A 56,896-nucleotide genomic window follows, 5' to 3' on the forward strand; every position below is an offset into this window, starting at 1 on the left:
CACCGCCTCAGCAGCGCCGGTGAAGGGGGTTCTAAGGTCTACCCCACAAAGCCGCAAGCAGAAAATTTGAAAAATTCCATTTTTTTTGCATTATTTTGTTTTGTCATTTGAAAACAACGATTTAATCACCAGCCATCGACGTCATTTCCCTCCAATTCAGCGTCGAGCAACAGCCCAAGGTATTGGATGACAACAAGGCGGGGCGAACAAAGCCCTATATATAGTGAGCAGTAAGCAGACAGATACTAGAAGCTCTCGACTCGTGCGTCTCTTTGCGAGTCGAAACCTGCGGCGCAAAAGCGAGATTCCGGCAGCCACAGCGTGTCAAAAGTGGATCTACGCGCTCAAATGCTTGCGTATCAACTGCGGATGCGGTCAGGTCACGGCAACCAAGCTGAATTGACGAAGTTCCATGACCCAAGTGCCCGATCATAAATTCCCGCGCGTGCGCACCGTCGGATACGAGGGTTTGCTGGTTTCCTTTGGTGACACAATGGAAGAATCCTCGAACCGGGCAGCCTTGGCGTTTCGCGATCTCATCGACAGCGAAAACTGGGAAGGCGTACTTGAAACCTCGGCCACTTTGGCATCCGCTTATATACGGTTCGATACCAAACGTTTGTCACATGCCGACCTCGATGCCAGGGTACGCGGGGCTTTGGGCCACCAAGACTGGTACTCTGCGCCCATGCCCATGGGACGCAGGTTCTGGCGCGTTCCAACAGTATACGGTGGTGAGCTTGCACCCCAGCTTGGCGACGCGGCAAACGCAGCAGGGTTAAGCGTCGAGGAAGCTATCCGTCGCCTGTCGGAAACTCGCGTCCGCGTCCTGACGATTGGGTTCGCGCCGGGGCAGCCATATCTGGGCCCGCTTGGACCCGAGTTTAACATACCCCGACTTCAGGATTTAACCCCGATGGTGCCCGAGGGCGCGCTGGTTCTGGCAATATCGCAGTTCGTACTTTTTTCAGGACCAACTCCGACGGGATGGAGGCATGTCGGCCAAACCGCGTTCCGATGCTTTCGCCCCGAAGCAGATCACAGCTTTGCCCTGCGCCCCGGCGACGAAATGCAGTTCGTGCCGATTTCCCGAGACGCGCTGGAGGATATCCGCGCAAACAACGCCGACGGCACGGGCGGCGCAACTTGTCAGGAGATCAAGCAGTGACTCTGACCGTTCTGCGCATCGGCCCAGCCTGCACAATTCAGGACCAGGGACGTATTGGATATCTGGATCAAGGTTTGTCCAGATCCGGGGCTGCTGACATCCTTGCCCTGCACGAAGGGGCTGCGCTGTTGGACCAGAGTCCGGAACTTGCGGCGTTGGAAATGGCGGGCATGGGTGGAGAGTTCGAAGCGACCCAAAGCACATGTTTTGCCCTCACTGGCGCACCGATGCAGGCCAGTATTGATGGAAGTCCCGTGCCGTGGAATGCCTCTCATCAGATCGAGGCCGGGCAACGATTGGTGATCGGAGCTGCGCTACGTGGCAGCTATGGCTACCTTCATCTTGGTGGCGGTATAGACGTGCCAGAATTTTTGGGGTCCCGCTCAACGCATCTGACCGCAAAGATTGGGCGAGTTGTTCAGCAAGATGACATACTGAATAGCCCCAAGGGCGCGGGGCGTGCTGGTTGGAAGTTAAGACCAGAGGACAGGTTCTCGGGCGGACTTTTGCATGTAGTCGCCAGTTTTCAGACATCCCTGTTCGATCAAAGTACTCTGGACCGGTTCGCCGCCACCAGCTTTACGCGCGGTGCAAGGGCCAACCGCATGGGGATGCAATTGGAAAGCGACGGACCCGGATTTGCGGCAAAAGGGCAGCTTAATATCCTGTCCGAGATCATCACACCCGGCGACATCCAAATGACCGGCACTGGAAACCCCTTTATCCTGCTGCCGGAATGCCAGACCACTGGGGGTTACCCACGTATCGCCACGGTCTTGCCTTGCGACATCCCTCGGGCGGCACAAACGCCAGCGGGAGCTGAAATTCGGTTCGAATTCGTGACGCTTGAGGAGGCTGCGACGCGACAGGCCCGCCACTCGGCTGACCTGATCCGGCTAAACGGTCAGATCGAACCGCTGGTGCGCAATCCCCATGACATCCCGGACCTGTTGTCCTACCAATTGATCGACGGAGTGATCTCTGCCACCGACTAAAGGAGTTTTGCCGATGCCCAGCGTCGATCTGAATGCCGATATGGGGGAAAGCTTTGGCCCCTGGAAGATGGGCGATGACGATAGTCTGCTGAGGATCATCACCTCGGCCAATATCGCTTGTGGCTTTCACGCGGGTGATTGGGATGTGATGGCGCAGACGATGAAGCTGGCCGCTGAAAACGGCGTCGGTATCGGCGCACATCCCGGCTTTCCTGATCTGCAGGGCTTTGGCCGCAGAAATATGAAAATCCCTCATGCGTCCCTGCGCAATCTGGTGCGGTATCAATTGGGGGCAGCTTTAGGCATGGCCAAGGCGGTTGGAACGCAGGTCCGGCACCTGAAATTACACGGCGCGTTGGCCAACATGTGCTCGGTCGACGTGGATATGGCACGAGCGTGTTATCAGGGCGCGCTGGACGTGGATCCCGATATCATCATCATGGTGCTGGCCGTCACCAAACAGGAAGAAGCTGTACGCGACCTTGGCTGCAAATGGGTCGGAGAGATCTTTGCCGACCGCGCTTACAATGACGACGGAACGCTGGTGGATCGAAGCCTGCCCGGAGCAGTCATTCACGACCCTGAACTTGCCGGGCCACGCATCCTGAAAATGGTGCGCGAAGGGGCCATCATCACTGAATCCGGCAAACGACTGGAAACCTCGATCGACACAATATGTCTGCACGGGGACGGCCCAACGGCGGTACAAATCGCAGCTTCGGTGCGGGAAAACCTGATCACTGGCGGGGTCGATGTGACGAAATTCATCCGCTGATCAGATTGGCTTAAGACAGCACGCGTATACCGTTGGTGTTGCCGGGGTCAGGTTCAGCCCCTAGCATGACAACAAGTTCATGTTCTGAGTGCCACAATCCCGGCAACACCCTGCACCACCTGCAAAGCGCAGGAGCAAGGAGATAGCTTTATGTCTTTTGATCTGATGTCCTACGAACCCCGCGGCGACAAGAAAAACTCGGACTTTTTCAACGAGTATTTGCCAAAAATCTACGAACGCCGCGCCAGCTCGGGCGTTGCCGATCTGGTCGGGGCGATGAAGGCCATCGTGATACAGGTCGAATCCGATGCGCTGTTTGACACACTGGTCGAGCTTTACGTAATGACGCCCTATCGCCACACAGCCAGCTATCTGGGGCGCACGCATAAATTTTCGGTCCTGCATTCACATTCCGACTACCCTGCCCTGATCGTGATGGCACCGCTCAGCCCCGCTTTCGAAGACTTTATTCCCCGCATCAACCGCATGTATCCGCTGGCTCGAAAGACTCCGCAAACCCGATATGTCGGAGAGGTCTTCGGCGCGTCGGACCTAACCGCGCTGACGCAAACGCTGGAGGATCAGAATATTCGGTTCGAGTATTCAGGCGACACAGAAAATACGTTCTACACGCTGCAGGGTTTTCAGTTCACTACACCTTCGGATTTCACCTGTAATCGGGTTGGCTATTCCAATCTGGACTTCAACGACACGGATAGCCTCGGTCTGGGCGACCGTGTTCTATTGAGCGACAGTGAGCAAGCTCGTCTGAATCAGGCTGCCGCGTTTGGGGCTGACAGCAATATCGCACCGCTCATGCTAGGTATTGATCACCTCGCCACGCGTGTTCTTGCCGGAGAACGCGAGGACGCGATCCTCGAGTTCCTGACGATGGTGCCCTACTATTTCTGGGGCGCGTACAACATCTTCGACATGAATTCGTCCACCAATGTGAACCGAAACCCAAACGTAGATGACGACAAGAAATCACCTGCCAAAGTGTTCACCGCCAACAACACGCCGTCCTTCGTGAATTCCTTTGCCAAACTGCCAATGCCGACCGAGGATTTTGTCCGGAATTTCGGCCGTCGCCTCCATCACATGGCGGTCGAAGTTCAGGATGGCGATCACGGCGCGGGTGAAAAGAACGTGGATTTCGTGGTGAATACGCTCAAGGACAAGGGCGTGCCATTTCTGGCCCATGTGGTAGGGGAATGTAAGGATGACCCGAACCTGAAGCAGATCTTCTCGAAACACTCGAAAAACACGCTGCTGATCACCGAATATATCGAACGTTGCCACAAATATGATGGCTTTTTCACCAAGGATAATGTCGCCGCGCTGACCGCCGCGGCTGGTCAGGATGAGCAATATCAGCACGGTCACGTGTTCGATTGAAGCGTTTGCGCTTTGTATCAAGCGCCAAAAAAAGGCTGCGAGCTTCCTCGCAGCCAAATCCAACCAGGAGAGAGAATGTCGGGTCTTATGACGGCCCGATCATGAAACAGGTGACATTTCGGGCCTGCAACCTGCGGCAAGCCAGGTCGGCCTGTTCGCGGGTCATGCCCTGGAACGTCGCATCGAAACCTCGTGAGCTTTGATTCACCTTGCGCAAGGTTCCTTCCAAAGTGGTCATTTCGGCCAAAGCGGTTTTCAGCAGCACCTTCTCGGCCTCGTATCGCGTAGTATAGCGACCTACATTTACGCCCCAAAGATGCCCGCCCGAGGTAGAAAGACGGGTGACAATTTCCCTTTCCGGCTCTGGCTGAGCAACTGGGTTGGTCGACGCCAGAACCAGATCATCAGGACGAGGTGCCGGGCGCACCGTTCCGTCATCCGGGGTCTGGATATCAGCCGCTGCGATTGCCGCAGCGATTCCATCCTGAATTCTGCTCTCGTCTTTTGCCGCTGCTGCGGCAACTGTTCCGGCGACTTGAACTGTAGCTGCGCGGCGCAACACCGGCCGCAGGCTGGCCGTTGGAGCAGTGGTTAGGCGCGCGACCTGCGCATTCAGGCCCACATTTCCAGCGTAAGCCGGACGGGCAGGTTTACGGATAGGCGCACGGGATGGAGCGCGACGGAAGCCCATATCCAGCAACTCAGCCACTTTGGCGTTGCGCGATGCACCGGATTTTCCGCCGAAGACGGTCGCGATGATCCGCTCATCCTTACGCTTGGCCGAGGCTACCAGATTGAAGCCCGCCGCTCGTGTGTATCCTGTCTTGATCCCATCGGCACCCTTATAGGCGGCCAAAAGGCGGCGGTTGGTGTTCGGAACCGTTTTGATCCCTGCATGAGTCGATTGACGCGAAAACAGGTTGTAATACTGCGGATAGTCATACAGGAGATGCCGCCCCAGCGTCGTCATGTCCCGCGCGGTCGACAAGTGGCCGGACTCGGTTAATCCATGCGCATTCTTGAAGGTCGTGCGGTTCATACCCATGGCTTTAGCGGTGCGTGTCATACGGCGGGCAAACGCGGCCTCGGATCCACTGATGGCAATCCCGATGGCGGTCGCCGCGTCATTGGCGGATTTCACGGCGGCCGCGCGGATCAGGTACCGGAACGCAATCCGCTGACCCGAGCGCAACCCCAGCTTGGACGGAGGCTCTGCCGCAGCGGCCTTGGTGATACGCACTTGCGTATCCAACTCGATCTCACCATTCCGGACAGCCTCGAACGCAATATAGAGCGTCATCATCTTGGTCAGCGAAGCCGGGTGAAGTCGGGTATCTGCGTTGCGCGAATGCAAAACCTCACCCGTGCGCGCGTCAATCACCATCGCCGCATAGGGTGCGGCAACCGATTGCAACGGCGCAAAAGAAAGCAGCCACACGAATGCTATACGAAATAAGCCCATTCGGGCCGGAACTGTCCGCCGAACCTGCACGATCTTTGCCTCTGTCTACCTCGGGCCGCCGGGTTTTCCCGGTCAGCAATTAATTTATTATATTACCCGTAAGGCTAACACAGAGGACGTCCGAAATAAACCGAAAGCTGGTAAATTCGATCTTTCTTTCGGCGCGCAGTCACCCGCAACATATGGTCGACTTGCACACCTCAACCACTAAATCGTCCTCTGATTTGGTGCCGCTGTACAGAGCCTATTCAATTTTTTGTAACTGGGACCATTCGGCAACATCATGCAAGCGTGCGAACAAGGCTCGCTAACTCACCCAGATCCCGCAATTCCTTATACCGGTTCGAACGCGTGGGGACTTCGGCTTTTTCGATCTCCCAGACCAGCCCATGGGGGACGTAGACCCCCCAGCAGCCAGCCTCGATCGGAGCCACTACGTCGGATCGCATCGAATTGCCAACCATCATCGCTTGGGTAGGGCCGGTTCCGTGGCGCGCAAATATTTCATGGTAGGTTTCAGCCGTTTTTTCCGAAACGATCTCGACCTCGTCAAAAAGCTCGCCCAAACCAGATTGCGCCAGCTTCCTTTCTTGATCAATCAGGTCGCCTTTGGTGATCAGCACAACCTTGTGAGTCGCTCCGACTGCTTCGACCGCTTCGCGGGCATGGGGCAGTAGTTCGATCGGATGGGCCAACATCTCTTGCCCCGCGTCGATCAACTGACGAATGACCGAAGCCGGGACACGATCTTTGGTGACCTCGATCGCGGTTTCAATCATCGACAGAATGAAGCCTTTGATTCCATACCCATAGTGCCGAATGTTGCGTCTTTCTGCAGCAAGCAGACGATCCATCAGATGATCCCGATCGGCATGGTCCGCCAGCAGATCGGCGAAATACGCCTGCGTCAGTTGAAAGAACCGTTCGTTGTGCCACAACGTGTCATCAGCATCGAAACCGACGATGGTCAGATTGTCTTCCATTGCGATTACGTCCTGCTGGCTCTTTTCTCTGGCCCCTAGGACGTTATATAACCGCTCAGATAAACCGAAGCCTGAATCGGACTTTTGCGCGCAATGTTTGAAAACCCTTGGATGATGTCTGACAATTCGGACGACGACGGCGACTCGTCCGTCCTTATTCAAACGCGCCCTAAAACCAAGCGCCCGCCGCTGTACAAGGTGCTGCTGCTGAATGACGACTACACCCCGATGGAGTTCGTTGTGCACGTGCTGGAGCGCTTTTTCGGCATGACCCACGCCGAAGCGTTCGAGATCATGCTGACCGTGCACAAGAAAGGCGTCGCCGTGGTTGGCGTATTCAGCCACGAGATCGCCGAGACCAAAGTGGGTCAGGTGATGGACTTTGCTCGCCGACACCAGCACCCCCTGCAATGCACAATGGAACGCGAAGAGTAGCGTCTGCTCTTCCAACGAACGCGTATGTCCTCTCGCCTTGATCTTGCCCTGAACAGCGGCCTTTCGCTGTCACAGCCGCTGACGGTGATCGGGCCGACACCAGCCCATGACCTGTCCCAACTGCCTCGCGATACGCAGGTGGTACAGCCCTTCAAACCGTTCCATGATCATTTCGCGGCACAAGGTTTTGACGTTATCCCCGAGACCCGTGATCCATGCCAGGATGCGGTGATATTCCTGCCCCGCGCAAAAGCTTTGGCCCGCAGCCTTGTTCAACAAGCCTGCCTGCGCGCCAAGGGTACGGTTGTGGTGGACGGGGCCAAAACCGATGGGGTGGACAGCCTGCTGAAGGACATCCGAAAGCGTGTGCCGGTCGAAGGGCCAATTTCCAAAGCGCATGGCAAAATCTTCTGGTTTGCCTCTGATCCAGAGGCTTTCGCCGACTGGGCCGCGCCCCATGGGCAAATGGTGGACGGGTTTACGACCGCGCCCGGTGTGTTTTCGGCGGACGGAGTGGACCCGGCCTCGGCCCTGTTGCTGGGCGTCCTGCCCGCAAAATTGGGCGCACGGGTGGCGGATCTGGGTGCGGGCTGGGGGTATCTGTCTGCCAACGTGTTGCAAAAACAGGGGTTACGCGCCCTATACTTGGTTGAGGCCGACCACATCGCCCTGACTTGTGCCAAGACCAATATCACCGATGACCGGGCGACTTTTCACTGGGCCGACGCGGTAAAGTGGCGCGCGCCCGAGGGGCTGGACGCGGTCGTTATGAACCCGCCCTTTCACACTTCGCGCAGCGCAGACCCCGCGCTGGGTCAGGGCTTTATCCAATCCGCCGCACGTAATCTGGCAAAACATGGTGAGCTGTGGATGGTGGCCAACCGCCACCTGCCTTACGAAACCACGCTGAACGAAGCTTTCTCGCGCGTCAACGAAGTCACTGGCGACAACCGGTTCAAGGTGTTCCATGCCTCTCGCCCTCGACGGTGATCCCGGTTAACCTGCGCGCAACTCAGGGAGACAACGCATGTCCTTTTCCATAGCAGGCAAGACCGCCATCGTCACCGGTGGCGCCAATGGCGTCGGGCTAGCCATTGGGCGGCATTTCGCGGATGCGGGTGCCAATGTGATGTTTGCCGACATGGATGAAAAGCGGCTGACCGACGAGTTGGGCGAGCAGGCTGACGACAGCAATATCCGCTTTTTCGCGGGCGATTTACGGGAAAAGCTGACCATCGCAAACCTGCTTTCCGCCACTATAGACGCCTTTGATCAGGTGGATATCCTGATCAACGGGTCGCGGCAGGTTATCCCGTCCGATCCGTTGGATACAGATGACGACTCGGTCAAGACCCTGCTGAATCAGAATTTGATGCCAGCCCTGCGTCTCAGCCAGGCTGTCGCCAAACGCATGATCAAACAATTCGGAGAAGGAGACGGCCCTGCCGGATCGATCATCAACCTGTCTTCGATAGCCGCACGTCGAACACATCCGGATCTGATGGCCTATTCCGTCTCGACCGCTGCGCTGGATCAGATGACGCGGTCACTGGCCGTGGCTTTCGCCCCGCACCGCATCCGCGTGAACTCGATCGCGCTGGGTTCGGTCATGAGCGCCTCGTTGCAGTCAACGCTCAAGGAAAACCGCGATTTCCGAGACGATATCGAAAAGCACACCCCGCTGGCCCGCATCGCCGCGCCCACCGAACTGACCGAGACGGCGCAGTTTCTGGCCTCGGACGCGGCAGGGTTCATCACCGGGCAAATCCTGACGATTGACGGAGGCCGCACCCTGCTGGACCCCGTCGCAGCACCGGCGCACTGACCCCATGTTTGACACCGAAAAATCCACCGCCTCCGCGTGGTTCCGCACCCTGCGCGACCAGATCGTAACTGCGTTCGAAGCCCTGGAAGACAGCCACGACACTGGGCCGTTTTCCGACGCCACCCCCGGCCGCTTCGAAGTGAAGGAAACCACCCGCCAATCAGACGACGGATCAGATGCGGGCGGCGGTTTGATGTCGGTGATGCGCGGCGGGCGCTTGTTTGAGAAAGTGGGCGTCAATATCTCGACCGTTTACGGCACGCTGGGCGATCGCGCGCAGCAGGCTATGGCTGCGCGCAAAGGCATTCCGGGCATGACCGAAGACCCGCGCTTCTGGGCCTCGGGCATTTCACTTGTGGCGCATATGCAGAACCCGCACGTACCAGCGGTGCATATGAATACCCGTATGTTCTGGACGCCCCACGCCTGGTGGTTCGGCGGCGGGTCTGACCTGAACCCGTGTATCGAATATGACGACGACACCGCCCATTTCCACGCCACGCAAAAGGCGCATTTGGACCCGCATGGGCCGGCGCATTACCCGCGCCTCAAGGACTGGGCGGATGAGTATTTCTACATCCCGCACCGCAAACGCGCGCGCGGTGTGGGCGGCATCTTCATGGATGACTACTGTACCGGCGACTGGAGCGCCGATTTCGCACTGACGCAGGATATCGGCCGCGCCTTTTTGCCCGCCTTCCTGCCCTTGGTCGAAAAGCGCCGGGTGCATGGGTTTGATGATGCAGACAAAAACACTCAACTGGTGCATCGTGGTCTGTATGCCGAGTACAACCTTGTCTATGACCGCGGCACCAAGTTCGGGCTGGAAACCGGCCACGACCCGGATGCCGTGCTGATGAGCCTGCCGCCCATGGCGAAATGGGTGTGATTACTTCTTCATCCTGATATCCAGAACAGCGTCGTAACAATAGCTTTCAGCCTTGGATGCCGAGTAATTTTCGCCCACATACTTCACGGTGATTGAATGTTTGGATGTCGTGTCGGGCTCAACTTGCGGGTCCAGGGAAAACTCTACGGTTCGAATACCCGGCTCATATGGTTTTGAAAGATAGATACGCCGGGTCGACTCAGTTCCCAGTGTCCTAATCGCATAGTCCCCAATCCCGCACCAATACGCCAACGCAACTGATGACCCGACCACGTTAACTTCAAAATTGCCCGTTTGTAATGGCGTCACGTGAACTTGAAAGGTGGGGAATATACCAATACCCGGCTGATCCGCCTGAGCTTCCGCACCGAGAAGCAGCGCCAAAGCTAAAGGCATACATTTAAAGAGTTTCACGGTCGATTACCTCTGCGCAAGTCACAGCAGCCCTCATTGGCCGCATCCCTTGACTACGCAGCGTTGTTGAACCGCAAAGCGCTGGCAAAACACAAAAGCGTCATTCAGTCGTGATGAATCCCAGCAGAGCGTTCAGGCCCTCAGAATCCGAAATCGAGGAAATTGTCATAGCAATAGGTCTGCGCGGACCCCGCCGACAGGTTCTCGCCCACACGTTTGACCGTGACCGAATATCCCGGAGTGGTATCGACGCCTTCTGGTGCGGTCAGGGAAAACTGAACCGTCCGGGTTTGTTTTTCATAGGCACGCGTGATGTAAATCCGCTGGGTCGCCTTGGTTCTGAGTGTTCGGATCGCATAATCCCCAATACCGCACCAATACGCGACCGGCGCCGTGGTCCCTCGGGTTGATACCTCGTAGATCCCATTGCCTTTGTCCGCCACGTCAACCCGGACCGCAGGATTAAGATTCACTCCGAAACCGATCGCCTGAGCGACCCCTGGCAACAATACAATCGCCGCAATGGCAGGCATTTTCCGAAACCACATAATCCCTTACCCTTTCACAATAAACACCGCAGAACAAAGCATAGACAACATCACAGTCTAGTAAAGTTCCTGCACCACAACGCGCTATTCGCTAAGCACACGCCCGCCCACATTCTGTGGAGCCAGCGCAACCGTCTTGATTACCGCATAGCATAGCTGGCCCGGTTGCAGGCCCAGCGCGTCGACCGAACGGCGAGTGATGCGAGCAAGAACAGATCCCGCCGGAGTTTTCACTGAAACGATCGCCCCGGGACCTTCGCCCGCGCGAATGGTGTCGACCGTGCCTTCCAGCATATTCAGCGCCGACAGACCCTCGGGCCGCTTGTTGGACAAGATGACCTCTTGGGCGGGGATACGGATTCGAAGGTCATCGCCAATCTGATGCGGAATACGCGGCAGGAACAGGCTTGTCCCGCCCGCGCTCAACTCGGTCAGACCATCGGAATGGTGCTTGGCGACCCGCACTTGCAGTACCGCACCGACCGCGCGAATACCCGCAGGCGCAACCGATGGGTCGGCCAGAACTTCTGAGGCTGGCCCGTGGCGCACTGCCTTTCCGTCTTGCAACGCCACAACCGACGTCGCCAGGCGCGCCACCTCGGCGGCAGAGTGTGTGACGTACAGAATGGGCACCGAAACCTCATCCCTGAGGCGTTCGAAATAGGGCAGGATCTCGGCCTTGCGCGCATCGTCCAGCGCCGCCAGCGGCTCATCGGCCAAAATCAGGCGCGGGCTGGCCAGCAAGGCCCGGCCAATCGCCACGCGCTGTTTCTCGCCCCCGGAAAGGCCAGCAGGACGGCGGTCCAGCAGATGGCCGATCCCCAACATCTCGATCACCTTGTCGGGGTTCTCGCGCGGCGCGCCCTTGGGCGCGAACCAACGGCCGTATGACAGGTTTTGGCGCACCGTCAGGTGGGGGAACAGCCGTCCCTCTTGAAAGACATAGCCCAAACGCCGCTTGTGCGGCGGAAGCCACAGATGTTTCTCGGTGTCGAACAGCTCCCATCCATCAACCGCAACACGGCCCGAAGTCGGTTTGAGCAATCCAGCGACGGCATTGACAACCGTCGTCTTACCCGAGCCCGAGCGTCCGAACAGAACAGTCACGCCGGACGGTGCGTCAAAATTGAGATCGAGTTTGATGTTGGGCAGATCATGCTGCAATCGGACAGAAAGGCTCATGACCCGGCCACCCTTGCTGCGACACGGCGGGCTACGAACTCTGACAGCAAAAGCGCGCTTAGAGCGATAACGACCGATATAACAACCAGCCGCGTTGCGGCCGCTTCACCGCCGGGAACCTGAAGAAAGGCGTAGACCGCTGACGGCAGCGTTTGGGTCTGCCCGGGGATATTGGACACGAAGGTAATGGTGGCGCCGAATTCGCCCATCGCCTTGGCAAAGGCCAGAATAGCCCCGGCGATAACGCCCGGCAGGATCATCGGCAGAGTGACGGTCGCAAACACCATAATGCGCGAAGCCCCCAATGTAGCCCCAGCCTGCTCTAGCTTGGGGTCCACCGCTTCGATCGACAAACGGATGGCGCGCACCATTAAAGGGAATGCCATGATCCCCGCCGCCAGCGCTGCACCGGTCCAACGGAATGCGAACACAATTCCGACTTCGGACAGGGCGCGACCCAACGGCCCCTGAATGCCAAAGGTCAGCAAGAGGAGGTAGCCAGTGACTACCGGCGGCAGGATCAACGGTAAGTGCACGAGCCCGTTCAAGACCTGTCGTCCCGGAAATCGCCAGCGGGCCAATGCATAAGCAGTGAAAACTCCAAAGGGCAAAGTTACCAGCGTGGCCCAAAAGGATACGCGCAATGACAGCCTCAGGGCCTCAAGCTCTTCGGGACCCAACCATCCCATCGCTTATTGCTCCGGCAGGGAAAAGCCCTGCCTTTCAAAGATGTCTTGCGCTTCGGGCGACTGCAGATGCTCCAAAAACGCAAGTGCCTCTGGTCGGGCCGACGTTGTCACACCAGCCGGATAGATGATTGCAGGGTGCAAATCAGATGAAAACTCAGCCAGCACGCGAACGCGGTCTTCGACCACGGCGTCCGATCGGTACACAATGCCCAAGGGGGCTGCTCCTGCCGCAACCAGAGCAAGCGCTGTACGCACATTGTCGGTTTGCGCCACTTGCCCCTGAACACTATCCCAAAGACCCAGACTGCGCAGTGCCGCCTTGCCATAGATCCCAGCGGGTACAGCATCGACCAATGCCATGGCCAGATGCCCACCGGCCAAAGCCTCCGCCAGATCGGTTTCGGGGGTCACCTCGTGCATGCCGGGGGCCGAGGTGCTGCCAATGAGAACCAGCCCATTGCCCAGCAGATCGACCCGCTTATTTGCTTCGATCAGGCCCTTGCCCTGCAGGACATCCATCCATTCGACATTCGCCGAAATGAACACATCCGCCGGTGCGCCGAGCTGAATCTGACGCGCCAGAACCGAGGAAGCCGCATAGGAAACCGTTATCTCTTGTCCGGTCTGTGCCTCGAACGCTGGAGCGATCTCGTCCAAAGCATTCTTCAGACTGGCTGCTGCAAAAACCAGTACGCCGTCTGCCCCCGCGCGCAGCGGAGCCAGTGTAAACATAGCCAGAGTGATGGCCGCAAGAAATACACGAAGCAGACGTGACAGGATCATCTCATTCCCGCCCCTCGGGGTTAAGGTCCTCTTGGGGATATCTGAGGCACCGGGGGGCGTGCAAGCGCCGATGCGCCGCAGGTTCACCCAAAGGGCAGAGATTGCTGGAAAATCCTTGCCCCAAGCCATTTTCGTCAACAGACTCAGCGACAATGTCGCAAACGATCTTGATCCTGATACGTGTCACGGGGATGCTGCGCGCGAGTCAGGAACAGGAAAGCCGACATGTTGCACACTATCCCAGGTTTGATGGACGCCGTACGCGCGCGTTTTGCCCATGTCGAAAGCTGTCCCTTTCAAGGGCCCCGGATCTTCTTTGAAAACGCAGGTGGGGCCCTGACGTTGAATTCCGTGGTCGAGACGTCGGCCAAGTTCGCCGCTATCCCCGACAATCAGGGGCGCGACAACGTCGCTAGCCATGCGCTTGTCGACACCATCAACACCGCCAAGGCTGACTTAGCTGTGTTCATGAATGCGCCTTCAGGTCAGTTTTTTGTCGGTGAAAGCGGGACCGAACTGCTGTTTCGTATGATCCGCACCGCCTGCGTGAACGCGCCCAAAGGCGGCAAGGTCATCGGCAGTTCCATCGAACATCCCGCCAGTCGCAGCGCCGCCCGACGCTGGGCTGACATTGCTGGGCTGGACTATGTCAACGTCCAGCACGACAACGATACAGGTCTCGTCACCGCTGAAGCATTCCGGGCTGCAATGACTCCGGACGTCTGTGTCGCCACAATCGTTCACGCCTCGCCGGTCACAGGTATGGGGATGGATGTGGCAGCCATCGCGCGGGCCATTCGTGAGGTCTCGCCCGAGTGTTTCATCATTGTGGACGGTATTCAGCACGCGGCTCACGGGCAGTTGGATATCAACAGCTACAATGTCGATGGTTATGCAATCTCACCCTACAAAGTGTTCTCGCGCCACGGGTATGGCATTGCATGGATATCGGACCGGCTGACCGCCCTTCCCCACGACCAATTGATCGACGCCCCGTCTGAAGGGTGGGAATTCGGAACCCGCGACACCGGTGCTTACGCGACCATCTCCGACGTGGTGGCTTATTTCGAGTGGCTGGGCGACCAAGTCTCGGAGCACACGGACCGCCGCGCCCGGATCGAGGCTGCTGGCCGCGCCATCCATGCCTACGAATCGCATCTGACAGGTGCAATGATCAACGGCACCGGCAATCTGCCGGGCCTGCGCGATATGGAGCATGTTTCAATTCTTGGCGGCGCAAACAACCCTGCCCGCGAAGGGTTGGTTTCAATTGTCGTGCGGGATATCCCCTCTGCCGATGTTGTGACACGCCTGAATGACCAGGGCATCCGTACCCACATCCGCAAAGCCGATCACTACAGCGGCAACGTTCTGACCCCGTTGGGGCTGAACGACTGCATCCGCATATCGCTTTGTCACTATAACACCGAACAAGAAGTCGCCCAATTGCTAGCCGCAGTGAACGAGATGACAGCTTGATCAAATAAATTCTTCCAGACCCTCTTGCACCCGGGCGCTGGCTTGGCTAAATGCACCGTCACGGGTGATTAGCTCAGTTGGTAGAGCGCTTCGTTTACACCGAAGATGTCGGGAGTTCGAGTCTCTCATCACCCACCATTCTCTTCATTTTCAATGGTTTACTCAGGGTCTTGTAACGAGAACTTGGAGACCATTTGAGGATGAATGTAAGGGAATCGAAACCTCAAAACCGTGTTGGACTACCCGGAGGATTGTTCCTCAGAGGTAAAGGGTATGCTCTTAGGGTCGCTGTACCGACTGAGTACCAAGACATTGTTGGCAAACGAGAGATCGTCCGAGGCTTAGGAACTCAGGACCTAGCCGAAGCATTGAAGCGCCGTCCAAGAGTGCTTGAGGAAATCCTTGAAGCGATCACCGAAGGACAAACACCGTCTCAAGCAATTCGCCCGAACATTCCAAAACAGGGGAATACTGTGAGAGATACCGCCGACAGGTGGTTAGTTGAATCGGACGGGATAAATAACAGCACAAAGGTTAGATACCGCCAACACCTTAGGACATTTGAGGCGTACTCTGGGAACATACTGGTCACAGACATTAACCGCTCTCTGGCACTGGGCTTCATTGAGCACCTTAAGGCCACTCCCTCAAAGCGAACTGGGCAACCACTCTCGAGCCGCTCTCTTCAATCATGCCAATCTTGCTTAGCTTCCTATTGGCGTGTGCTGGACCACTGGGGGTTGGTTGATCCCGATATGCGGAATCCCTTTGGCTCTCTCCTGAGACGTGTAGCCGGTCAAAGAAAGAAGAAGGACCCACGGATTAAGAAACTGAGGCCTGTCACTAGAGGTGAAGCTCAAAAGCTGCTGCAGTACATCGCTGGCAATAATGGCCTCAAATATCAGTTCGAGATGTATGTCACAGTAAGACTGCTTTGGGTTACTGGATGCAGACTCAATGAAATCTGCTCGAGGTATTTGAAGGACATTGAGGACAGAGGAGACCACATCAAAATCAGCATCCCTCAAAGCAAGACAGAAGCCGGAATAAGGGATGTCATGATCGTTGGCGCTGAGGATTGTCAACTACTCCGGGAAGCTACCAAAATGGCAACGATAGTAGAACCAAGTTGTCCAGAGAATATCGGTAGATTGTTTCCTCGTATTGCATTGGGTGGCTACGATAGGCACCCCAGTCATTACCTCGGGAAAGCGCTTGAGAAAGCCCGAAAGAACCTTGATGGCGATAATTCCAATTGGGATATGCACTCGTTCAGAAGGACTGCTATTTCTTCACTAGTGAATGCTGGGGTCTCCCGAGAAGCAAGAAATCTCGTCGTGGGTCACTCCAACAAAGACGACATCGGGATAAGCGTTTATGCGAAGAGAGCGGAACTGCACGGGATCATAAGGAATACATTCGAGGTCCTACATAAAGAACTCGGAGGCAGTCTCGTAGGAGTAGTTCCTTTAGATTGATCCAAGGCAGGACGTATCTAACTGTACCGTTAAGAGATAGACATAGGGTAATGACCTTTAGAATGAAGAACAGTGGTCGTTCCCAGTGTTAGATATGAAAGACCGTTCTGCGGGCTTTTCGGACCGTACAAAGATGCAGAATATGGTTGAATTGGCCGCTAGCGATACCTCGAATCCTTGCAGTTGTTGCTCTCGGAGAACTTCGTGATCGACCGTTCCTGTCCCCAAATCTTCTTCCCAGCTTTCTGTGGGTTCACCCTGAAGTGTTCATTCCGATCTTCAAAGTATCGGTCGATAGCCGATATTGCATCTTCCTTCGACGAGTAATTGCTGTTGTGTATCACGGCTCGCGACATTCCACTGAAGATCGCTTCAATGACGTTGAGAAACTGTGCTCCGGCTGGAAGTGGTGCGAGTTCTACAATCGGGCCGTCTGACTGAGAACGCTCCGAGTTCACTTCCTGAATCCTTTCGCAGAGCCTTTTGGAAACGTGCCAAGAAGCCGCATCCCACGACATGTAGAACCGGTCAAGGTGTTGGTACTTAGCCAGCAGAACGTCGAGCAACTTGATCATTTCGTCGGTGTTCTTCTTCTTTGAATAGAAATGGGTCACCTGATTTGTGGAGAGTTCAAGCGCTGCCGTCATTATCAGAACACCCTTGGACTTCTGGAACTGGGGGACTGTGTGCAACGCGCCCGGAGCTACGAGCTTCCGCCCTTCGCGTTGTTTGATAGCAAATGGCCCATACTCGTCGATTGAGAAGAAACCGTCTCGATCTCCAAGCCCGCCAAGAATCTCTTGAATTCTTGCAAGCTTCAGGCGGTAGTCGGGGTCATTACTGGTGAGCACCTTTCGCGCTTTCTTCCAGCGATAGCCAGCATCCTTGATTATGTGTTTGATGGCGTGCCGCCCGATCTTGAACCCCGATTGCTCGATTGCAACTTGCAGATCAACTAGCCTCCACGTTGTGCGGTTGAAACCATAATCGGACGGAGGAGAATGCAACACCTTGAAGACCTGCTCTTTAAGGTCCTCTCTGTCCCTGACTTTGCAGTATTCCGGTGCCCTTACATAGTCTAATAGACTGCCATTTTCTCTTAGCAAACGACACCATCGGTAATAGGATGACCTCGCCACACCTATACCACGAAGAGCACGGAGCTTTGGCACACTAGCAGACTCCACCATTTCAACCGCTTTCAGCTTCTCGGGTACCGTCATTCGTCCTGCAAACTGAGCTTGATCAGATCGAAACTTTTGGAATGAAATCGCAAGTTCAGTTATAATCTGGCTTTCTGCAGGAGAACCAGTAGCCGTTTTGCTCTTGCGGCGTTTCTTGCTTTTTCGCCTCTTCAGACCCAACTTTCCGTAGCGAATGAAGCGCTTCTTCCAATCGTAGAATAAGCTAGCGGATATTCCATTCTGACGACAAAGCTCTGCAATCGAAGTTGACCGAGCAAGTCCCGCAAGTACAACACCGGCTTTGAATTCTGCGGAATGCACGACTCTCTTTTTCTTAACGGTGTCCATGTCCACCTCCTTTGTTCAGGCACGAAGACAATATCCCGGCGATCCACCCTCCGTGACGAATTCAACGCTCTTTATCAATGCGAATTAGGGCTCGACGCGTCGTTCGCTGCACTGCGAACCAAGGTCCGCTCTCCCAGAAAGAGAAGGGCTGCGTTCATAGGTCCTGACCCTAGAGACAAATCATCTGTCGATGATACAGCGCTTGGACCATCCTTCACAGGTTTCGAAGCCACTGGTCGCGGTGAAAAACACTGGCGGCTCTTTTTTACGTCCTAGTGGATACGGCAATATCTGCCTCGGATGAAACCGCTTCGATGGATCGGTCAAATGGAAAATCAAAGTGATTTCCTCGAGAGAGACTTTTGGGACTGAGATGAAGCTATCTCTCCGAGGAGTAGTTTGAGGCTCTGAGCGACTGCCTGATTGGCTCTACGGCCACCCAAGTAGCAGCCCCAGATGATGAGGGAATTTTCTTCACCAGTGCTCATTACAGGAAGTGCAACAGTCGGTAATTTGCCTGCCGACGCCTCTGTCATGCCCAGCGCATAGGGGTCTCCAACTGTACCCTTAAGGAGCCGAAGCAGCTTCGACCGAAGAGCGCCAACTCAGGCAGCCCTTAACAACCCACTCCAAACTAGCGAGATATTAAACCATGAGGCATGATCCTCTACCTTTTCACGATTCTTCTTCCCCAGTCCGTCCAGTTGTAATTGTGGATCGCCCCTGTGGAAGAGGGAAGACTACAGAAATGATTGAATCATTCGAATATCACAAGCAGTATCTAGTCATTGTCCCTTTGCTCACTGAATGTGACCGCGTGATAGAGGCGACACAGAACCGAGGAATAACCTTTGAACAACCTGTAGCCGAAGCTGACACTGTATTCGACGACAGCGGGCAAGAGATAGTCACTACTCGGAAAATCCATTCCCTAAGGCGCCTATTGGCAGAAGGCCAAAACGTAGTCACAACTCATGCGATGTTTGATACGCTAGCAGATGTCGTCTCTGAGGGGTTATTGGACTCGTATGACATCCACATTGACGAAGTTCTCTCGGTCATAGATGCAAACTTCAATGTCAATTTAGAAGCATGGGATCGTATCTTCATAGAATCCGGTCTGTGTACAGTTGACCCCGAGACCTCTCAGGTTGTTCCTACGGATGCTTGGGACACCGAGTGCGCTGCTCTTGAGAGACACGTTCCAATGAAGTTCTATAAGGCCGCCAAGTCTGGACGCCTTTTCAATGTTCAAAATGGTTTCAACGTAGCGGTACTTCCGGAAAAGCTTCTCAAGGTGGGGAAGTCTCTGAGGATTTACACCTATAAAGCTGAGGGGTCTATCATTGCTGCTTACCTAAAACACTTAGGGCTAACCACGATACACGATAAGTTGGATGTTTTAGCCGAAAGCGTGTTCGTCCGAGAAGTCAGAGGCCTTATTACCGTCAAAGGAATTAAGTCTCTTGATCCGCTTTCATTCAGTCACACTGACCAAACAGACAAAACCTCAGGATCACCCGAGGTCTACGATGATTTGGTACCTAAAGCGCTGTATACGTTGGCACGAAATGCCCTTAAGGAAGTTCCTCTTGAAAATATCTTACTGACTTGCCCAAAGACAAAATGGTTCGCCGGAGGAAAAAGCCCGACAGTTGGCTCTGATGGCGTAGAAAAGGGAAAGTACCGTCCCGGTCCATACGCCAAAGGCTCTCGGCTTCAGGGCAGAAGCGGGCGTGTTCATTGGCTCCCCAATACGACTAGAGGCACGAACGATTATAAGAACGCAACGCACCTGATCTATCTCTATAATCAGTTCTTGAACCCCAACATCCTACGATTTCTCGGCAAAGGATCAGTGAGCCAGGACGACTATGCGCTCACTGAGTTAATCCAATGGGTTTGGCGATCTAAGGTCAGAGACGGCAAACCGATCACTGTTTATCTTCCCAGTCGAAGAATGCGTAACCTTTTTCTCAATTGGCTATGGGAAGAAGACATTCCAACACATGTCCTGCGAGAGGCGAATCGAGCGTCGTAGTCATTGAAACCGAGGGAACACGTAACCAGTGAAGAAGCACTACTACACCGGAAGAAAAATTCTCGTAGGATAGTGAATATGAGGCTGCTAAAACGTGATTTCCTCGGCTCCCTATGGCCCTCAACCTTTGCCACTAATAAGCGGCAAGGAACTCGACTTAACATATAATTATCATATACTTAGAGGACATTGGTTAATAAACATCTCTATGTATCACTAAGGATGGCTGAGGAATTTCCACTGTAGAAGCCAAAATCAATTTCATCCTCGGACACGTTAACCCTTTGACATTAAGTTACGCCCAGCGCCGGACACAGTGTTAGTTGAGAGTACTCGATAGAAGCTGATCCTCTACCATCCCCTAAAACGCTTGCAACTTGATCATTGAGTACACTCTAAGTCAGTTGAAAGCACTCTAGGCGTGGGTAGAACTCCTCTTCAGTAAAGGCTTTCTCTTACGTGCTGAGGGACCCTTTTTTCAGAGGGAACAATAAGAACAACAATCCCCCTCTTTTTTGAAGTCGGTTCCCCAAACCCCCCACCCCTTAGTCTCCAGCTGAAAACTCTGCCAATAGGCCAAGGTTCTGTGTCCACCTTCTGAGGGTGGCGGAAATGGTGGCAATGAAGTCGATCTCGGCTTTTGGCAAGCAATTGCCTCAACGTCTAGGAACCTAAAGGAGATCACCACCATGATCATCGGATACGCAAGAACATCGACACTGGAACAACAAGCAGGACTAGAAGCCCAACAGACGATACTCACAGAAGCTGGATGTGAGAGGGTCTACTCCGAACAAGTCTCTTCTGTTGCCTGTAGAGAGGCGCTCAGTGAAGCTCTCAGCTACTGCAGAGAAGGAGATGTCCTCATTGTCACTAAGCTTGACCGCCTGGCTCGTTCAGTCAGGCATCTAGGCGAGATCGTGGATGGCTTAACTCAAAGAGGCGTCGCTCTAAGAGTTCTCGACATGTCCCTTGATACCTCAACTGCTACAGGGAAGCTCATGCTGAATGTCCTTGGGTCAATCGCTCAGTTTGAAAGAGAGATGATGCTGGAGCGGCAGCGAGAGGGAATAGCCAAAGCTAAAGCTGAGGGTAAATACAAAGGCAGGAAACCAACTGCACGTATGAGGGCCTCTGAGGTTCTTCAGCTACTAGGGCAAGGCTACAAGAAGCACGAGATCGCCCAGCGCTTAAGTATTTCTCAGAGATCGGTCTATCGGATCGTTAATGAGGCTCATCAGTCAGTGGTTGTGGAAACCAGCTGCTGAAATGGACGTTAGAACAAACAGCTCTTGGTCGTCAGAACAGGCTTTCAATACCAAGGGCTGTTATTGATTGGATGCAAGGAGAAACGTGACAAGGTTGCTCAGGTAGCGTCACGTTCAAACTCTTCTCCGGTACCCGTACATGTAACGACTTGACCTAGGATTCCGTTACAGTAAGTGTCGTACTCGAACCTCGAGGGTTCACCTGAGAAAACCGCAGTTGATGCTTTGGGAAAACACGCGCAATCCGTCACGGGTGATTAGCTCAGACAGCGGAGCGTCTGTGTAACAGTTGGTAGAGCGCTTCGTTTACACCGAAGATGTCGGGAGTTCGAGTCTCTCATCATCCACCATTCCCCTTATTTTCAATGGTTTATTCAGGGTCCTGTAACGAGAACTTGGAGACCATTTGAGGATGAATGTACCGGAATCGAAACATCGAAACCGTTTTGGACTGCCCAGAGGATTGTTCCTTCGAGGCAAAGGGTTCGCTGTAAGGGTAGCTGTGCCGACTGAGTACCAAGATATTGTTGGCAAACGAGAGATTGTCAGAGGATTAGGAACTCAGGATCTAGCCGAAGCATTGAAGCGCCGTCCAAGAGTCCTTGAGGAAATAATTGAAGCGATCACCGAAGGACAAACACCGTCTCAAGTTGTTGGCCCTAGTAAACCCAAGCAGGGGAATACTGTGGGAGATGCCGCCGACAGGTGGTTAGCTGAAGCGGACGGGATAAGTAACAGCACGAAGGTCAGGATAATGTGTGGGAGGCGATCTTCGGACCCCCACTCACGACCCATTGCCGACATTAAACCCATTGGCTGGATGCCGCAGTCGCAACCCGCACTGCTGCCATTCGCTGCACTTGCTCGGTTTTAGTTATCGCAGACGTCTGGACCGCGGACAAAGCGGACGCTCAATCGTTTGATCTTCGCCCCGATCTGTATTCTGGAAGTTTGGCCAAGGCCGATTTTAACGCGTCACCCCATCCATCGGAAACACTGCGAAAGTACTGGTCGTCAGCTTCGAATCTTGACCGCGTACCGCCATCAAGGCTGTCTTCATCGTAGAGAAGCAGGTCGAGCGGCGCCCCGACAGACAGATTGGCCTTAATCGTGGAGTCAAAACTGACAAGCAAGAGTTTCACGGTTTCTGGAAAACTCATTTCCGGATCGTAGGCTCGCACCAGAATAGGACGGCCATATTTTGTCTCACCGATCTGAAAGAACGGGGTGTCGTCGCCGGCCTCGATAAAATTGCCTTCAGGGTAGATCAAAAAAAGGCGAGACGGACCGCCCTTGATCTGGCCTCCAACAATGAGCGTCGCGTGAAAAGCGCTGTCAGCTTGCTGACCGGACCGGGCATGCTCCTCGATGACGTCGTTCAGCGTAGCCGCGACCAGTTGCGCAACTTGAAACATTGTCGGTGCTTCTAAGATCGATGGTGAACGATCTGCCGGCGCTTTCGTTCGTTCTTCTAGGAGGCTTATTGTTGCCTGAGTAGTGGCCAGGTTTCCGGCCGTTAGGATTGTGATCGACCGGTCACCTTCGACTGTCCAGTTGAACATCTTGTTGAAGGTTGAAACATTGTCGACGCCGGCATTCGTGCGCGTATCGGACATAAATACCAACCCGCGGTTCAACCGCATGCCGACAGCATAGGTCATTCATGTCTCCGTTATTGCTGTGCGACTTGCAACTGCACTGTCAATTGCTCGCCCGCTGTCCCAATTCTGTTCCCTATTACCGGGGCGGCTTGGGCATAGTCCAGACCGGTTGCGACGCGTACGTATCGATCATCTGGCGAAATCCCGTTTGAGACGTCAAATCCGACCCACCCAAGCCCGTCCAAATGCACTTCGGCCCAGGCATGGGTCGCGTCCTGCAGCTCCGTTTCGTTCATCATCAAGTAGCCCGAGACGTAGCGTGCTGGCACTCCGAGCTGTCGGGCGCAGGTAATGAAGATGTGCGTATGGTCCTGACACACGCCCCGCTCAGCTTTGAGGGCATCTTCTGCGCTCCAACCCGGGTGTGAACTTCCAATTTCGTACGAGACCGTAGCTCGAATTCTTTCGGACAGTGCATGCATCTGCTCCAGCGGTTCGCCGTTGGGCAATGCGCTTATCAGCTCTGCAACTCTTTTCCCCGGCGATGTCTGCGGAGTGCTTCTTTTGAATAGCCACAAGGGCGTCGACCCTTCGTGACGCCCCAGAACGCCGTGCGTGTCTTTCACTTCAACAATGCCTTCGGAGATCAACGAGATGCTTTGGGTGTTTGTTTCGAAACTGATCAATTCCACCGTGTTGCGGTGGTAGTCTTCAAATGTCAGCTCTTTATGCCCACCGGTGATCTGGGTGCTCCAACTCACAATGCTCTGGTTTCGAAATGACTTTGGTGTTTTCCGCAGCTGTTGCAGACCGAAGGGAACCGGCGCGTCGAAATCGTATCGTGTCTCGTGTCGAATGTGCAGTTTCATTGGCTACTCGTAGAACCTGTAATCAATCTCGATCTGACGGCTCAAATTGCCGAGATCGGTCAGAAAATCCTGAATGTACTCATGCAGACCGAATTCAAAAATATCGGAAATTTTCTGATCCAGGTATTTCTCGTAGAGAGCATTTGATGCCTCGCACGAAGGCCCAGCAAAGCCGTAGTCTTTCTTCAGGTAAGACAAGTTTTCCTGAATCTTTCTGCAGCAGAAGTGCAAACTGCGAGGCATCCGCTGATCCAGTATCAAAAACTGAGCAATATCAGACGGCCGAGTTTTCTCACCATGGGTCATCCGATACCCTCCACCAGCGCCGACGGAACGGAGAATGCTTTCCCATTGGATGTTGTCCAGTGATGAGCCGACCGAGAAGGCTGTGGGCAGAAGAACATAGTACTTCACGTCCAAAATGCGCCCAGTATTGTCCGCCCGTTCGACAAAAGTCCCGATGCGGGTGAAATCGAAAATGTCGTTACGCAGCATGGTCCCCAAAGTGGCACCACGGACCAGAGCCGCCTGTTGTCGAATGAGTTCCAACGTTGCAGGTAAGTCCCGCTCATTCACGCGTCGTTTCATCACCTCGTCGATCTGCATCCAGGTGGAGTTCACTGCGCTCCAGACATCATGGGTGAGCGCTGTCCGAACAAGGCGCGCGTTGTCTCGGGCTTGCTTGATAACCGACTTGATCGAGGATGGGTTATCAGCGTCACGCAGCACCCAATCGACCGCATTGTCCTTTGAAATCTCGTCATACTTAGCGTGGTACCCATCCAGAACACCGGCCGTTTTTAGAACCGAACCCCATTCCTCGGCAGAGTTTTTGGTACGGGTCAACGCCATTCTCTGACCTGTTTCAAGCAGCCTCGCCGTATTTTCCGCTCGCTCAAGATACCGGGACATCCAGAACAACCCACCAGCAGTTTTTCCCAGCATGGTCAGTCCTCCAGAACCCAGGTGTCTTTGGTCCCGCCACCCTGGCTTGAATTCACGACCAGCGACCCTTTCTTAAGAGCCACGCGGGTCAGGCCGCCGGGGGTGATCTTGACCCCTTCGGGTGAAACCAAAACGAAAGGACGCAGATCGACATGTCTGGGGGCCAGCCCAGAACGCGCGAAGATCGGCACCGTCGAAAGCTACAATGTCGGCTGAGCAATATAGTTCGCTGGCCGCGATATGAGCTTGTCGCGGAAAGCTGAAATCTCTTTCTTGCTGGCAGTCGGGCCGATCAGCATCCCGTAGCCGCCAGACCCGTGCACTTCTTTCACTACAAGCTCGGAAAGATTGTCCAGTACATAAGACAAAGAGTCGGGGTCGCTACACCGCCAGGTAGGAACATTCTGAAGCAGAGGCTTCTCGCCCGTGTAGAACTCAACGATCTCGGGCATGTAGGAATAAATAGCCTTGTCATCGGCTATGCCTGTTCCCGGCGCGTTGGCGATCGTGATGCCGCCAGCGCGGTATACGTCCAAAATCCCTGGCACGCCCAATGCGCTATCAGGGTTGAAGTTCAGCGGATCCAGGAAGTCGTCATCAACCCGGCGATAAAGCACGTCGATGGGCGTATAGCCTCTGGTGGTGCGCATGCAGACACGTCCGTCGACAACCCGCAGATCGTGACCCTCGACCAATTCCACGGCCATCTGATCTGCGAGGAACGCATGTTCGTAGTAGGCCGAGTTATAGATGCCCGGGGTTAATACCGCGACAGTGGGTTCCCCGTCTGCACAAGCCGGTGCACAGGCCGCCAGCGACCGTCGTAGATTGCGGGGGTAGTCAGAAACATTCCGAACGTTGGTCGCGCTAAAAAGCTCAGGGAACATCTTTAGCATCGTCTCCCGGTTCTCCAGCATATAGCTGACCCCGGATGGCGTTCGGGCGTTGTCTTCCAGAACGAAAAACTCGTCTGGGCCGGTTCGCACCAGATCGACGCCGACAATGTGCGTATAAACCTGACCGGGCGGTGAGACACCAAGCATCTGCGGCAAGAACGCTTCGTTTCCGGCAATCATCTCAGCCGGCACACGCCCGGCCCGGACTATTTCCTGACGGTGATAAATGTCGTGTAGAAATGCGTTGATTGCCCGCACCCGCTGTTCGATACCGCGTTCCAGCCGCTGCCATTCGCGCGCTGAAATGACTCGTGGCACGATATCAAACGGTATAAGGCGTTCCTCAGCCTCGGCTTTGCCGTAGACGTTAAAAGTTATGCCCGTCAGCCTGAAAACCTCTTCGGCTTCGCGCTGTTTCGCCCTCAGTCGTGATACGTCTTCCGCGTTGAACCAGCGGCCGATCTCTTCGTATGGACCTCTGAGTAACCCATCGCCGTTGAACATTTCATCAAAATACACACTCATGCTTTGAGTTTTACGCATAGATCAGATTTTTCAAGTCATTCAGGCTTGGTTGGAAGCTGCCTTTAGAAGGAGCGTCTAATTTTCAGGACGACATAACCATCCGCATGGCCGCAACTGAAGAAAGAACTTGGGCACCGCCATTGGCTGCTCCGGCGCAGGCACCCGACATGCAGGATCGGGTTAATTTTTCTGAAAAAGCTGGTGTGCCGCAAGATGTTCTCACGTTCTCAGAGTTCACACTCGGGGGTGTTGACGACGTAGATGACGTCTTGCGTCCGATCTACGAGGAGGCGTCAGAAGTGTTGGGCCAAGAGTTCCCGTATCCGGGCGATGAATAAAGTTAAATTTGACCGGCGCGTCTTCATAACGCGCCGGTTCCTTCAATTCTGATCGGAACTCTCTATGCGACATACCTCATTGATTTTTCGCTATTTGGTCTGCGTTGGATGGCTGCTTGCCGCCATATCCCACGCAGCAAACGCCCAGTCACTTGCACGTTCTGAAGAGGATGAAGGCGGTTGGCGACACTCAATCACGCCCTATTTGTTCCTTCCGCTCCGCACGACGGGCACGTCAACTATAGGTGGAACAAGCGTCGATTTCGACTTGAACCTCAGCGAGGTGCTGGACGTGCTGCAAGGCGCTGCTTCAGTACGTTACGAGGGCTGGAACGGCGACTTCGGGATCATTTCTGAAGTTTACTACGTAAAGCTTGGCGGAGATGGAACTCTACCCGGTGGAAGGGTGGACGTTGATGTTGATGTCCGGCAGACCTTCGCCAACGTGCAGGGCGCTTACCGGTTTGCGAACGGAGTAAATGCCTCGGGCCAACGCTATGCAGCGGATGCCGCAATTGGGGTTCAGTGGAACCGGATCAAACAGGAAATCGACTTAGCGGGCCCCGGCCCAGGTATGACGTTGGGTGGGACAGAAGAATGGCTCGAACCAATGATCGCAATTCGATATATCTCGGAAATCAACGACAAATGGAATTTCGCCAGCCGGGCTGAACTGAGTGGTTTCGGTGTGAATGGCGATGACCTACAATACCTGGTTGTGGCTGGGTTTGACTGGAAAGGCTGGGAAAACACGTCCCTGCGGTTTGGTTATCAGTTTTATGGAATCGACTTTTCCACCGACCGTTCGGATGGGGAGTTTGCCTATGATGTGGACCAGAATGGTATCTATGCTGCCGTCGCGTTTCATTTCTAAGATTGGCGAATACAGCAAAACATGGGTTCGGTTGGGCTCAGTACTTGCGAGTCTTGCGTTTGGGGCAAGCCAATCGATTGCGGATCTCGTGTCCCCCTACGGCGGAGAAACCGCGCCGAACTTTGTTGAGCTTTCGGTGCAGCCTGATCATGTGCGGGTGCTCCTTGAGGTCGATTTGAACGACTATCCCATATTCGTCATTCCAGATGATGGTTCGGGAACGTCACTGGCTGGGCGTACGGGGCAAAACCTTCAGATCTGGGCAGACGAAGAGAAACTGATCAGCACAACGAATACGATTGATGTGCGCCCCAGAATTTCCCGGCAAACAGCAGCGAGCACTCTGTATCGACCGCGACCGCGTAGCGAAAATGTCGTCTACGTGGACATGGAGTTTCCGTTCAATGGCAAGCCGGAACAGATCACGTTCATTCCCCCACTAAGTCCAGACGGGATTCCCTTGGCTTCACTTGGCGTTGTGGCCGAGCATATGGGCGTTCCAGTGACAGATTATCGCTATTTGTCGCAGGCTGAAACAATGCTGCCGGACTGGGAAGACCCTTGGTTTAGCAAGTTTGAGAATCCAAACCTCACTCGCCATCACAAATCCCCGATGATGTCTTTTCTTGCCATGGAACCGCGTGTCGTCCGGCACGAGGTCATATTGCGTTTGAAAGACCTTGAGACTTGGGTGGACTTGGGCTTTGGCGATGCTGACCGACTGACCACAGATGATGTCGTCAGGATCAAGTCTAGCGTGTCGGACTTTTTTGAGACGAGAAACCCTCTCGCCGTTGACGGCAAGCCGATGAAACCGGAAACGGTGCAGGTCTCGCGTATCAAAGTTGGTGCCGAAGGTTTGCGTGTTCTTCCGGATCAAGCCGAGGCAAACCGAAAGACGATGTTACTGGGCGTCGTCCTTGCCTATCCGGTTTCGACTTTGCCGAACCGAGTTGATCTGGCATGGGAGCTTTTCCCAGTTGGTCTGGATGTTATTCCGATCACCCTTTCAGATCCGGCAGGGGCGGTCCCCTCGCAGATTTATGCATCCGATCCTGTTGTAAGTTGGAACAATTACCTGACAACTTGGACCAACCCAAAGACCAGCCCGGTTATCGTCAACGTCGCTGGCGTAACTCAGGTTCCATCGTTTGCGCTCGCCTTAGTGTTCTTATGTTTGATATGCGCATATTTTTCGTGGCATCGTGCAAACGGTCAGCGTCTGGTCTTGCTTGGCCTGACCGGGGCATTCGGTGCCGCTGCGATTGTCACGTATTTCCTAGGCAACCCGTCGACGGCGCCCGAGCCGGATGAAATCGCGACGCGTCAAATCGTGGAAGGGCTGTTAACCAACATCGGTACCACGATGCTTGAGACGCAAGATGATAATTCCGTGGCGGCGATGGAGCCTTATGTCGAAGCAATCAATCGCGACAAGGTTCAAGCAGAAATGCGCCGTGGATTGTCAGTTACCTTGCCCTCTGGCGCCATGGCTCGCGTCGAAGCAATTTCCGAACTGAGTGTCGAAAGTTTCACGCCCGGCGAAGAAAGAAACCAGCATCAGGCCCTCGCCAGTTGGACAGCCCGCGTAAGCGGAGGCCATTGGGGGCACCTGCATAGGCAAGCGGTTTCTTATCGTGGCTTGCTCGACGTTTCGCGGCATGGCGACCATTGGATGCTTGATGACCTGACGATTATCAGCGCCAAGACAGGAGGGTAATTCTGTGGTTGCGGTAAGGTTGTTTTTTGCCACGTTCTTGTTTGCCACGATCCTTTTGTGCGCGGGCAGAGCAGAGTCCCATTTCAATCTCAACCAAAATGTACGTATTCATCATGTGGCTCACTCAGAAGATGGGCTAGATATCTATTTACGCCTTCCGATGCCCTATTTGGTCGCGGAACTGGTCGGTCCCGAAGGTTCGGACGGTTTGCCCGATCCCGCTCCGTACACATACAATCAGATCGAAGATGGTGTGCTCATGCACTACCTAGATCAGGCCGCATTTCACAAAGACCCGTCCGGTTTGGCTCGTATTGCTGAAAACGGCTTTTCGCTATCTATCGACGGTCGCCGACAAATAGCAGAAATAGTTTCGATAGCATTACACCCGTTGGGGCAAGAACCTGGATTTGCCACGCTTAATGAGGCGCGTTCGGCACTTGCGCAAAGAGACAATTTCCCAACGCCTGAAGAAATTTATGTAGGCGAGGTGATGGTGGACGTACACCTGCGCTTTCCTACGGGAGAGGTAGGTGCCTACAGTTTGTCTTACACTTCTGATCCGGGGCTTCCTGGACAAGAAGAAACGGCAAACCTGATCCTCGACTACAATGGGCAAGATGTTCGGACGTTTCGCGCACGGGGTCTAATGCATTCCCCGGTTGATGTCTCCGGATCAGCGACCGCAGCCGCTTCGACCTTTTTTGTTGAGGGAATTCGGCATATTTTGGAAGGTCCCGATCATGTTCTTTTTGTGCTTTGCATGATCATCGGTGCCTTGAACTTGCACAGCCTTCTCGCCCGCGTAACAGGCTTTACCTTGGGCCACACGGTGACACTGATTTTGGGATTTTTTGGCTTCGCGCCGAGCGGAGCATGGTTCATCCCAACTGTCGAATTGGCAATAGCACTTTCGATAATCTACGCCGCTGCAATGGCTGTTTGGCCGCCAGAGAAAGGACATGGCGATCTGAAGGCATTTGCCATCACGTCGGGCATTGGGTTGCTACACGGGTTTGGGTTCTCTTTCATGTTGCACCAAATTCTACGTGTTGATGCGCCGAACGTTTGGCACAGCTTGTTGGCCTTCAACGTTGGAGTAGAGGCAGGACAAGTCATGATCGTTCTATTGGTCTGGCCATTGGTGCTGTTGTTGCGCAAACAACCAGGCCGTATCTGGGTCGGATCTCGCGCGGTAGTTGCCGCATGTGCAAGTCTGGTAGCTATGGTTTGGGTAGTGGAGCGGGCAGAGTTTTTTCTCTGATACTTGTTAGGTTAATCTTGCGCTGATTTGTACAGTAAGCAAATCTTCAATTAGACTTGTTGAACGTCAACTTTATCCGCAGAGTGGTCGTTCGACGTGAGCCAAGCGAATGTCCGCTTTGTTAAGCTAAGCAATATCAAAACTCACAATTCAGAAATTCCTTTCGGTGCCTACGGACAACCTCATAAAGAGGCTTGGCTCAGGTCGAACGACTGCCATGCGGACAGAGCAGACATCGAGCGACGAGTAAATTTCATAGGACATGACGCCTGTATACAGCACCACCGCAAGGCGAATGACATTGGAGCTGGTCTTGAAGTGCTTGATTGGCGATTTTTATTTCATAGAGTAAATGCTGCGAAAGCCCCTGCCCGCCGCAACTCTAGTTCTTCTGGAAAGACCCCACCTTACGTCATTTACAAATTAATATATTCATTTTATTGATTGTTAATGGATCGAAATGAGTTTTCACGACGCAGATTCTTGTATGGCGCCACGTGTATCGCAGCGCTTGGAGTTCAATCCAAGATCGGGTGGGCAGAGTTACAACTCGGTGCTTCGGCTCGGATTACAACCATGTCAGATGGGTACCTGTCATTGCCTTCGGAAATGGTCTTTGGCGCCATGCCGAAGGAAGAACTCAGGCAGCTTCTGGACAGCTACAAGGTGGACGCAGCCAAGTACGAGCCAGAGTGCAACGTGGCACTTTATCGAGATGGTCAAAACACGGTGCTGTTCGATGTGGGAGCTGGACCCGATTTCATGCCAACGTCTGGCAAGCTTCTGGAATCTCTTGAAACTATCAACCTGTCGCCCGAAGACATCTCGCACGTGATCTTCACCCATGCGCACCCGGATCACATCTGGGGCGTTTTGGATGATTTCGATGACCTTCTTTTCCCCAACGCCACGCATCACTTTGGCCGCGATGAGTGGGATTACTGGTGGAACCCCTCGACGGTGGATACCATTGGAGAAGATCGCGCTGCGTTCGCTGTAGGCGCAAAACGGCGTATGGAAGCAATTGAGGATCAGACCGCGTTCTTTGACGACGGGCAAGAGATCCTTCCCGGTATTGCCGCACGCGCGAGCTTTGGACACACTCCCGGTCACATGGCGTTTGAAATTCGCAGCGGGGGTGAATCCGTGATGATTGTCGGCGACGCGCTGGGAAATCCACACGTAGCTTTTGAACGCCCCGACTGGCACAGCGGCACGGATCAGGATCCGCAGGCGGCGGCAGCAACTCGGAATTCACTGCTGGATCAGATTTCACACGAGCAAATGAAAATAATTGGTTTCCACCTGCCGAATGGTGGAATCGGCCGGATCGAGAAGACTGGGTCTGCTTATAAGTTCATTGGAGAACAATAATGATGCGATCGCTGGCGATTTTCTTGGCCCTAGCCACACCAGCTTGGGCAAGCGAGGATATTGCAGACCAATACCCGCAAAGTGTGCTGTATTCCAAACCGGTCGAGTACATCCCCGGGGTCTATTCCGCCATTGGCGCAACCGCCCCGCCGACCTTCGAGAACTCTGGTCACAACAACAACCTCAGCTTCATAGTTACCGGAGATGGCGTGATCGTCATAAACGGCGGCGCGGCTTATGTGCTTGCTGAAGCGCTTCACCAGGAAATTCAGGCAATCACGGATCAGCCGGTTAAGCTTGTCTTCAACGAAAATGGTCAGGGGCACGCGACGCTTGGCAACGCCTACTGGTCAGAGCTCGGTATTCCGATCATCGCCCATTCGGATGCTGCGGCTGAATTCGAGGAATACGGCCCACAGATCCTTGAAGGAATGCAGCGGTACAACCAGGACAAGGCTGAAAGAACCTTCCTGGCAGGCCCAACCGAGACATTCGAGGATGAATACGTGATTGAAATGGGTGATTTCCGGATTGAGGCCAAATATCTCGGGCCGGCCCATAGTCCCGGCGATATCTCGATTTGGCTGCCGAACCAAAGCCTAGTTATCGCGGGTGATATGGCGTTTCACGAGCGAATGCTGCCGATCTTTCAAGAGACCTATACAGCGGATTGGCTTGAAACATGGGACAACGAGTTCGAAGCTTTGGGAGCCAAATATGTCATCCCCGGACATGGTCATCCGACGAACATGGATCAGGTGCGCCGCTATACACGCGACTACCTAGTCTACCTGCGCGGCAAGATCCAAGAGCACATGGATGCCGGCGGCGATCTGGCAGAGGCTTACTATGTCGATCAATCACCGTATGCCCATTTGGACACGTTTGAGGAACTGGCGACAAAAAATGCCGGGCGGGTATTTGAGCAGATGGAATTCGAATAACTCAGGACGTTTGAGGAACAGGAATTCGGCGCATTAACCTATGCGCGCTGATCGCTCCAACCCACATGAAGAAAACGGCAAGCCAAGCCGTCAATGACAGGGCGGACCCTCCTGAAAGCCCTGCACCCACGGCGCAACCTCCGGCCAGCATGGCTCCAAACCCCATGAGGACAGCTCCAACAAGGTAGCGCTCCATCGGAGCATCCGGACCAAAACGTTCGATCTTCCACTCCCCTGCAGTTAGGGCCGAGCCTGCAGCACCAATTGCTACGCCTGGAACAAGGCCGATACCGAAGGACAACACGACGTTTCGCTCGGCAACCAACGCCATCAGTGTATCCGTAGCCGGTCCGGTGAACGTGACTGACGAAACAGGCACGACTTCAAATGATGCTTGCGCGATGGCAAATGTCATTAACCAGCCAAGCGCCACCGCCACGCCAACTCCTGCGGCTGTTACGATCCTGATTGGAGCAACTCTCCGGTGGAATGCGAATGCAATTGCCGACACCAATCCCAATACTGCAACGGCTGTATAAGCAACTGACGAAAATCCAAGTATTTCTGAAAGATCTCTCGAGGCGCCCCCTGAGACAGTCCAGATCCCAGAAAGCAATTCGCGGGCGGGACTAAGAACGCCCGTGTAAGCAGCCTGAGCCACTAAGGTTAAAACCAATCCTGCAATCAGGGCGCGCAGATTACCGCAGGAGGCCAATACCAACAGGCGAGATGCACACCCACGCGCCAGAACCATACCAACGCCGAACATCGCTCCGCCAATTATCGCGCCGCTGAGACTGCCCGTCGACGCAATCGCGCGTGTCTCGGAAAGGTCTAACCACTCAAACGCGACAAACGCCTGCACTAAGGTGAGCGTTGCGGTGAAGGCGATTAGCCAGACAGCCAGTCGAGGACCAAGCTCGCCTTTGGCGACTTCGATGGTCGACGCTCTCAAACAAAAGTGAGACTTCTGGGCCGTCACGCCGAACAAGATACCGACAAGCGCACCGGCAAATGCCAAAGCGCCAGGGTCTCCCAACAAATCGATGAGTCTTTCCATCAACAGAGACTCTCACTTGGTTGCTTGCGCGTCCTTGTCTTCGGTCAAGTTGTCATTGAGCGGCCATTGGCCTGCGCGCCAATTGGCATTGTGTCCATAGCTCACCCAAGGCAGACACCAGTCGATCCACGTCGTCGGTGGAATGCACTGGGGAAGGTGTAATCCGTAGACGTTCCGTTCCCTTGGGGACGGTTGGATAATTGATCGGCTGGATATAAATTCCATAGTCACGCATCAGCACGTCAGAGATGAAGCGACACTTGACCGGATCGCCGACCATGACCGGAATTATGTGACTTGGGTTCGGTGTATGCGGAATGCCCAGATCGTCCAGCCTGTCTCGCACCTCGCGCACGCGCTGCTGGTGTAGATGTCGTTCCGAATTACTTTGCTTCAGGTGCCGAACCGAAGCAGCAGCTCCTGCGGCCACGGCTGGAGGCAATGCAGTGGTAAAGATAAACCCGCTGGCGAAGGATCGCACAAAGTCGACAAGCTCTTTCGACGCCGCGATGTATCCACCAACTACGCCGAATGCTTTACCCAATGTCCCCTCAATGACGGTTAGCCGATCCATCAGACCCTCGCGTTCGGCAATGCCTCCGCCGCTTGGTCCATAAAGCCCTACGGCGTGAACCTCATCCAAATAGGTCATCGCACCATAGCGATCAGCCAGATCACAGATCTCGGCAATTGGTGCAATATCGCCATCCATGGAATAGACGCTCTCAAACGCAATGAGCTTCGGTGCATTGGCAGGCAATTCAGCAAGGTGCCTTTCAAGGTCCGCCACATCGTTGTGTTTCCAGATACGCTTCTGGCACCGACTGTGGCGAATGCCCTCGATCATCGAGGCATGGTTCAACTCGTCAGACAGGACTGTGATGCCAGGAATGCGAGACGCCAAAGTTCCCAAGGCAGCCCAGTTCGAGACGTACCCGGAGGTGAACAGCAAGGCAGCATCTTTTCGGTGCAAGTCAGCAAGTTCTCGTTCCAGCAAAACATGCTCGTGGGTCGTTCCAGAGATATTCCGCGTTCCGCCTGCCCCGGCACCACACTCATCGATCACCTTGTGCATTGCTGCAATAACACTGGGGTGCTGACCCATCCCCAGATAATCATTAGAGCACCATACAGTGACTTTCTCGGGACCATTTTCCGCGTAGCTACGCGCTTGCGGGAACGCGCCACACTGCCTTTCGAGATCCGCAAAGACCCGATAGTTCCCTTCCTCTTGAAGCTGGTCGAGTTGATCACGAAAAAACCGCTGGTAGTTCATTTCAGTTCCCAACGGCTTCTTCTACGATCCCGGACAACAGGGTCTGAACCTTTTGCATTGGTCCATCAGGATAGCTTCGGTATCCAACCATCACACCATTGTCGTCTTCGGCTACAAAAATCCCATAGGGGCAGAAGCCAATATTCATTGGGTCGGCTTCCATGACCTCGCGCGAAATTTTTGCCGAGCAGAAAATGAAGATATCCGCGGCCGTAAATATTTGCTTGTCGCTGCCAACATCTGCGCCTGTTCGATTCAGCATTTCCCCAACATGGCTCACATAGTCGATGACCAGTCCCTGTCCCACAATCGCGGACTCGACTGCAAATGTCGCGTCATCAAAACTACCGTCGAAGGGGGTAGTGATGATCTCTTCTGCAAGCCCTTGGCTCGCCAGAACAGTGGAAAACGCGGCTGCGGCGATAAATTGTTTCATGGTTTTAGTCCTCCTCCTGAACCGCATTTTCTCAGATTGATCATCGGGGTCTTTGACACCGGTCAAAGCCCCCGAATGCCTCAACCAAACATGTCCGACGTGATACCGGCGTACCAACCCAGCGACTCTTCGTAAGTTGCTTTTCTCAAATCGGCATCTTCACCGGTTTGACTGATAAAGCCATCGACTTTCGCGATCTTTTCTGGCGTCGCCTCATAGGTTGCGCCAACCTTAACGCCATCATCGGTATCGATCAGCGACCAGCATGTGTTCGAGAACTTGGCCGGGAATACTTTAGATCCGGTCAACGCACCTCGTACCGCATTCGCACAGACCTTTGCCTGACTGTTTGCCGAAAAACCGGATTTCGGCATGTCACCCTGCTGGCTGGCATCACCAAGAACGTAGATATCCGGATCGGCCTTGGAGGACATGTCCGCAGCGTTTACTGGTGCCCAGTTGCCGTCGGTTACTCCCGCCATTTCCGCAATTCGACCGGCTTTCATCGCTGGGATCACATTGCAGGCATCGACCTTTGTCTCTTCGCCGTCGATGGTCACCGTCATTGCATCCGGACTCACGGATACATTGCCGCCACCGAAATCTTCGCCGATCCAGTCGACCATTCCTTCGTAATTGTTTCCCCAGCCCTCTTGGAACAAAGCCATTTTCGAGAATTTCGGCTTCGGATCGGCGACAATGATCTTTGCTGTTGGGTTGTTTGCCTTCAGCACGTGCGCCACCATCGAAACCCGTTCATACGGCCCGGGCGGGCAACGGTACGGGTTAGGAGGAGCGACCATCGCGAAGGTACCGCCTTCGGGCATCGCCATGATCTGCGCTTTCAAAAGCTCAGTCTGAGAACCAGCCTTGTACGCATGTGGCATCTTGTTTTGGGCCGATAGGTCCCAGCCCTCGACCGCGCCATCAACAAAGTCGATACCCGGGCTGAGGATCAGTTTGTCATAAGGAACTGACCCACCACCTGCCAAGGACACCGTCTTTGCGTCGCGGTCGACCCCAGTGGCCCAATCATGCACGACGTTGATACCGTAGTTCGCGGCAAGCGTGCCGTAGCTGTGGGCGATGTCCGATAGCTCCTGAAAACCTCCCAAATAAAGGTTTGAGAAGAAACAGGTATAGTAAGTCCGAGACGGCTCAATCAGCGTCACGTCAATCTCACCTTTGCTGTCCTTTGCAATGTACCGCGCGGCAGTTGCACCGCCTGCACCGCCACCAACAACCACTACACGGGGCTTGCCTTGAGCCAGCACCATCGGAGCGGATAGCCCGGCGGCCACTACCCCTGCGGCTCCAAGAAATACTCGTCTATTGAGTGTCATCGCGTTTCCTCCCCTTAGGCACTTTCATTCTGGATTATTGAAGTAGGCGGCCAATGCCGCGATCTCGTCATTGCTCAGCCGTCCAGCGATCATTTGCATGACCGGATGTGGCCGCTGTTTGTCCTTGTAAGCGTGCATGGCGACCACGAAGTCTTCGTCAGGCCAGTACACAATCGAAGGAATGCCCTCATCGCCTCCCTCAATCTGGTGGCATGTTGTACATTCGCTGCTGAGATATGCGCCGTACTCAGGATCTCCTTGTATCGCCAGGATCGCAGGATCGATCGAATGATCCGTGCCTTTCGCGGTTGGATCCGCTTCCGGGATATCTCGGGGATTGTCTGAAAAACCCCGCAAATACGCTATCACGTTGGCTCGGTCTTCCGGGTCGTTCAAACCGCGAAAACTCATCCTCGTGCCTGACGCAAATGAGCGTGGGTTTTCGATGTAGGCGGACAGAGTGTCAGCGTGCCATTCCAGACCCGAGCTACCTGCACGCACAAGGCTCTTGGAGTAATTAAACCCATCGAGGCCTGCGGCTTTCCGACCAAAAACACCGTTCAGATGCGGCCCGATTTTATTTTCGGCTCCTTCTCCAACCTGATGACAACCTTTGCATTTGGCAAACACCACTTTGCCAGCTTCAGCATCACCAAGGTCATCTGCCGCGTGGGTCGATGGCGCGATCGCAACCAAAAGTGTTGCGCAGGTTAGAATGCACGACCACCGCACGATCAGCTTCCGAAAGACTTGAGGTAGACGATCACGGCTTCAATATCGTCCGGTTTCTTTAGACCCGCAAATGACATGCGCGTGCCTTTCATGTAGTCCTTGGGTTTTGTAAGGAAGGCCGCCATTTCTTCTTCGGTCCAAACAAGACCAGCCTCGGCAGCTGTTTTCATAGCTTTGGAGTATTTGAACCCTTCAACCGACCCTGCGTTGGCCCCGATAACTCCGTTCAGCGCGGGACCCGTGCTGTCCTTAGCACCGTCACCAACCTGATGGCAGGACTTACACTTCTTGAAGACCTTCTCACCGGCTGCGAACAGTTCCGTAATCTGGTCAGCCTCGTCGATTTCCTGAACAGCCGGTGTAGCGGCAGCTTCTTCCTCAGGCCTTGGCGCTGCGGCTGGAATGAACGAGGGCCCTTCCGCCGTAAACGTCGGTAACTCGTCCGCACTGGCTTCATTCATGACCGAATTCGAACCGCCTTCTGGTGGTGTCTCAACCAGAAAGACAGAACGCATAGTAACCGCGGCCTCTGTTTTGCAGTTCTCCATGCAGGGCTCTTCTCGCCATTCTGCGTACTCAGTCTCAGGTCGCGTGTCGACGACAAATCCATCCTTGTTGTACATCCTGAATTCGGCGAAATTTTCATTGCTGAGAACGAAATCGTCATCCACCAGATCGTTGGAATAAAGGATATAGGCGACGATTGCGTAGGTCTCATCCGCCGTAAGCGTACCTGCTTCACCAAATGGCATTGAGCGGGAAATATAGTCCCAAGCGGTCGACAAATGAGGCCAATAAGACCCGATGGTTTTTACAGGATCCTCGTCGGCAAGCGTGTCGAATCCACCGGCCAGAACAGGCCAATTGTCCGCGCCCTCGGCAAACTCTCCGTGGCAGGACGCACACCGGTCGACAAACACTTCTTCTCCGGTCCAGACATCGCCTGATCCAACCGGCAAGCCACGCCCGTCGGGCAAGATGTCAACGTCCCAGGCAGCGATCTCTTCCTCCAATGCAGGACGTCCAAGCCCAATAGTACCGTCGCGAATGGGCGCCGGTGCAGTTAGGTTCGCACCATTTGCAACCCGTTCCGCGGCGGCCGCTTGGATTTCTTCGACTATAGTCTCGAGTTCAGCCGCTCGACTGGCCTCCGCTTGCGCGTTTTCTAGAGCTGATGCTGCATGCGCTTCAACCTGACCTATCCGGGTTTCCAAAGTGTCTATCTTCGACTGGCCGTAGTTCCGATTGGCAAATACAAACGCGGCCGCAAGCACCAAGGCTGTGCCACCAAATACGGGCAGGAAAACATGACTAAGAGACTTCGACATTCTCAGCGATCCCTTCTGCGCTCACGTACCAAGTTTGGATACAGTTGTTGTGGTAGACCGCGTTTTCTCCGCGCTTTTCGCGTAGCTGGTCTTTGGTTGGCTGCACATAGCCAGTCTCGTCTATCGCCCGGGCCTGTAACAACATTGGTGCTCCGTCCCAATTCGTATCGAGATAGAAACGCGTCAAAGCCTTGCTGTCGCCCTGCTTGCCAAGACGCGCCGTCTCCCAGGTGATCCCACCGTCCTTGGACACATCGACCCGCGTAATTTGCCCGTGGCCTGACCAAGCAAGCCCGGAAATGACCAAAGGTCCCGGTCCGTGTTTGATCGGCATTTGCGGGCTGGGTGAGGTGATGACGGATTTTGCATCCATCACCCACGTCCATTTCTGGGCTGTGCCATCAGCGTAGACATCAGTGTATTTTGATGTTTCTTCGCGGCTTTCGACCGCCATATCGACGACCTCAATGCGGCGCAGCCACTTGACCCACATGTTGCCTTCCCAGCCAGGAACAACCAGTCGCACCGGATATCCATGCTCCATGCGCAGCGCTTCACCATTTGCCTTGAAAGCCACCAACACGTCATCCAGCGCTTTTTCCATCGGGATGGAGCGGCCATTTGATGACGCGTCTGCGCCTTCAACATAGACCCATTTGTCTGGTGAGAAATCGGCGCCTGCTTCCTGCAACAGCGTGCGCAGAGGAACGCCGGTGTATTCCATGTTATGAATCATGCCGTGCGTAAATTGGACGCCATTGAGTTGAGCACCAGCCCACTCCATACCGGTGTTCGCCGCGCATTCGCAGAAATACACATGGTTTTCGCGCGGGAAACGCTCAATGTCTTCATAAGTAAACACAAGCGGGCGATCGACCAGCCCGTTGATCATCAGGCGATAATCCTCTTTGCGCAGCTCAATCGCGCCCGAATGATGACGCTCAAAAGCGCATCCTTGCGGAGTGATCGTACCATCAAGGGCGTGGATCGGTGTGAAGTTGATCGACGAAATCGGAGAGGCGGTCAGCCATTCCACGTTGCGCCGAACGACATGAGATTCGAAACTGATCGGCAGGCCATAAGGTGACTCATCGACACCGGCACCCGTATAAGACGCCCAATCCTGAAGCTCTGTTATCAGTGGATCGGGCGTGTCTGCCGCTGCCGCACCCGCGACTGATCCTGCGGCGACCGCAGCACTGCCTTTCAGGAAGGCCCGGCGGGACGGTTTGAACGCGTCATCCATATCTCTTAGGTCTCCATCTGTTTCTTAAGCGCCGACAACATCGACACTGGTGTTCTCTTCCACCGTTACGGTGCCAAGGTTGCGAATGTGGTTTTCGACGACATCCCAGATCGGCGGACCCTCAGTGCCTTCGTTGACACTGGCCCAACCAGCCACGACGTAGGTTTTCGACGGATCAATCGCTTCACCCGTTTTGAGCAGGGTCATTTCGCTGATCCGCTGCCCTTGTGGTTTGGTCACATCGATGCGGTAGCCAAGCCCACCGACGCGGACCATATCGCCGCCCTGCTGGTAGTAGGGGTCGGGATTGAACAGGTTGTCACCGACATCCTCGAGGATCACATGGATGAATTCGCCTGTCATTTCTGTGCGATAGGCATTGGGATACGACATCGATGTGACGTTCCAAATGTCCTCGCGCGTGATATCCTGCCCAGGCAGTATTGACGGCCCCCAACGGACGCCGGGCGACATCGCGATGTCTGCCTCACGCTCATTGATCAGAGCATCGCAAATCAGGTCATCCCAGGTGCCGTTAAAGTTGCCACGGCGGTAGAGCAACGAATCCGTTTTGCCAATCACCTCACTCAGCGCAGCCTCGTACGGCGCGCGCTGATCATTTATCAGAGCAGTGATCGCAGGATCAGGAGCGATGACGTCAGAGAAGATCGGGATCAGCTTGTGCTTCAGCCCCATCATCTGCCCGTCCCTCACGTCGAGATCGACGCGGCTAACGAATTTTCCGTTCGAGCCAGACGCAATGATATGCGTTTTACCGACCAGAACCGGCTCGGGTAGCGCGTCATGCGTGTGACCGCTTAGGATCACGTCGATCCCTTGCACCTGACCTGCCATCTTCTTATCCACGTCAAAGCCATTATGGCTGAGGACGACGACGACATCGGCACCGGCATCGCGAACCTCGTCCGCCATTACCTGCATGTTTTCATCCCGGATACCGAATGAATATTCTGGGAACATCCAGCCTGGGTTCGCGATGGGCATGTAAGGAAACGCTTGCCCGATAACAGCAACCTTTGCACCGCCCCGATCAAAAAACTTGTAGGGTTGGAACAATTCTGCAGGTTCGTCCCACTCGGCATCAAAGATGTTTTGACCCAAGGCCGCAAAAGGCAAGCTTTCGACGATTTCGTTAACCCTGTCGCTGCCCAACGTGAACTCCCAATGGAAGGTCATAGCATCGGGTTTCAGCGCGTTCATGACATTGACCATGTCCTGACCGGCCGTCTGATAGCAGGTGTATGAACCGTGCCAGGTATCGCCCCCATCCAATAAAAGGGCATCAGGACGGTCAGCACGAATGGCGTTGATGACAGTTGAGACCCGGTCCAATCCACCAACCCGACCGTAGGTCTTGGCCAGCGCAGAGAAATCATTGTAGGTCAGCGCATAGGCCGACGGGCTTCCATCTTCGATCCCGTACGCCTTGCGGAAAACCGCCCCCGTGACATGCGGCATCTGCCCTCGCGCATCGCCAATACCAAGGTTTATCTCGGGTTCACGGAAATAGATCGGCTTGAGTTGCGCGTGGATGTCGGTGACATGGATCAGGCTGATATTGCCGAAGGTCTCGAACTCCAGCAATTGATCCTGCGTTAGGCTTTGCTGCGCGGCAAGCTTGGCCCATTTGCCAAACCCGGACGCCCCGTACAGAGCCGAAGCTGCCATTGAAACCTGCAAGAAGTCACGTCGAGAAATCATCTATCAGCTTTCCTATAACACATATAAATGTGTGAATGTTATATGCATGAAAAACCCGCGCAGGACAACGCCCGCGCGGCTCGTTCGTTATTGACGTACAGCAGGAGTTTCGACTGAAAGCCCGTTGCCACGCGAGGCCACATAGAGCTCAAGCGCGCGAAACTCGTCCGATCCTTCGGCAAAAGTTTCCGCCCGCGTATCGCGAATACAGCCGCGGAAACGATTGTGGCGCGAGATCAGCTTGGCCTGTTTCAGACGATACGTCGGGAACCCGTTGATCATACCTTGGCTCAGGTGGTCGGCGCGGATCATGTTGCCCCAGTTGTCTTCATGACAATTGGCACAGCTCAACTCCAGCTGACCATAGCGGGTATAATACATCTCCTTGCCCTGCTCCCAAAATGGGGCGGCATCGCCATCAATCGCTACGTTCATAGGCAACCCGCGTGATTGCAGACCGATCAAAGCGACCATGCCCTGCATGTCACCCCCGGACCATTTCCAGGCATCGGCTTCCATGCGGTCCGTGCGGCACTTGTTGATCAGATCTTCCATGACGACCAACTTACCAGTTTCGGCATCCACCTTCGGCATGGACGCCTGCAATCCCTTGAAGCTTTCCACCCCATCGTGGCAAGAGGCACAGCTCTCGCCAGCGGCACCATCAACGGTCCCGAAGAGATCGGCGGCCTGATCGACGAAGATCATTGCGGGGTTGTCGAAGTCATCAAGTTGAAGCGCTTGCGTTTCATCCGTGCGAAAATGCCAACCCGAGTAGATCGTGTCCAAATTTTCTAGATGTGCCGGAGCTTCAGTGACCGAGGTCATGTCCAACTCATCATTGATAACCAAATTGTCTTCGTCCGGTCCAGCCATCGCTGCAGCCGGGAAAACCAGAATTGCCGCGATCGCCGTAAGTGCCTTGGTATTCATTGCGTTCCTCCCTTGGTGGATCAGCGCCAACTCCTCCTACCAGCGCTGATCTGCCTTAGTGTTCGAGCCGTCAGGCGATCTCGATCGTTTTTTTCTCATCGTAAACAGAGCCGTCATCATCGTACCAAGTGAAGACAAACTCACCGGCGTCGGGCACAGTCGCTTCGAACTGGAAGTACGGGTTGGTCGAAATCGCCGGCTCCATCGTCACATCCACCACCATTTCTCCATTAAACTCGCAGGTGAAACGGTTGATGATCGAACGCGGGATGACGTTGCCTTCTTTGTCCTTACGCTGGCCGCTTTCCATCTTGTGGCTGATCAGTGTCTTGATCGTTATGGTTTCACCAGCTGCGGCTGTCTTTGGAACCTTGACGCGGGGTTTTACACCGGATGCCATTGGTTAATCTCCTGTTCTTCAGGGCGCGTGGCGATCAGCCGCCGCAGCCGCCGATTGTCACTTTTACGGTCGCGGACGCTTTGGCAAAGCTGCCATCTGCCATCTTCGCCACGGCAATGACGTCCTGCGTTCCGGCAAGACGGATGCGGGTTGATGCGGCTTGTTCAGCCGCCAATGGGCCGAAATTGAATGTCGCGACGCCCGGTTCGGGGTTGCCTGCAGCCACGATCAGAATTGCAGCGGCACCCGGGGCACTCACTTCGATAGGTACAGTATTTCCGTTTTCTGCGATTTCCGGTGCAGTCAACGTAACACCGCCATCAGCCACATCTGCCCCGCCTGTAAATGCCGCAATGGCATCTTCAGCAGCTGCATTTGCCCGAAGCGGCATAATTGTCAGGAACGCGGCGCCCAGCCCAAGGGCCAGTGTCTCGCGGCGAGAGAGTTCCATTTTCAATCTCCTTTGATTCTTCGAAAATCTGCGCCTGAAAGCGCAGCTATTCTTCTTTCAGGGTCGCAAGAAACGCGACCACGTCCTCAATTTCTTGTGCTGTCAGGATCGACGTCAAAGGCGCGGTTGGGGCTTTTCCGGTATAGGCGTCGCCCGGGCGGATATAACCGTCATCCTTGTAGAACGCAGGCATCACCGTGCCTTCGAACGTCATCTTGGCATTTGCGACCAATCCGCGAAGTTCTGCTTCGGTCCAACGATCACCGGCGCCATCCAGCATCGGACCAACTTCGCCATGGAACGGGATGTCAGCCAAAGCCGAAACCGCGTGGCACGCAACGCAGTTGCCTTTTGACTTGTCCCCAACGATAAGCGCGCCATTCGCCGCGTCGCCAGCAGCACCGGTCAACGAAGCCTCAATGGCACCATAGTCGTCATAGGTTACGTCTTGCGGGTCTGTTTCTGCCGCAATTGCGGCAACGCCTGTCATTGCGCAGACCAATGTTAAGAGTCTCAGCTTCATGATCCCTCCCATTTGCTAACGCGCCGACGGCGCCTTGCGACCCAAAGCCTTGTGTACCGTAGTCGACGAGTGCCGCTTGTCGCAACATTAAATTCATAATAATGAATTTTTTTATTTATAATGGCAGCGTTCAATCCTGGGAAACATTGTTTCGCTCTTGAATGCGCCGCGCATGATAGCGTTGGAAATCTTCACCATTTTCAAGCTCATATCGTTTTTCCTCGACCCAGGTGAAAAGGTCTAAGGTTGTTCCTTTTGAGAACGCTCCGGGCATAACAGCGACCGCAGCATCGATGGCTGTAGCGTCCTCTGGCACCTCTTCCGGCAGGAATACGAGCGTCGGGGTGAACAGAATCCCCCATTTTCGCATCAGCGCTCTTTGCTCATTCTCTTCACCGTCAAAGTCGATGGCCGTGGTGCTGCCATGCAAATCTAGTTGGACGACAAAGAAATTCTCTTCGATGAACGCTGCAAGGTCAGGCTGGGGGAACACTTCTTCATGCATTTTCTTGCAATAGATGCAGCCTTGTTGCTCAATAAATAAAACCAACCGCTTGTCTTCGCTTGACGCCTCTTCAAGATCCTCACGAAGGTCTTTGAAGGTGTCGCGCATCCACGGAGTTTTATGCATACCGTCGTCGCCCAGTTCAGCGGCGGAAACTGCCCCGCCGATCAGACAAGCGATCAATAATGACAAAACTCGATTCATGTCTTCCTCCCGAGTTATCCAATGGCTGCAAGCCAAGGCATATGGTCGAGCATCCATTGTGCGATGTGATTGATGGAGTTGGTTGCGATGAGGATGCCGAAGAGCACCAGAAAGCCACCCATTGCCATTTCGATGAGGGGCAAGTGCTTTCTGAACCGTGCCATCCACTGCATGAAGGGGCGGACCAGGAAGGCCGCCAGAACAAACGGTGCGGTCATTCCAACACCGTAGACGAATAGAAGCACCGCTCCACGCCAGGCCGTTTCGGTTCCGGCCGCTGTGAACAGGATTGCAGCGAGCACCGGCCCAACACAGGGGGTCCAGCCAAAAGCAAACGCCAATCCAAGAACATATGCTCCAACAAGGCTCACATTTGATGTATCACCAACATCCGCACGAAATTGGCGATACAGGAACCCGATGCGGATAATCCCCAAGAAATGCATGCCCATCACAATGATGATGGCCGCAGCGATCCAACGCAGGATGTCGAAATACTCTCGTACCAGCTGCCCGAATATCGAAGCCGTCGCACCTAGCGCCATGAAGATCGTTATGATCCCGGCTGCAAATGCTATCGCAGAAAGCGTTGCCTTGCGACGAACGCCGCCGGGAATTGTAGAACCCGCAGATATCTGATCAATCCCGACACCGGCCAGATAGCTGAGATAAAACGGTACTATAGGTAGGATGCAGGGCGACAGGAACGACAATAGCCCTGCAATTAAAGCTCCCGCAAATGTAATGTCGAGCATGGTCAAACCTGTCCTGGCACGCTATCATTCACACATTCAAAATAATAAAGATATGTCGCTGCGGTCAATCGGAGCTTGAGATGCGCCACCTACTTCTACTTTTGATTGCAATTACGTTGTTTGTTTCTCCCGTGGTTTCACGGGCAGAAATGACTCTTCTGATGGCCGAAGAAGATGGGTGTATGTGGTGCGCACGTTGGGACACCGACATCTCGGAGATCTACCCCAAGACACCGGAAGGACATGCCGCTCCACTTCAACGCATCGATATCCACGCGGCCGTGCCTGAAGGCATCGCATTGGAGCGGCCTCTCTACTACACGCCAACCTTTGTTCTGCTGGACGATGGCCAAGAGGTCGGCCGGATCGAAGGCTATCCCGGCGAAGATTTTTTCTGGGGGTTGCTGGGCGTTTTGCTGCGTGACGCTGGGGTACCGATTGAGAGCTCTGGATAAACTGCGGCGCATTACATAAACTGTTATGAATGCGTGAAGCTATGAAAGCGAGGCGATCTTGTTGGACAAATCTTCGAAACTGCCTGTGTTCTCCCCGGACATGTGCGCCGAAGACATGGACAGAATGATGGAAAATGCTCAGACGGCGTCAAGTTTCCTCAAGGCAATCAGCCATGAAGGACGCTTGATGATATTGTGCTATCTGTCCTCGGGTGAAAAATCTGTCGCGCAGATGGAAGAAATGCTCTCGGCACGCCAGGCCGCCGTGTCTCAACAACTATCTCGCCTACGCTTTGAGGGCTTGGTCAAAACGCGACGCGAGGGGAAAACGATCTACTACAGATTGGCGGATGATCGATCGACACAGATCCTGGAAGTCGTTTACGATCTGTTCTGCAGGGAGAAATAGAAGCCGCCAAAACACCCGCCAGCTTTGGGAGGAGACTGGCAATGTTTGAAGCATTGGGAGACGCCAACGCCGTCGCCCTGATCGGTTTGATCGGTGGCATTGTGTTGGGCTTGGCCGCACGCATTGGCCGTTTTTGCACGTTGGGTGCAATCGAAGACTACCTTTACGCAGATGATGACCGGCGGCTGCGTATGTGGGCAATTGCGATTGGCGTAGCAATTGTCGGCAGCCACTTAGCTATGGCTTTAGGTTGGCTGGACCCTCTTGGAACAAGGTATCTTGCACAGACCTGGAACCCACTTGGGTCGATAATAGGTGGTCTCATGTTCGGTTACGGAATGGCCATCAGCGGAAACTGTGGCTATGGCGCGCTGGCAAGGCTTGGAGGCGGCGACCTTCGATCATTCGTCATCGTTTTGATTATGGGTCTTTCTGCTTACGTTGTCATGTCCGGGCCCCTTGCATATTTGCGCGTATGGGTCTTCCCCGAGGAAATGGATCTTGAAGGCCCTCAGAGCATTAGCTTCCTTGCCGAACAACTGACCTCTATCCCAGCTTGGCTCATTGGCGCGGTCATCGGCATTGCGTTGGTGATTTTCGCCTTGGCAAACCGGCGCTTCCGCCGCGCTCCCGCACAGGTATTTTGGGGATCTGTAGTTGGGCTGGCGATCGTATCAGGGTGGCTCGGCACGAATTGGGTTGCGACGCACGGTTTCGATGGTGAACCGGTTCAAACCCATACCTTCGCCGCACCACTTGGCGACACGTTATTCTACCTCATGACAGCGTCCGGAAACACTTTGTCCTTTGCGGTCGGATCAGTCTCCGGCGTTCTCATTGGTGCATTTTTGGGGTCCTGGTCCAAAGGTCATTTCCGATGGGAAGCATGCGAGGATCCACGCGAACTCAAGCGTCAAATGCTCGGCGCGGCGATTATGGGGCCAGGTGCGATCATCGCAGTCGGTTGCAGCGTCGGACAAGGTATTTCTGCCTTCTCACTATTGGCCTACAGCGCGCCTGTGACATTCGCTGCCATCTTCGCCGGTGCGGCGCTTGGCTTGAAACAACTCATGTATGGGTTGTCTTTCATAACTGAGCGTTGAGGTCACAGTTCAAACAAGAATTCACGTGTGAAGGACGTTTTCGGCAGTTCTCTTTTATTCAGAAAGCGATTGCCTTTGATGGACATATCGGCACGAGACGTTCATTAATCAAATGCGCTTATACGTTAGCTATGCGAACCAAAGCGCTCGTTCTGATCACGTTCACAAACCAAGCTGATCTTAGTCACTCGCTCGCTTCTGCAATGAGCGTTGTCCACGCATCGTGCTGGGACAAGAAAACCCTGCCGTTCAGACCGTCGACAATATGAGACCGTTTGAGTCTGTCCATAACAGGACCCTTAACTTCGGACAGATTTAGTCCAACGCCAAGCTCCCTAAGGCGGTGATTGATCGCCTCGAGAGTTTCCAGCGCTGAGTAGTCCACTTCGTTAACGGCGGAGAACATCAAAACAACATGTTTGACCTTCGTCCGGTCGGCAAGGCGACTGAAGATCAGTTCTTCCAGAAAGCCGGCGTTTACAAAGTAAAGACTCTCGTCGATGCGCAGCGTTAGCACCGTAGGTACGGTTTCGACATCGTGGCGCTGGACATTTCGAAAGTGCTCTGTCCCGGGCACGCGGCCCACTTCCGCAACATGCGGTCGAGACGTCTTGTACAAATGCAAAAGTATTGAAATCGCCACTCCAGACGCGACGCCGGCTTCGACACCCAGACCGAGCGTCAGCAAAACCGTTGCTGATACCGCGATGAAGTCTGCACGGGAATAGTCCCATGTTCTGCGAAATATTGAAAAATCCACGAGGCTCAGAACCGCCACAATGATTGTAGCGGCCAACGTGGCGTTTGGCAGGAAATACACCAATGGTGTCAACGCCAAGGCGGCGATTGCGAGGCCAAGCGCAGTATAGGCGCCAGCAGCTGGAGTTTCAGCGCCAGCATCGAAATTGACGACTGATCGCGCAAATCCCCCCGTGACCGGGTAGCCTCCGGTGAACGCTGCGGCTATGTTGGCTGCGCCCAGTCCAATGAGTTCCTGGTCCGGATCAATCCGTTGACGTTTCTTGGCTGCCAAAGTTTGCGCGACTGAGACGGATTCGACAAAGCCAATCACTGAAATCAGGACCGCCGGAACCAACAGCGCTGCAAGCAAGTCGGGCGCAAATACTGGCAATGTAAGCGGCGGCAGGCTTTGCGGGACTTCCCCAACGATTTTCACACCCATTTCGACAAGATCTAGTGCCCAAACAGTAACCGTAGTGGCAACTACGGCGGCAACAGGTCCCGCCTTCGTTAGAATATCGGCAAGCGCCGCCGGAGCACCCAACCTCAATAACCCGGGTTTTAACCATTGGCGGGCCCAAAAAAGGAAGGCTGTCGCACTGAGGCCCATGACAAGCGTAACCCAATTCACCTCGTGCAAGTGCGCTGCAATCGATGCGACAATCTCGAGCAATGTATGTCCGTGCGCATTCACACCCAAAATGTGCTTGAGTTGGCTGGCAGCGATCAAGATCCCAGATGCTGTGATAAACCCGGCGATCACCGGGTGGCTCAAAAAATTAGCCAGGAAGCCCAGCCGCAAGAACCCCAAAAGCAACAGGAAACTGCCAGAAAGAAATGCGAGGGTCAGTGCCGCAACCGCGTAACCTGCCGTGCCTTGTTCAGCAACCTGACCGACAGCCGACGCTGTTAATAGTGAGACAACGGCAACCGGGCCAACCGCTAAGGCGCGACTGGTTCCAAATATTGCGTAAAGAAGAATTGGCGCGATGGATGCATACAGCCCTGCTTCTGGAGGCAATCCAGCCAAGAGCGCGTAGGCCAAGGATTGGGGTATCAGCATGATGGTGACGATCACCGCCGCCATCAGATCGTTAGAAAGCTCTGCCCGTCCATAGCTGCGAGCCCAACTCAGAACCGGCAGATATTGCGCCGTCCGCATCCTTACCTCCCGCTACGCCGCAGTGTCTCGTCGTGCGTGCCACAGCGTTGCAGCGCGCTGACCGCTTCGGCAGTAGCCAAGGACAGGCTCGGACAGCTCTGCCAACGCCTCAGAAAATGCAATGTGGTTCGCTTCTGTTGCGCCGGAGGGTTTAACCGGCACATAGCGAGCTTGCAGACCTTGCGCCTTGGCGCATTCTTGGATCTGGCTAAAAGTAGGCTGCTCCTTATGTTCGCCGTCAGGACGCACACAGATTAGCGAGCGAAATCCAAGCGTTTTGACTTCCGCCAAGTCATCGGTCTCCAATTGACCGCAAGTACTGAAGTCGTGGGAAATTTGGGTGATTTCCATCGCTCTCATCCTTTCAAAATCAGAGTTTGTTGACCGGAACCTTGAGCATGGGGTTGCCGTCCACGTCCGTTGGCACTTCACCCGCGCGCATATTTACTTGAAGAGATGGGATGATCAGCTTCGGCATTTCCAGCAGAGCATCTCGTTCAACTCGGAACTTGACGAACTCTTCTTTTGATTTGCCACCACCAACGTGGATATTGTGGGCTTTCTCATTGCCGACAGTTGTTTCCCAGGCGATGTCGCGCCCGTCTGGTCCGTAGTCATGGCACATGAAAAGTCGTGTCTCGTCCGGCAAGCTCAGGAGTCTTTGAATGCTATCGTAAAGCGTTGCTGCATCGCCGCCGGGAAAATCTGCGCGCGCTGATCCCCCATCCGGCATGAACAAAGTATCGCCCACAAAAGCCGCATCTCCTGCGACATGTACCATGCAAGCCGGCGTATGGCCGGGGGTGTACATTGTGAACACCTGCATATTGCCAACCGTGTACGTATCGCCGTCTTCGAAAAGCTGATCGAACTGGCTGCCATCACGCTGGAACTCGGTACCTTCATTGAAGACCTTCCCAAACGTGTCCTGCACGATCATGATTTTTGAACCAATGCCGATTTTTCCCCCAAGCTTTTCTTGGATATACGGCGCGGCACTCAAATGATCGGCGTGAACATGGGTCTCAATGATCCATTCCAAATTCAGATCTTGGCTTACGATCTGGTGGACGAGCTCGTCTGCGTGATCGTGAGTGATGCGCCCCGCCGCGTAGTCAATGTCCATTACGCTATCGACAATGGCACATGAATTCGAGGTGGGATCCTTCACAATATAGCTGATGGTGTTCGTTGCCTCATCGAAAAAGGCCTGAACGTCCGGCTTGATGTTCTTGTTCACGGGATACGTCATCTGATTGTACTCCAGGGAGGTTCAGGGAAATCGGTGACTAAGCCGCCGACTGAACAGGACGCGCGAAAAGGAGCCTGCGCAGTACAAACCCGGCAAGAACGGCAACCAGAAAGAGAACAACTTCCCAACGCCCGGTACCAAGTGCCGGTATCGCAGCGCCGGGGCAGAAGCCTGCAATTCCCCAACCGATGCCGAAGAGAGCCGAACCACCAACCAATCGCTTGTCTACGGCCGTCGCGTTTGGGATTTGAAAACGCCCAACAAAGAGCGGCGTTGTTTGCCGCCAGGCAAGTCTGTAGCCGAAGAACGTGACCAGGAGCGCACCACCCATAACAAAGGCGAGGCTAGGATCCCACGTCCCGGCAATATCGAAGAAATTCAAAACTTTGGCCGGATCCATCATGCCCGAAACAGCGATACCAACGCCAAAGATCAGGCCGGTAAACAAAGCAAACACAAGTTTCATTGCTTTATACTCCAAAGACGTGACGGATCAGGAAGACTGTGATTGCAGCTGTGACCATGAAGGTCGGCACTGCCACCAAAGAGCGAACAGACAGCCGAGATAGTCCGCAAACACCATGCCCTGACGTGCAGCCAGATCCGAGACTGGCGCCCAGACCGACGATCACACCGCCGATCACGATCATAATCGGGCTGACAGGTACTGTAAGTTCAGGCATTGCACCGGTCGCAGCGTAGATCAGGCCCGGTGCGAGCATCATTCCCACAACCAAGGCCGTTCGCCAGGCGAATTCCTCGCGGTTTTCTGGGAATGCCAAGCCAGACAATATGCCCGTTGCACCCATGATCCGTCCCAGTCCGAGCATCAAAAGCACGGATCCAAGTCCAATTGCGAGCCCCCCTCCAAATGAGGCGATCGGCGTAAACACGGTTTCCATCAGGCGTCTCCGGTTGTTCATGTTGCAACCTGATTACCGGTCGGCACCTCACTCTTCAGTGACAATGTCACTTAACGCAAAGAATTCATGCGCTGTTCGCCAAACGCTCCAATTGAGGTTTGTTCCGGAGGGTGATCCGCCCCCTCGTCTGAAGGATAAGTCCTCGCTTTTGAAAATCATTCAGTATGCGTGAAACGACCTCACGCGCTGTCCCTAACTCGTTTGCTAAAGCCTGATGCGTCGCCTGGATTTCGGAATGGCCTTCTCCTAGCGCCAAAAGGCGCTCTGCCAGTCGAACATCCATTCTGCCAAAGGCGACATCGTCTACTACGCGCAAAAGATCAATCAACCGACGAGAATAAGCCGAGAAAACGAAACCGCGAAAACTGTCTTCTTCAGCAGCCAGCCTATCAAATGAAGTTTTAGGTAATGTGATAGCAGTGACGTCAGTCTCCGCAATACCCTCAGCATTATAAGCTTCCTCGGACAGCATGCAGGCGGTGGTCAGCACGCAGCTCTCTCCAGCTTCAACGCGATACAGCACGATTTCTCGCCCGGCATCAGAACTTTGAGAGACGCGTATGCGACCGGCATGCAAAAACATCAGACTGTCCGGGATGTTGTCGGGTCCAAAAACTTGCTGACCCTGCTTGTATGAAACCACGCGTGCTTCATGTAGAAGCTTATCCCTGACCCGCCGAGGTAGATTTCTGGTGCCAAGAAAGCTTTCGGTCCAATCTCCCTTCAATTTATGTCCTATGCTCTGTGCGTTCGGTTCACTGGTTCCCTACAAAGATGCGGTGGCACGCGATCTGGATCAATGGCTCTCTTCGTTTTTGTAACCAGCTGGATCCGAGCATCGCCCAACATTGACCCGCCCGACTTGCCATTAACGCACGGCTCAGCGCTTTGGCCGCTTCGGGGCTCGAAGCAGACATTCGCTACACTCGGCATGAGCGACCGCTTTGCGGACAAAGCCGACACTCATCGACACAACTTTCACTGCACTGAAAATGCGTGACTAATTCGGTGCACACCAGAACATATCAATGCGGCCTCCAGCTCGAAAACACGTTGTAGTTTCTGGTTATTACATCGCGCTATAGCAGCGGCGCTGGATGAAAATTCTCTCACGGCATTGTTGCTTCAAGAACCAATAGTTGCCGATAGTGTTTAGCTTAGCCGCCGCAATCTTGTTGAGCGGGAGATACAATCAAAAACTGGATTTCAGTTGTTGGTGAGTCTAATCTACCCTGTTTAGGGAGGGGCGTGCATGAAACGAAGACTTGCTGCAATATTTGCAGCAGATGTCGTGGGTTACTCGCACCTCGTCCGCGCGAATGAAGAACGGACGTTAGAGCACTTGCGCGAACTACGGCAAAACGTCATCGAGCCCGCCTTTGCAAAACACGAAGGTCGAGTGGTCAAATGGATGGGCGACGGAGTACTGACGGAGTTTGCAAGCGCTGTCGACGCGGTTTCATGCGCCTACGATATTCAAAAATCCATCCATTCACGCAACGGAAACTTCCCAGTTGATGAGGAGATTATTTTTCGCGTCGGCATCAATATCGGTGACGTCGTCGTGGAAGGCGACGACATTCATGGCGATGGGGTCAACGTGGCCTCAAGGTTGGAGACACTTTCCGATCCTGGCGGGATTTGCATTTCGGCGTCAGTCCATGAACAAATCAAGCACCGCCTGAATGTGCATTTTCAAGACGCGGGTGACCAGCTAGTTAAAAACATCGTTGAGCCAATCCGCGTCTGGAAATGGGTGGGCGAGGCGAATGATGTCAAAACTATTCAAAAGCCCACATCGGATTCAGAACTAATTTCGGCCCCTCGCCTGCCAGACATTCCGTCTTTAGCTGTTTTGCCATTTGACAATATGTCAGGCGATGCCGAGCAGGAGTACTTCGCAGACGGCATGACAGAGGACCTGATCACCGACCTCTCAAAATTGTCTGGCTTGTTAGTTATCGGTCGCAACTCTTCTTTTGTTTACAAAGGCAAGGCAGTAGATCTGAGACGCGTCGGCAAGGAGTTGGGTGTGCACTATGTTCTTGAGGGCAGTATCCGTAAGGCAGGCAACCGGGTTCGCATGAACGCTCAGTTAATTGAAACAGCGAATGGAAGTCACGTCTGGGCCAATCGCAGAGACGGAACGCTGGAAGATATTTTTGACCTGCAAGACGAGATTACAAGAGAAATTGTCGACGCGCTGTCTATACAATTGCGGGAAGGCGAGGAAAATCGTCTTGGCAGTCAATACACAAAAAACACTGAAGCGCGTGACTGGTTTCTCAAAGGCCGACTGCGCTATCGTGAACCGGGTCCGCAAGCCAACGCCGAAGCGCAGGTAATATTCACCAAAGCTTTAGAAGCTGACCCAAACTTCGCCTATGCTATGGCCGTTAGAAGCTACTTAAAATTCCATGCTTGGTTCTTCAAGTGGAACAGCCACCACAATGCGTTCGACGAAGCATTGGCTGAGGCCGAACGTGCCGCCAAGATAGACCCAAACCTTGCTGCCGCCCACGCGTTTCTGGGTTGGATGCATATGTGGGGCGATGGGTTCGAAAGAGCTCTTTCTGAGCATGAAACAGCCTTATCATTGGACCCTAATTCCTCTGATGGACATCTGTGGCAGGCTTCTTCACTTATCTACGCGGGAACACCGGAGTTGGCAATTGCGCCAATGGACCGGGCTATGCGGCTAGAACCACATACTCCGCCCATTTACCTTCTTAATTATGGTCACCTAATGTTGCAGCTTGACCGTTATGAAGAAGCTATCGAACACTTGCAGGCAGCAATACGAAACGCGCCTCAGTTTCCTATGAACTATATATTTTTGTCGGCGGTAAGAACGGCGCAGGGAAAATTACAAGAAGCAGAGGAAGCCGGTTCGATACTTCTCGAATTGATCCCTGTAGCTACGGTATCCACGCTGAATTCCCAATTGCCCTATGCAAAGGAAGAGCACAGACTAAAGATTGTGGCGGGCCTGAAAGCCGCAGGATTGCCGGATTAATGAGACGTAAAGAAGCCCGTTCGAGGCTCGATGCGGTCATTTTCTAAATCGTGGCAGATGTCTACTTTGAAGACATTGCAGGCTTTTTCTTTGTGGCAAACAATCCTTAGCCTAAAGTGGTTGCAACACGACGTGACCTTCATCGGCTCTCCACTGGATTAATCAATATGGCAAAGCATACCGTCTATCATATCCCTGTATGCCCCTTTTCTCAGCGTCTTGAGATTCTGTTGGCACTTCGAGGTCTGCAAGATGCAGTTGAATTCCGCGTCGTGGACATCACGAAACCTCGCGATCCAGAGCTTCTAAGAAAAACACGAGGAACAACGGCGCTTCCAGTTCTCGAAACCGCAGAAGGTCAGATTGTAAAGGAAAGTCTGGTTATTCTTCGTTACCTTGATGAAGTACTTGAGGGGCCAAAACTACGGCGCTCTGACCCCGGCGAACATGCAGTGGAGTCTATGTTGATTGCCAAGGAGGGTCCATTCACGATGGCAGGCTATGTCTATGTCATGAACCAGGACCAAGGGCAGAAAGATGCGCACAACGAAAAGCTGCTTGCACTGTACCGCGATCTCAACGACTTCCTGCTTGCCCACAATCCGGACGGGGTATTCTTATTTGATGAATTCGGATTAGCAGAGGCGGTTTTTACGCCGGTATTCAAGCGTTTTTGGTTTCTTGACTACTATGAGGATTTCGAATTGCCGATTGGCGACGATTATGCCCGTGTCAAAAAATGGAGAGCTGCCTGTTTGAAACACGCAGCGACTGATCAGGTGACGGAAGAAGAGATTCTTAAACTATATTATGATTACGCACTGGGCGCAGGGAACGGTGCTTTGGTGGACGGTCGAAAAATGTCCAGCTTCACGTTTGAACCACATTGGAAAACCAGACCTATGCCTCCGCGGGACAAGTATTCTGGATCGGTTTCAGACGAAGAACTTGGTTTGGTTGTCGCCAATGCGGGACTAGGACCAGCCCGCACAAATTAGGCTTACCTAAATCCAACCTCCTGATGGCATTCATCATGGGTGAAAGCTCGCCCTATGCAATCGGCTTCAGGAGGTTGGAAAGAACTCTACAAATCACTTTTTGCCTGCAGATCAAACGGAAGTTTCGTTAATGAAGCGAAAGTGGAGCGGCAAAGTTTTTGGATTTTCTCAAAGTAATGTATGATTTCAAATTGTTGGGACTTTAAAAGAGTATTTTATTGTTGACCGGTTCACACCCAACGTTGGGGGGACAAATTATGCATAAACTAATCATAGCTATTTCAGCTATTTCTTTTCCGTTTGCGGCGATGTCCGAACCGAGTTTGGAACGTGGTGAATACCTCGTCCGTGGTCCTGCGGCGTGCGGAAATTGCCATACACCTCAAGGACCAAGTGGGCCTGATATGTCCAACGAGTTGGGCGGTATGATGGTTGAAAAGAACGACATGATGGAGGCCTGGGCTGTCAACATAACACCCGGTAGCCGGGTTGCGGATTGGAGTGACGAAGAGCTTGCCCGAGCGATACGCGAAGGTATTCGTCCAGATGGTACGGTCATAGGGCCGCCTATGCCGATCGGCTTATATCGCGGCCTTAGTGACGACGACGTCATGTCGATGGTTATGTTTCTAAGAACAATGCCTTCGAGTGGCAATGAGACGCCCGGTTCAACGTATGGCTTTCCACTTCCTCCGGACTACGGTCCGCCGATTGATACCGTTTCAGCGCCACCACAAGGCGCAACTGTCGAATATGGCGCATATCTCGCAGGGCCAGTCGCGCATTGCACGGAATGCCATACGACATTCGGCCCCAAGGGTCCTATGTTCGAAACTCATCTTGGCGCAGGTGGGTTCGAGTTCCATGGACCGTGGGGGGTATCCGTCGCTCCCAATATCACCAGCCACGAAGATGGGTTGATCGGATATACGGATCAAGAGCTGAAAACCATGATCGTTTCGGGTGAACGCCCAGACGGGACACAAATGCAACCGCCGATGGGTTACGCCTACTATGCGACAATGGCGCCCGAAGACCTTGAGGCTATCGTGATGTATCTACGCACCATCCCGCCTCTACCCGATCCCTAATTTTTCGTACTAGAGGTCGCTAGGGGTGGCACATTGTGGTACAGCTATTTGTTTGGCGTCTGGGGGGGGGCTGAGCGAGATAGATCTTAGTGTTTTGGTGTCCGCTTTGGGCTCACTGCCGTCATCTGAGGCTTTTCT

The 56,896-nt window shown here is 54.0% G+C and carries 56 protein-coding genes, 2 tRNA genes and 1 pseudogene; 27 read left to right on the top strand and 32 right to left on the bottom strand.

Features of this window, described 5'->3' with window-relative positions; genetic code table 11:
* Positions 1–412 precede the first annotated feature (412 nt).
* The 4 genes from AC2FNR_RS14495 to AC2FNR_RS14510 all read left to right on the top strand — a co-directional run bounded on the left by AC2FNR_RS14495 (position 413) and on the right by AC2FNR_RS14510 (position 4,336).
* A complete protein-coding gene (locus tag AC2FNR_RS14495) occupies positions 413–1,168 on the top strand; it encodes a 5-oxoprolinase subunit B family protein (RefSeq protein ID WP_496849677.1) in 756 nt (251 codons plus the stop codon).
* Complete coding sequence (locus AC2FNR_RS14500) at positions 1,165–2,163, top strand: 5-oxoprolinase subunit C family protein (protein ID WP_496849678.1); 999 nt, start codon at positions 1,165–1,167, stop codon at positions 2,161–2,163. The genes AC2FNR_RS14495 and AC2FNR_RS14500 overlap by 4 nt, the downstream gene beginning before the upstream one ends.
* A gap of 13 nt (positions 2,164–2,176) precedes the next feature.
* The gene (locus AC2FNR_RS14505) at positions 2,177–2,938 is read left to right on the top strand and encodes a LamB/YcsF family protein (protein WP_496849680.1); all 762 of its coding nucleotides are present in this window, start codon (positions 2,177–2,179) and stop codon (positions 2,936–2,938) included.
* A gap of 150 nt (positions 2,939–3,088) precedes the next feature.
* On the top strand, positions 3,089–4,336 hold the full coding sequence (locus tag AC2FNR_RS14510; protein WP_496849682.1) for a hypothetical protein: 1,248 nt from the start codon (positions 3,089–3,091) through the stop codon (positions 4,334–4,336).
* Between the two features lie 85 nt (positions 4,337–4,421).
* Here the strand turns inward: AC2FNR_RS14510 and AC2FNR_RS14515 are convergent, their stop codons facing one another.
* A complete protein-coding gene (locus tag AC2FNR_RS14515; RefSeq protein WP_496849683.1) occupies positions 4,422–5,798 on the bottom strand; it encodes a D-alanyl-D-alanine carboxypeptidase family protein in 1,377 nt (458 codons plus the stop codon).
* 281 nt (positions 5,799–6,079) lie between these two features.
* The gene (locus AC2FNR_RS14520) at positions 6,080–6,781 is read right to left on the bottom strand and encodes an HAD family hydrolase (RefSeq protein ID WP_496849685.1); all 702 of its coding nucleotides are present in this window, start codon (positions 6,779–6,781) and stop codon (positions 6,080–6,082) included.
* Positions 6,782–6,874: 93 nt separating this feature from the next.
* On the opposite strand from AC2FNR_RS14520, the gene clpS reads away from it, so the two are divergent.
* From clpS to hemF, 4 genes are read left to right on the top strand one after another with little or no spacing between them, the layout of a single operon-like run.
* Positions 6,875–7,216, top strand: coding sequence for an ATP-dependent Clp protease adapter ClpS (clpS, locus tag AC2FNR_RS14525; protein ID WP_170356801.1), 342 nt, complete (start codon positions 6,875–6,877; stop codon positions 7,214–7,216).
* Positions 7,217–7,240: 24 nt separating this feature from the next.
* Positions 7,241–8,206, top strand: a complete 966-nt coding sequence (locus AC2FNR_RS14530) for a class I SAM-dependent methyltransferase (protein ID WP_496849687.1) — start codon at positions 7,241–7,243, stop codon at positions 8,204–8,206.
* A 37-nt stretch (positions 8,207–8,243) separates the two neighbouring features.
* Complete coding sequence (locus AC2FNR_RS14535; RefSeq protein WP_496849689.1) at positions 8,244–9,041, top strand: SDR family NAD(P)-dependent oxidoreductase; 798 nt, start codon at positions 8,244–8,246, stop codon at positions 9,039–9,041.
* Between the two features lie 4 nt (positions 9,042–9,045).
* Positions 9,046–9,930, top strand: a complete 885-nt coding sequence (gene hemF, locus AC2FNR_RS14540) for an oxygen-dependent coproporphyrinogen oxidase (protein WP_496849691.1) — start codon at positions 9,046–9,048, stop codon at positions 9,928–9,930.
* Here hemF and AC2FNR_RS14545 read toward each other — a convergent pair whose 3' ends face one another.
* The 5 genes from AC2FNR_RS14545 to modA form a co-directional block, all read right to left on the bottom strand.
* Positions 9,931–10,344 (bottom strand): hypothetical protein, encoded by a 414-nt coding sequence (locus AC2FNR_RS14545; RefSeq protein WP_480869385.1) that lies wholly within the window; start codon positions 10,342–10,344, stop codon positions 9,931–9,933. It abuts the gene before it with no gap.
* Positions 10,345–10,484: 140 nt separating this feature from the next.
* On the bottom strand, positions 10,485–10,892 hold the full coding sequence (locus tag AC2FNR_RS14550) for a hypothetical protein (protein ID WP_496849693.1): 408 nt from the start codon (positions 10,890–10,892) through the stop codon (positions 10,485–10,487).
* An 84-nt stretch (positions 10,893–10,976) separates the two neighbouring features.
* Positions 10,977–12,074 carry a molybdenum ABC transporter ATP-binding protein gene (gene modC, locus AC2FNR_RS14555; protein WP_496849695.1) on the bottom strand — a complete coding sequence of 366 codons (1,098 nt, stop codon included), beginning with the start codon at positions 12,072–12,074 and terminating at the stop codon, positions 10,977–10,979.
* A complete protein-coding gene (gene modB / locus AC2FNR_RS14560; protein WP_496849696.1) occupies positions 12,071–12,763 on the bottom strand; it encodes a molybdate ABC transporter permease subunit in 693 nt (230 codons plus the stop codon). Before modB ends, modC begins: the two co-directional genes overlap by 4 nt.
* A gap of 3 nt (positions 12,764–12,766) precedes the next feature.
* Positions 12,767–13,546: a molybdate ABC transporter substrate-binding protein gene (modA, locus tag AC2FNR_RS14565; protein ID WP_496849698.1), complete on the bottom strand. Its 780-nt coding sequence runs from the start codon at positions 13,544–13,546 to the stop codon at positions 12,767–12,769.
* A gap of 225 nt (positions 13,547–13,771) precedes the next feature.
* On the opposite strand from modA, the gene AC2FNR_RS14570 reads away from it, so the two are divergent.
* The 3 genes from AC2FNR_RS14570 (at position 13,772) to AC2FNR_RS14580 (ending at position 16,503) form a co-directional block, all read left to right on the top strand.
* Positions 13,772–15,025 (top strand): aminotransferase class V-fold PLP-dependent enzyme, encoded by a 1,254-nt coding sequence (locus AC2FNR_RS14570; protein ID WP_496849700.1) that lies wholly within the window; start codon positions 13,772–13,774, stop codon positions 15,023–15,025.
* Between the two features lie 62 nt (positions 15,026–15,087).
* Positions 15,088–15,163: transfer RNA gene (locus AC2FNR_RS14575), tRNA-Val, on the top strand.
* 62 nt (positions 15,164–15,225) lie between these two features.
* Positions 15,226–16,503 (top strand): DUF6538 domain-containing protein, encoded by a 1,278-nt coding sequence (locus AC2FNR_RS14580; RefSeq protein ID WP_170794213.1) that lies wholly within the window; start codon positions 15,226–15,228, stop codon positions 16,501–16,503.
* Positions 16,504–16,661: 158 nt separating this feature from the next.
* Here the strand turns inward: AC2FNR_RS14580 and AC2FNR_RS14585 are convergent, their stop codons facing one another.
* Positions 16,662–18,035, bottom strand: a complete 1,374-nt coding sequence (locus tag AC2FNR_RS14585) for an IS630 family transposase (RefSeq protein WP_170576825.1) — start codon at positions 18,033–18,035, stop codon at positions 16,662–16,664.
* Between the two features lie 748 nt (positions 18,036–18,783).
* Here AC2FNR_RS14585 and AC2FNR_RS14590 point away from each other — a divergent pair.
* The 4 genes from AC2FNR_RS14590 to AC2FNR_RS14605 all read left to right on the top strand — a co-directional run bounded on the left by AC2FNR_RS14590 (position 18,784) and on the right by AC2FNR_RS14605 (position 22,218).
* A complete protein-coding gene (locus AC2FNR_RS14590) occupies positions 18,784–20,076 on the top strand; it encodes a YonV C-terminus-related protein (RefSeq protein ID WP_170576824.1) in 1,293 nt (430 codons plus the stop codon).
* 689 nt (positions 20,077–20,765) lie between these two features.
* A complete protein-coding gene (locus tag AC2FNR_RS14595; RefSeq protein ID WP_170576823.1) occupies positions 20,766–21,344 on the top strand; it encodes a recombinase family protein in 579 nt (192 codons plus the stop codon).
* 251 nt (positions 21,345–21,595) lie between these two features.
* Positions 21,596–21,694: transfer RNA gene (locus AC2FNR_RS14600), tRNA-Val, on the top strand.
* Between the two features lie 62 nt (positions 21,695–21,756).
* A complete protein-coding gene (locus tag AC2FNR_RS14605) occupies positions 21,757–22,218 on the top strand; it encodes a DUF6538 domain-containing protein (RefSeq protein ID WP_496849703.1) in 462 nt (153 codons plus the stop codon).
* A gap of 37 nt (positions 22,219–22,255) precedes the next feature.
* On the opposite strand, the gene AC2FNR_RS14610 is transcribed toward AC2FNR_RS14605, so the two are convergent.
* From AC2FNR_RS14610 to AC2FNR_RS14625, 4 genes and pseudogenes are all read right to left on the bottom strand, one after another.
* Positions 22,256–23,005, bottom strand: coding sequence for a proteasome-type protease (locus AC2FNR_RS14610; RefSeq protein ID WP_170356820.1), 750 nt, complete (start codon positions 23,003–23,005; stop codon positions 22,256–22,258).
* Positions 23,006–23,016: 11 nt separating this feature from the next.
* Positions 23,017–23,814 carry a transglutaminase family protein gene (locus AC2FNR_RS14615; RefSeq protein WP_170356822.1) on the bottom strand — a complete coding sequence of 266 codons (798 nt, stop codon included), beginning with the start codon at positions 23,812–23,814 and terminating at the stop codon, positions 23,017–23,019.
* Positions 23,815–23,817: 3 nt separating this feature from the next.
* Positions 23,818–24,759 (bottom strand): alpha-E domain-containing protein, encoded by a 942-nt coding sequence (locus tag AC2FNR_RS14620; protein WP_475204531.1) that lies wholly within the window; start codon positions 24,757–24,759, stop codon positions 23,818–23,820.
* A 2-nt stretch (positions 24,760–24,761) separates the two neighbouring features.
* Positions 24,762–26,180, bottom strand: a pseudogene (locus AC2FNR_RS14625) (circularly permuted type 2 ATP-grasp protein).
* Positions 26,181–26,284: 104 nt separating this feature from the next.
* Here AC2FNR_RS14625 and AC2FNR_RS14630 point away from each other — a divergent pair.
* The 6 genes from AC2FNR_RS14630 (at position 26,285) to AC2FNR_RS14655 (ending at position 32,694) form a co-directional block, all read left to right on the top strand.
* Entirely contained in the window at positions 26,285–26,518 is a 234-nt protein-coding gene (locus AC2FNR_RS14630; RefSeq protein ID WP_496849706.1) for a hypothetical protein, read from the top strand.
* Positions 26,519–26,582: 64 nt separating this feature from the next.
* Positions 26,583–27,392 carry a hypothetical protein gene (locus AC2FNR_RS14635; RefSeq protein WP_496849708.1) on the top strand — a complete coding sequence of 270 codons (810 nt, stop codon included), beginning with the start codon at positions 26,583–26,585 and terminating at the stop codon, positions 27,390–27,392.
* Entirely contained in the window at positions 27,343–29,112 is a 1,770-nt protein-coding gene (locus AC2FNR_RS14640) for a hypothetical protein (protein WP_496849709.1), read from the top strand. Before AC2FNR_RS14635 ends, AC2FNR_RS14640 begins: the two co-directional genes overlap by 50 nt.
* Positions 29,113–29,116: 4 nt before the next feature.
* Entirely contained in the window at positions 29,117–30,376 is a 1,260-nt protein-coding gene (locus AC2FNR_RS14645; protein WP_496849711.1) for a HupE/UreJ family protein, read from the top strand.
* Positions 30,377–30,952: 576 nt separating this feature from the next.
* Positions 30,953–31,750, top strand: coding sequence for an MBL fold metallo-hydrolase (locus AC2FNR_RS14650; RefSeq protein ID WP_496849712.1), 798 nt, complete (start codon positions 30,953–30,955; stop codon positions 31,748–31,750).
* Between the two features lie 2 nt (positions 31,751–31,752).
* Positions 31,753–32,694: an MBL fold metallo-hydrolase gene (locus AC2FNR_RS14655; RefSeq protein WP_496849826.1), complete on the top strand. Its 942-nt coding sequence runs from the start codon at positions 31,753–31,755 to the stop codon at positions 32,692–32,694.
* A 1-nt stretch (position 32,695) separates the two neighbouring features.
* On the opposite strand, the gene AC2FNR_RS14660 is transcribed toward AC2FNR_RS14655, so the two are convergent.
* From AC2FNR_RS14660 to AC2FNR_RS14725, 14 genes are all read right to left on the bottom strand, one after another.
* Positions 32,696–33,754: a YeeE/YedE family protein gene (locus tag AC2FNR_RS14660; protein WP_331251816.1), complete on the bottom strand. Its 1,059-nt coding sequence runs from the start codon at positions 33,752–33,754 to the stop codon at positions 32,696–32,698.
* Between the two features lie 52 nt (positions 33,755–33,806).
* Complete coding sequence (hemA, locus tag AC2FNR_RS14665; protein ID WP_496849714.1) at positions 33,807–35,030, bottom strand: 5-aminolevulinate synthase; 1,224 nt, start codon at positions 35,028–35,030, stop codon at positions 33,807–33,809.
* Between the two features lies 1 nt (position 35,031).
* Positions 35,032–35,466 carry a DUF302 domain-containing protein gene (locus AC2FNR_RS14670; RefSeq protein WP_496849716.1) on the bottom strand — a complete coding sequence of 145 codons (435 nt, stop codon included), beginning with the start codon at positions 35,464–35,466 and terminating at the stop codon, positions 35,032–35,034.
* Between the two features lie 80 nt (positions 35,467–35,546).
* Positions 35,547–36,809: an FCSD flavin-binding domain-containing protein gene (locus AC2FNR_RS14675; RefSeq protein WP_496849718.1), complete on the bottom strand. Its 1,263-nt coding sequence runs from the start codon at positions 36,807–36,809 to the stop codon at positions 35,547–35,549.
* Between the two features lie 24 nt (positions 36,810–36,833).
* Positions 36,834–37,541, bottom strand: a complete 708-nt coding sequence (locus tag AC2FNR_RS14680; RefSeq protein ID WP_414478919.1) for a c-type cytochrome — start codon at positions 37,539–37,541, stop codon at positions 36,834–36,836.
* Between the two features lie 2 nt (positions 37,542–37,543).
* Entirely contained in the window at positions 37,544–38,869 is a 1,326-nt protein-coding gene (locus tag AC2FNR_RS14685) for a c-type cytochrome (RefSeq protein WP_496849719.1), read from the bottom strand.
* Positions 38,853–40,115, bottom strand: a complete 1,263-nt coding sequence (gene soxC / locus AC2FNR_RS14690; RefSeq protein WP_496849721.1) for a sulfite dehydrogenase — start codon at positions 40,113–40,115, stop codon at positions 38,853–38,855. Before soxC ends, AC2FNR_RS14685 begins: the two co-directional genes overlap by 17 nt.
* A gap of 24 nt (positions 40,116–40,139) precedes the next feature.
* A complete protein-coding gene (soxB, locus tag AC2FNR_RS14695; RefSeq protein WP_496849722.1) occupies positions 40,140–41,837 on the bottom strand; it encodes a thiosulfohydrolase SoxB in 1,698 nt (565 codons plus the stop codon).
* An 87-nt stretch (positions 41,838–41,924) separates the two neighbouring features.
* A complete protein-coding gene (gene soxA, locus AC2FNR_RS14700) occupies positions 41,925–42,770 on the bottom strand; it encodes a sulfur oxidation c-type cytochrome SoxA (protein WP_170542841.1) in 846 nt (281 codons plus the stop codon).
* A gap of 70 nt (positions 42,771–42,840) precedes the next feature.
* The gene (soxZ, locus tag AC2FNR_RS14705) at positions 42,841–43,170 is read right to left on the bottom strand and encodes a thiosulfate oxidation carrier complex protein SoxZ (RefSeq protein WP_170542839.1); all 330 of its coding nucleotides are present in this window, start codon (positions 43,168–43,170) and stop codon (positions 42,841–42,843) included.
* Between the two features lie 34 nt (positions 43,171–43,204).
* Positions 43,205–43,621, bottom strand: coding sequence for a thiosulfate oxidation carrier protein SoxY (gene soxY / locus AC2FNR_RS14710; protein WP_058275041.1), 417 nt, complete (start codon positions 43,619–43,621; stop codon positions 43,205–43,207).
* Between the two features lie 46 nt (positions 43,622–43,667).
* Positions 43,668–44,144 carry a sulfur oxidation c-type cytochrome SoxX gene (gene soxX, locus AC2FNR_RS14715; protein WP_170353169.1) on the bottom strand — a complete coding sequence of 159 codons (477 nt, stop codon included), beginning with the start codon at positions 44,142–44,144 and terminating at the stop codon, positions 43,668–43,670.
* Positions 44,145–44,274: 130 nt separating this feature from the next.
* A complete protein-coding gene (locus AC2FNR_RS14720) occupies positions 44,275–44,853 on the bottom strand; it encodes a thioredoxin family protein (protein ID WP_496849725.1) in 579 nt (192 codons plus the stop codon).
* A gap of 14 nt (positions 44,854–44,867) precedes the next feature.
* On the bottom strand, positions 44,868–45,608 hold the full coding sequence (locus tag AC2FNR_RS14725) for a cytochrome c biogenesis CcdA family protein (protein WP_170624581.1): 741 nt from the start codon (positions 45,606–45,608) through the stop codon (positions 44,868–44,870).
* A 149-nt stretch (positions 45,609–45,757) separates the two neighbouring features.
* Here AC2FNR_RS14725 and AC2FNR_RS14730 point away from each other — a divergent pair, with 149 nt between their 5' ends.
* The 3 genes from AC2FNR_RS14730 (at position 45,758) to AC2FNR_RS14740 (ending at position 47,575) form a co-directional block, all read left to right on the top strand.
* Complete coding sequence (locus AC2FNR_RS14730) at positions 45,758–46,063, top strand: hypothetical protein (protein WP_331251815.1); 306 nt, start codon at positions 45,758–45,760, stop codon at positions 46,061–46,063.
* A 100-nt stretch (positions 46,064–46,163) separates the two neighbouring features.
* On the top strand, positions 46,164–46,472 hold the full coding sequence (locus tag AC2FNR_RS14735) for an ArsR/SmtB family transcription factor (RefSeq protein WP_058276434.1): 309 nt from the start codon (positions 46,164–46,166) through the stop codon (positions 46,470–46,472).
* A gap of 41 nt (positions 46,473–46,513) precedes the next feature.
* Complete coding sequence (locus tag AC2FNR_RS14740) at positions 46,514–47,575, top strand: YeeE/YedE family protein (RefSeq protein ID WP_170754901.1); 1,062 nt, start codon at positions 46,514–46,516, stop codon at positions 47,573–47,575.
* Positions 47,576–47,759: 184 nt separating this feature from the next.
* Here the strand turns inward: AC2FNR_RS14740 and AC2FNR_RS14745 are convergent, their stop codons facing one another.
* From AC2FNR_RS14745 to AC2FNR_RS14770, 6 genes are all read right to left on the bottom strand, one after another.
* Positions 47,760–49,478, bottom strand: coding sequence for a SulP family inorganic anion transporter (locus AC2FNR_RS14745; protein ID WP_496849728.1), 1,719 nt, complete (start codon positions 49,476–49,478; stop codon positions 47,760–47,762).
* A gap of 12 nt (positions 49,479–49,490) precedes the next feature.
* Positions 49,491–49,829 carry a protein tyrosine phosphatase family protein gene (locus AC2FNR_RS14750; protein WP_170754897.1) on the bottom strand — a complete coding sequence of 113 codons (339 nt, stop codon included), beginning with the start codon at positions 49,827–49,829 and terminating at the stop codon, positions 49,491–49,493.
* A 19-nt stretch (positions 49,830–49,848) separates the two neighbouring features.
* On the bottom strand, positions 49,849–50,730 hold the full coding sequence (locus AC2FNR_RS14755) for an MBL fold metallo-hydrolase (protein WP_496849729.1): 882 nt from the start codon (positions 50,728–50,730) through the stop codon (positions 49,849–49,851).
* Positions 50,731–50,767: 37 nt separating this feature from the next.
* Positions 50,768–51,196: a DUF6691 family protein gene (locus tag AC2FNR_RS14760; protein ID WP_170754893.1), complete on the bottom strand. Its 429-nt coding sequence runs from the start codon at positions 51,194–51,196 to the stop codon at positions 50,768–50,770.
* A 4-nt stretch (positions 51,197–51,200) separates the two neighbouring features.
* Complete coding sequence (locus tag AC2FNR_RS14765) at positions 51,201–51,632, bottom strand: YeeE/YedE family protein (RefSeq protein ID WP_170754891.1); 432 nt, start codon at positions 51,630–51,632, stop codon at positions 51,201–51,203.
* 85 nt (positions 51,633–51,717) lie between these two features.
* On the bottom strand, positions 51,718–52,380 hold the full coding sequence (locus AC2FNR_RS14770; RefSeq protein ID WP_170754889.1) for a Crp/Fnr family transcriptional regulator: 663 nt from the start codon (positions 52,378–52,380) through the stop codon (positions 51,718–51,720).
* Positions 52,381–52,905: 525 nt separating this feature from the next.
* On the opposite strand from AC2FNR_RS14770, the gene AC2FNR_RS14775 reads away from it, so the two are divergent.
* The 3 genes from AC2FNR_RS14775 to AC2FNR_RS14785 all read left to right on the top strand — a co-directional run bounded on the left by AC2FNR_RS14775 (position 52,906) and on the right by AC2FNR_RS14785 (position 56,758).
* Positions 52,906–54,669, top strand: a complete 1,764-nt coding sequence (locus tag AC2FNR_RS14775) for an adenylate/guanylate cyclase domain-containing protein (protein ID WP_496849732.1) — start codon at positions 52,906–52,908, stop codon at positions 54,667–54,669.
* A 167-nt stretch (positions 54,670–54,836) separates the two neighbouring features.
* Entirely contained in the window at positions 54,837–55,667 is an 831-nt protein-coding gene (locus AC2FNR_RS14780) for a glutathione S-transferase family protein (protein ID WP_353391525.1), read from the top strand.
* A 404-nt stretch (positions 55,668–56,071) separates the two neighbouring features.
* Complete coding sequence (locus AC2FNR_RS14785; RefSeq protein ID WP_496849734.1) at positions 56,072–56,758, top strand: cytochrome C; 687 nt, start codon at positions 56,072–56,074, stop codon at positions 56,756–56,758.
* Positions 56,759–56,896: the final 138 nt, after the last annotated feature.

The organism is Ruegeria sp. SATB045 (genome assembly GCF_059613525.1).

What these genes read in the sequence shown, in the direction of transcription:
- AC2FNR_RS14550 (WP_496849693.1), bottom strand. Translation starts at nt 10,892, where the DNA reads ATGTGGTTTCGGAAAATGCCTGCCATTGCGGCGATTGTATTGTTGCCA.
- AC2FNR_RS14720 (WP_496849725.1), bottom strand. Translation starts at nt 44,853, where the DNA reads ATGAATCGAGTTTTGTCATTATTGATCGCTTGTCTGATCGGCGGGGCA.
- AC2FNR_RS14760 (WP_170754893.1), bottom strand. Translation starts at nt 51,196, where the DNA reads ATGAAACTTGTGTTTGCTTTGTTTACCGGCCTGATCTTTGGCGTTGGT.
- soxA (WP_170542841.1), bottom strand. Translation starts at nt 42,770, where the DNA reads ATGAATACCAAGGCACTTACGGCGATCGCGGCAATTCTGGTTTTCCCG.
- AC2FNR_RS14590 (WP_170576824.1), top strand. Translation starts at nt 18,784, where the DNA reads ATGATTGAATCATTCGAATATCACAAGCAGTATCTAGTCATTGTCCCT.
- AC2FNR_RS14510 (WP_496849682.1), top strand. Translation starts at nt 3,089, where the DNA reads ATGTCTTTTGATCTGATGTCCTACGAACCCCGCGGCGACAAGAAAAAC.
- AC2FNR_RS14755 (WP_496849729.1), bottom strand. Translation starts at nt 50,730, where the DNA reads ATGACGTATCCCGTGAACAAGAACATCAAGCCGGACGTTCAGGCCTTT.
- AC2FNR_RS14520 (WP_496849685.1), bottom strand. Translation starts at nt 6,781, where the DNA reads ATGGAAGACAATCTGACCATCGTCGGTTTCGATGCTGATGACACGTTG.
- AC2FNR_RS14610 (WP_170356820.1), bottom strand. Translation starts at nt 23,005, where the DNA reads ATGACCTATGCTGTCGGCATGCGGTTGAACCGCGGGTTGGTATTTATG.
- hemF (WP_496849691.1), top strand. Translation starts at nt 9,046, where the DNA reads ATGTTTGACACCGAAAAATCCACCGCCTCCGCGTGGTTCCGCACCCTG.
- soxB (WP_496849722.1), bottom strand. Translation starts at nt 41,837, where the DNA reads ATGATTTCTCGACGTGACTTCTTGCAGGTTTCAATGGCAGCTTCGGCT.
- AC2FNR_RS14785 (WP_496849734.1), top strand. Translation starts at nt 56,072, where the DNA reads ATGTCCAACGAGTTGGGCGGTATGATGGTTGAAAAGAACGACATGATG.
- AC2FNR_RS14515 (WP_496849683.1), bottom strand. Translation starts at nt 5,798, where the DNA reads ATGGGCTTATTTCGTATAGCATTCGTGTGGCTGCTTTCTTTTGCGCCG.
- AC2FNR_RS14495 (WP_496849677.1), top strand. Translation starts at nt 413, where the DNA reads ATGACCCAAGTGCCCGATCATAAATTCCCGCGCGTGCGCACCGTCGGA.
- AC2FNR_RS14725 (WP_170624581.1), bottom strand. Translation starts at nt 45,608, where the DNA reads ATGCTCGACATTACATTTGCGGGAGCTTTAATTGCAGGGCTATTGTCG.
- AC2FNR_RS14570 (WP_496849700.1), top strand. Translation starts at nt 13,772, where the DNA reads ATGTTGCACACTATCCCAGGTTTGATGGACGCCGTACGCGCGCGTTTT.
- AC2FNR_RS14670 (WP_496849716.1), bottom strand. Translation starts at nt 35,466, where the DNA reads ATGAAACAATTTATCGCCGCAGCCGCGTTTTCCACTGTTCTGGCGAGC.
- soxZ (WP_170542839.1), bottom strand. Translation starts at nt 43,170, where the DNA reads ATGGCATCCGGTGTAAAACCCCGCGTCAAGGTTCCAAAGACAGCCGCA.
- AC2FNR_RS14675 (WP_496849718.1), bottom strand. Translation starts at nt 36,809, where the DNA reads ATGACACTCAATAGACGAGTATTTCTTGGAGCCGCAGGGGTAGTGGCC.
- clpS (WP_170356801.1), top strand. Translation starts at nt 6,875, where the DNA reads ATGTTTGAAAACCCTTGGATGATGTCTGACAATTCGGACGACGACGGC.
- AC2FNR_RS14595 (WP_170576823.1), top strand. Translation starts at nt 20,766, where the DNA reads ATGATCATCGGATACGCAAGAACATCGACACTGGAACAACAAGCAGGA.
- modA (WP_496849698.1), bottom strand. Translation starts at nt 13,546, where the DNA reads ATGATCCTGTCACGTCTGCTTCGTGTATTTCTTGCGGCCATCACTCTG.
- AC2FNR_RS14735 (WP_058276434.1), top strand. Translation starts at nt 46,164, where the DNA reads ATGTGCGCCGAAGACATGGACAGAATGATGGAAAATGCTCAGACGGCG.
- AC2FNR_RS14750 (WP_170754897.1), bottom strand. Translation starts at nt 49,829, where the DNA reads ATGGAAATCACCCAAATTTCCCACGACTTCAGTACTTGCGGTCAATTG.
- AC2FNR_RS14620 (WP_475204531.1), bottom strand. Translation starts at nt 24,759, where the DNA reads ATGCTGGGAAAAACTGCTGGTGGGTTGTTCTGGATGTCCCGGTATCTT.
- AC2FNR_RS14740 (WP_170754901.1), top strand. Translation starts at nt 46,514, where the DNA reads ATGTTTGAAGCATTGGGAGACGCCAACGCCGTCGCCCTGATCGGTTTG.
- AC2FNR_RS14585 (WP_170576825.1), bottom strand. Translation starts at nt 18,035, where the DNA reads ATGGACACCGTTAAGAAAAAGAGAGTCGTGCATTCCGCAGAATTCAAA.
- soxY (WP_058275041.1), bottom strand. Translation starts at nt 43,621, where the DNA reads ATGGAACTCTCTCGCCGCGAGACACTGGCCCTTGGGCTGGGCGCCGCG.
- AC2FNR_RS14655 (WP_496849826.1), top strand. Translation starts at nt 31,753, where the DNA reads ATGCGATCGCTGGCGATTTTCTTGGCCCTAGCCACACCAGCTTGGGCA.
- modB (WP_496849696.1), bottom strand. Translation starts at nt 12,763, where the DNA reads ATGGGATGGTTGGGTCCCGAAGAGCTTGAGGCCCTGAGGCTGTCATTG.
- AC2FNR_RS14505 (WP_496849680.1), top strand. Translation starts at nt 2,177, where the DNA reads ATGCCCAGCGTCGATCTGAATGCCGATATGGGGGAAAGCTTTGGCCCC.
- AC2FNR_RS14780 (WP_353391525.1), top strand. Translation starts at nt 54,837, where the DNA reads ATGGCAAAGCATACCGTCTATCATATCCCTGTATGCCCCTTTTCTCAG.
- AC2FNR_RS14775 (WP_496849732.1), top strand. Translation starts at nt 52,906, where the DNA reads ATGAAACGAAGACTTGCTGCAATATTTGCAGCAGATGTCGTGGGTTAC.
- AC2FNR_RS14765 (WP_170754891.1), bottom strand. Translation starts at nt 51,632, where the DNA reads ATGGAAACCGTGTTTACGCCGATCGCCTCATTTGGAGGGGGGCTCGCA.
- AC2FNR_RS14745 (WP_496849728.1), bottom strand. Translation starts at nt 49,478, where the DNA reads ATGCGGACGGCGCAATATCTGCCGGTTCTGAGTTGGGCTCGCAGCTAT.
- AC2FNR_RS14630 (WP_496849706.1), top strand. Translation starts at nt 26,285, where the DNA reads ATGGCCGCAACTGAAGAAAGAACTTGGGCACCGCCATTGGCTGCTCCG.
- soxC (WP_496849721.1), bottom strand. Translation starts at nt 40,115, where the DNA reads ATGGATGACGCGTTCAAACCGTCCCGCCGGGCCTTCCTGAAAGGCAGT.
- AC2FNR_RS14530 (WP_496849687.1), top strand. Translation starts at nt 7,241, where the DNA reads ATGTCCTCTCGCCTTGATCTTGCCCTGAACAGCGGCCTTTCGCTGTCA.
- AC2FNR_RS14605 (WP_496849703.1), top strand. Translation starts at nt 21,757, where the DNA reads ATGAATGTACCGGAATCGAAACATCGAAACCGTTTTGGACTGCCCAGA.
- modC (WP_496849695.1), bottom strand. Translation starts at nt 12,074, where the DNA reads ATGAGCCTTTCTGTCCGATTGCAGCATGATCTGCCCAACATCAAACTC.
- AC2FNR_RS14640 (WP_496849709.1), top strand. Translation starts at nt 27,343, where the DNA reads ATGATGTGGACCAGAATGGTATCTATGCTGCCGTCGCGTTTCATTTCT.
- AC2FNR_RS14580 (WP_170794213.1), top strand. Translation starts at nt 15,226, where the DNA reads ATGAATGTAAGGGAATCGAAACCTCAAAACCGTGTTGGACTACCCGGA.
- AC2FNR_RS14650 (WP_496849712.1), top strand. Translation starts at nt 30,953, where the DNA reads ATGTCAGATGGGTACCTGTCATTGCCTTCGGAAATGGTCTTTGGCGCC.
- AC2FNR_RS14535 (WP_496849689.1), top strand. Translation starts at nt 8,244, where the DNA reads ATGTCCTTTTCCATAGCAGGCAAGACCGCCATCGTCACCGGTGGCGCC.
- AC2FNR_RS14685 (WP_496849719.1), bottom strand. Translation starts at nt 38,869, where the DNA reads ATGTCGAAGTCTCTTAGTCATGTTTTCCTGCCCGTATTTGGTGGCACA.
- AC2FNR_RS14635 (WP_496849708.1), top strand. Translation starts at nt 26,583, where the DNA reads ATGCGACATACCTCATTGATTTTTCGCTATTTGGTCTGCGTTGGATGG.
- AC2FNR_RS14730 (WP_331251815.1), top strand. Translation starts at nt 45,758, where the DNA reads ATGACTCTTCTGATGGCCGAAGAAGATGGGTGTATGTGGTGCGCACGT.
- hemA (WP_496849714.1), bottom strand. Translation starts at nt 35,030, where the DNA reads ATGAACTACCAGCGGTTTTTTCGTGATCAACTCGACCAGCTTCAAGAG.
- AC2FNR_RS14615 (WP_170356822.1), bottom strand. Translation starts at nt 23,814, where the DNA reads ATGAAACTGCACATTCGACACGAGACACGATACGATTTCGACGCGCCG.
- soxX (WP_170353169.1), bottom strand. Translation starts at nt 44,144, where the DNA reads ATGAAGCTGAGACTCTTAACATTGGTCTGCGCAATGACAGGCGTTGCC.
- AC2FNR_RS14660 (WP_331251816.1), bottom strand. Translation starts at nt 33,754, where the DNA reads ATGGAAAGACTCATCGATTTGTTGGGAGACCCTGGCGCTTTGGCATTT.